Here is a 57,671-nt window from a genome sequence, read left to right as displayed (position 1 = left end):
GGCGGCGCGGAGGCGGCGACGCAGTACCCGGTGGCCCAGGCTGAGCGCGGCCGCGAGCAGCAGCAGAATCATCACCGGGACGAACAGGGCGCCCGGGCTGCGCATGACGAACTCGCGGGGACTGAGCCCCAGCAGGTCGACGTCCACCCCGAAGTAGCGGAAGTACTCGCGCGAGGACACGTACCCGAAGTAGAACAGCAGCGAGGTGATCAGGGTGATCGGCGCGACGAAGGACGCGATGAACCCCATCACCCGTTCCAATCCCAGGGCCTGCGCGCCGGAATCAGGCGGGACATCAGGCGTGGACTCCGCCTCTGTGGCGGTCCCTGTGTCGGGGTCGGCACGGGACGCCGAGCGGGACGTACGACCAGACATGGTCATCCGGCGGTCGTCGCGGCGCCGCTGGGGGAGGGGCTACTCGACGCGCCACTCGCGGACGGGCTGGCGGATGGGCTACCTGTGGACTCGCCACCCGTGGTGGTCGAGTCCCCCGACGGGGTCGTCACGACGATGGGCGGACCGGGAGTCACCTCGCGGGCGGCGACCTGGTTGCACACAGCACTGGTGGGGCAGGTGAGGGTGCCCTCGAAGGTGATCGTGGTGCCTTCCCTGAAATTCGACCTGGGCCGCAGGACGATGCTGCACGTGACGCCTTCCTTGTCACTGGACCTGAAGGTGAGGCCGAGGCACGTACGGTCGGCGCCCTTCGTACCGCAGGTGCCCGGCCGAACGTCAAGGCCGGAGGACGGCTTCGTGACAGCCCTGTCGAATCGGAACGTGACACCCGCCGGAACGGCTCCTCCCCAGAACACCTGGATCGTGTCGCACCACATGCCGTTCCCGATCCGATCGGTGCCCTGATCGCCGTACGCCGGGCCGCCGAAGGAAGCCACCGGGCCGGTGCGGATGCGAGTCTGCTTGGGATCTTCGGCACCGTCGGGCGTGGTCGATCCTCCCGTGGCAGGCGAACTCTTGGCAGTGCTGGTAGCGGTGGTCAATGGGGACTGTCCGGCGCTGGAGGATGGTCCCGTCGTCTGCGATGGAGTCGAAGAGTCCTGCCCGGACGGGCCAGCGGAAGGACCCCGCTGCGCACATCCCGTCAGCGTCAGTCCGAGGCCAAGAAGGAGCGTGACGATCGCCACGGCGAATCCACGTGAGGTCATCGCGGTCCTCCACATCCTCGTGCAGTGAGGACTTGCCGGAGAGGAATTCGTTACGAAAAACAACATACGCCGAGCGGGAACCGGCCACCAGAGCCGAGCGCAGCCAGCTCGAACGTGGCCGTCACCCGTCTCGTCCAGGCCTCAGAGACCCAGTCGGACCATCGGCCGAAAGGGCCCAGCAGTGCTGCCTGTGACCGCGCGCAGACACCTCCCTACGTAATACGGAAGTAGTACACTTCAGAGGTGGGCGAGGGCATCGACTGGCGGCATCGGGGCGACTACATCTCCAAGCACGGGCTGACCCCTGCGGCCGCCGACGAAGCATTCGCTGATCCGAACAGGCTGGTCATCGAACCCGACCCGGCGTCCGTCTCAGGGAGGACCATCCGGGTGATCGGTTGGTCATCCTCGATCCAGGCACTCATCACCGTGATCGTGCTGCCGGACTCCGGTGTCACATGGGGAGTCAATGCTTGGCGCTCGAATGGCACCGACCAGCGGCGATACCGAGAGGAGAAGACAGATGTCGATCAATGATCTGATCGCGGCTGAAAGCACGGCCAGCGAGCGTAATCCCGATGCAGCTATCAAGGCCGGCAGCAAGGTGACCCGCGGCCATCGACGGGCCAAGACCCTGCAGGTGCGCCTGAACGTGGAGGAACTGGGTGCGCTGGAGGACCTGGCCGACCGGCGCGGGCTGCCGGTATCCACCGTGGCCCGCGACCTCCTGCTCGCCCAACTGGCAGCTTCGAACACGTCGACAGAAAGGTTGATCGCGAGGCTTCGAGCGGATCTCGACAACCTCGCGTCCCGCGCGACCTGACCTTCGCGAGCGAACCCGACGACGTACGGCCGGACTTCGTCCTTTTCCATTCGAGATTCATCAGTGGCCCCGGAATGACAGAATTGCGCGTGATATCGCCCGAGGAGTAACCATGGGACCGCGCTCTGTCCGCACCTGCGCCATAGGACTGTTGTTGCTCCTGCTCGGAGCGGCAGGGGCTGCCGTCAGCGCGCCACCCGACGCGATCGCCGCCACCGGCGTGACGGTGTCCTTCTCCACTGACACCGTGGCGATCGGGAAGGGAGCCTCACGAACGGTGATCCTCCTGATCGACAACCAGAGCACATCACCCCTGACCGATGTGAACATCACGTTCGCATCAGATCCGGGAATCACGGCCGTTCCGGACCACCCGCCCACAGGAGTCGGCGCCGGAGAATCTTCCGCGATCCCTGTGACGGTCACCTTCGACAGCACCACGCGAAGCGGCGCGACCAATGCCGTCGTCACCTTCGGTCGTGGGGGATCCGGACGAAGCGCAGTCGTCAGCACCCTGCAGGTGAAGGACGAACCACCCGCCACCGCCGAACCGGCGCCGGTGACAGTCGAGGCATCCGCCGGGAAGGCGACGCTTCTGCAGTACCAGTCGACAGACGTGTTCTTCACCATCGCCAACACCAGTGATCAGCCGCAGAAGCTGACAAGTGCAACGGTGAGCTACCCCTCGTCCTTGTCGGTCAGCCAGCTCGCGCCCAGCGGCCGAACGGTCGACGGCGCCAACGGCCGTCTGGCCCTGGCGGAACTCGACCAGCTCGGTCCGGGCGACCGCAGCATCGTCCACCTCCACCTGGACGCCACCGACGCCCTGCAACCCGGAACCGCCCTGATGGTGCTGAGCGTCCAAGCGGTCAACCAGGTGAACCAGCGCGCGACGACGGCGGTGGCGAGCCAGGCCCTGACATTCGAGGTCCTCGGGGAGTCGGGCGTCCTGACCGTCCTGGGGGTGCCCGCCCTGCTGTTCGTCCCCGGTCTGGTCTTCGTCCTGGTGCTGTGGTCCCTCTGGACGTACGTGTGGCCTCGGAAGAAGGACGCCACCGCCAAGGCCGGGCTCGATGCCAAGAGCATCACGCTCTGGGTGTTCGCCCTGCTCCCCACCCTGTCGCTTCCCTTCCTGTATCCCGCCATCACCGGTTGGCTGGGTGAGCGGCGCGACTACCGACGCAGCTACGGACTCGACGACATCCTCTACGTGTGGCTGCTGGCGGCCGGCATGGCGCTCGCACTGTGGGCGGCCATCGTCGTCGTGCGCACGATCATGGTCGAGCTCTTCGTTCCCCAAGAGGGCCAGACGGGCCTGAAGGTGCTGTCCGTCTTCGCGCTGCGCTGCTGGGATCGCAGCCTCGAGCGGGAAGCCTTCACCAGTGCGAGTGGACAAGAACTCGCTCTCCTGCGCCGGCAGGGCGACGGCAGGGTGCTGGTCGCCCCGCTGATTCTCTATGACACCGGCAAACTCGACGGAAAAGACCTCGCCCGATTCCAGAAAGACCTCTCGAAGAAGCCGATGCGGACATGGTTCCTGCTGCTGAACCGTCGCAAGGACACCAATCCGGACTTCCAGCAGGGTGCCGTGCTGAAACCCGCGGTGCTGAATCCTGCAGACCTCACCAAGCGGGACCTGCCGGTGGTCCTGCTGAGACCTCGCTCCTAGCAGGGCACAAAGGTCTGGCCGGGCGCCAGAGGCACCCGGCCAAACGCGCCCATCAACTGCGGCACCTTTATCAAGGTAGTCATCTTCACGCTAACACCACCAAGGGGACGTACCTATGGGAACCATCGAATCGATCGTGGTCAGCTGGTCATTGGCTCGTGCCCAGCCCTCGCGTTTCACCCGCGGTGCCGGATCCCCCGACCTGTCCAATGAGGCCAGCTACAGAAGCGCCTGGACAGATGCATCGGCGGGCGGCGGGGACTGGCGGCCACCGTGGGCCTCCGATCGGGCGTACAGCAACTTCTGGAAGTGGGAGGTCGGCGGCAGCTACGAATCGGTGAGCCCTCACGGCGCATGGCAGCACCAAGTACCCCTGCGCCGGGAGCCGACCATCGTGCTCGAGTCGACGGTCGCGGGGGCCGAATTGGGCTGCGCCCAGTTCCTCTATCCCACCGGCACCGGGGTGATGGTGACAGCCGTGATCACCGGCGACCACACCGCACCGCTCCTGCTGGCATCCCTGGCCGAGTTGACCGCCAACGTACGCGTCCAAGGCGGCGCGAGGTCGATGAACGGTGTGCTGGACATGCTGCTGGACGACGCCGAGGTGAACTGCCTGGGCCAGCCCGATCCCTCCGGATCGGAGGAGAAGCGAGCCCGCACCGTCGCAGTGGTCACGAAGGCGAAGGACTGGGACAGTCCCACGCCCCAGGCCGGCGACGAGGTACATCGGCTCCTGGCCAGCCTGTGCCTGATGTCCGCCGCGCCATTGACCGGCACCCTCGCACCACTGGAGAGCATGGTCGTCGGTCCCCCGACGACGCGGTTCGCCGACACTGTTCGCGTCGCCCTCGGCAGCGGACAGGCTATCTGGTCGCTCTACCAGCCCGCCGAGAAGCTGGCCTGCTACGAGCACAATCTCGCCCTCGCCTCGATGCAGACGTCGGTCCTCCTGGAGACCGTGCGGTGGCTATCGGACTCGGCGCCGCTGGAGGCGTTGAGAGCCGAGTCCGTACGTCTGGCCCTGCAGACCCTCGGACGCAAGTATGGCGCCGCAGACAGCGTCTACTCGTCCGACTTCGTCCGACGCCAGATCGACGACTCCCACCTGGTGGACCAGATCAACCGCCTGCGCGCCGAGGGCCCCCTCCACGCCAGGTGACGTTGTTCAGCAACCGGTCCCGAGGCATTGTCGGGGCCGTCGGTGTCGCGGTGGGCGGCGTCGTGGCGGCCGCCGTCGTGGTGGGCGGCGTCGTCGAGGTTGTCATCGCTCGACGCCGGCGGACGGTGGCGCTCCTGGTGATCCCGGCGTTCTGCCTGCCCTGCCTGACCAGGGCGTCGACCTCCTTGAGGTACTCCAGTGCCTCGCCGTACGTCTGCAGCGCGTGGACCCGGCCGATGATCGCCTCGTGCTCGCTCTCGGGGGTGACCTCCAGGTGCTGGCTGAGACCGGACATCACGGTCGCCCCGATGATCCCGGTCGGGTCGTCCTCGATGGCGCGGTCGGGGCGCTTGGCCTGGGCCTGCTGCAACGGCGTGGGCACCACCCGGGCGAGCGTGCTCCCGCCGGCGGGCTCGGGCAGGGTCATCGGCGCGTCCGTACGCGGGGTCTCCAACCGGGCGAGGGGCTTCAGGTCCGAACTGGTCGCCGTCCTCGGCGTGAACTCGCCGAGTCCGAAGAGCCTCACCAGCGTCGCCGCCACGCTCGAGTGCTCGTAAGTGTGGTGGTCGATCAGGTTCTTGGGGATCAGCGGGGAGACGATGACGGCCGGGACCCGGGGACCGAGCCGGTCGAAGGTGAACCCGGACGAGCGTCCCCGGTAGCCCGTCGGCCGCGCCGCCGGCGGAGCCACGTGGTCGTAGAACCCACCGTGCTCGTCGTACGTGATCACGAGCAGGCTGGACTCCCAGATCGGCGAGCGCCGGAGTGCCTCGTACGTCTTCTTGATCAACATCTCCCCCGCCCGCGCGCTGGCCAGCGGGTGCTGGGAGGTGCCGTCCTCGAACTCCGAGAAGGCGTCGTAGCTCGGCTCGATGAACGTGTACGCAGCGTCGTAGTCGGGTGAGGCGACGTCGTCGGCGAAGTCCTCGTCGAACTCGTCGATGTCGAAGGTCCGACTGATCCCCTTGAGCAGGCCGACGTTGGGGAAGCTGTCACCGGCATAGATGCGGTAGGGGATGTCGGCGTCCTCCAGCTTGTCGAAGATCGTCCCGCTCGCGAAGGAGATGCCCGACCACGGGGTCAGGTGGCTGGTGATGTACTCCTCCGTCGAGGGGCTCTCGTCGAAGTCGCCGGAGGTCGCGGCGTGGACGAACCAGCGGTTGGGTTCGGTCGGCCCGGGCAGCGAGCAGAACCAGTGGTCGCAGACGGCGAACTCGCGGGCCAGCGCGGTCAGGACCGGCAGCTGGTCGGGCGAGTAGCAGTACATCGAGCCGTCGGGCAGGTCGGGATGGCTGCCGGCGTAGCTCGCCACGAACCCGGAGTTGGAGATCGGCGGGTAGGCCTGGCCGCTGCTGTAGGTCACCCCTTCGCCGCAGAGCTGTTCCAGCACGGCGGTGAAGTTGTGCCCAGGATCGTGGGGTGCGCGGTCGGGGGCGCCGCGCCGGACGGCGTACGTGGTGCCCTGGTAGGTGTTGGACTCCGACCCGGTCAGCCCCTCGATGGTGGTGGGTTGGCCGGTCGCCGCGTCGGTGCCCGTGATGCCGGAGAAGCCGAGCATGTGGTCGAACGAGCGGTTCTCCAGCATGAGCACGAAGACGTGCTTGATCTTGGAGGAGCGGTGGTCCCGGATGATGGCATCGCCCTCCCCCTCGCCGCGGTGGTCACGGACGACCGGGCCCCCGCCAGAGGCCGGCGCGGTCCGCGGCGGGGACGGAGGCGACACCACCGCGGTCGGTCCGTTCAGGGGCGTGCTGGAGGCGGCGCGCTTGCGCTCCCAGTGGCCCGGCACGACCTGGCCGTCGCGGAGGGCCGCCCGGGCCCAGACGAAGCCGTCGCGCTCGGTGCGGAAGACCTGGACCGCCGAGGTCTCCTTGTCAAAGCCGTACACCGACAGGTCGGGGCAGTCCTCGAGCAGGTCGACCGAGGCGCCGTAGCCGCCGAACTCGTTGGCGTCCGCGTACAGGATCGCGCAGTAGCCGTCGGTCACGTGGACCGATGAGGCGGCGTCGTTGAAGCCGCCGGTGAAGCGCGTTTCGCCCTCCTCGAGGGCGACGGTGGTGCCGGCCAATTGCCGCTCGTCGAACAGTGTCACTGGGCTGTCGGACATGGTTCTTACTTCCCCCCGGACCTGGGCGTGTGATCTCCCGGGGGCCTGCGTGGGTTCGCTTCCCTGTGGTGCCGGGAGATCCGCCGTACGTCTCGACTGTCCGCCTGAGGTCCGAAGGTGTCAATGGTTCGTCGGAAACCCTCAGCTCAGCCAGCCGCGATCGCGTCCAGTTCATCGGCGATCTGGCCCGCCCAGGCGTCGATCGCCTCCCAGTCGCGGAAGTCGCCCGCCGGCAGGGCCTCCTTCGCGGCCGGCATCGCGCGGGTAATCCGCTCAGCCATCCCGATCGGCTCCGCCTCGGGGTCGTACGCGCCGAAGAACACCTGGTCCCCGCGGGGCTGCAGGTGCTCGACCAGCTCGTCGAACTCCTTGGGGCGAGAGGTCTCCAGGACGTCCTTGCCCTCCTCCATCGTGTCGGTGCCGAGCGGCCCGCTGCTGAACAGCCAGACCGGCAGCTTGGACAACTCGTCGCGATGGCGCCGGGCGAACTTCAGCGCCGGCTTGAGCCAGTGGTACATGTACGCCGCCGCCCCGATGACCACGGCCTCGGCGCCGGCGAGCTCCTCCACCTCCTCGACCGGCACCACGTGGGCTTGGTGACCGCGGGAGTTGAGCGTGTCGGTGATGCGTTCGGCGATCCCGGCTGTTGATCCGTGCCGGGACGCGTACGTGACCAGTACCTTCATCATCCTGTCCTTCGATCGCTGGGCGTGTTGTCCGAACAGAGCGACGAGCGCTCCCCCACGGCCGGCACTCCCCTTGCCGCCGCCGCGAACCCAAGCTCCAGGACCGGCCGCAGCGGTCGCCACCTCGGATGTCGACACTTCGATGCTAGGCCGGGACCCTCCCGAGCAACACCCCTGCGCTACCTGACCTACCCGCTACTTCGCGACTGTCAGCAGCACCGCTGCGTCACTGAGCGCCAACAGGCTGTGCGGCGACGGCGGGATGGGGATCAGGTCGCCCGGCGCGCCTTCGTAGGATTCCGCCTGGGTGCTGAGGCGTACGCGGCCGTTGAAGACGAGCAGGGTGGCCTCGCCCGGGCTGGCGTGCTCGGCCAGCTCATGGCCTTCCAACAGGACGATCAGCGTCTGGCGCAGCGACTTGTCGTGGCCGCCGTACAGCGTGAGGCTGGCCCTGCCCGCGTCACCGCCGGAGGCCTTCTCGGTCAGTTCGCTCACGATCTCGTTCACGTTCAGGTCGGCCATGGTGGTGCCCTTCTGTTCGACTGCTTACTGGGCGTTCAGTCGTCCGGCTGCTCGGCCTCGACAGGCTCGGTGTCCGGAGGAGGCATGGGCTTGTCACGCCTGCGCGTGACCACGACGACGATCGCGACCACCACCGGCAGCAGGAGCCACCACAACCAGGGCCACCAGCACCGGGACGCGCAGCGCGGGATCGGCAGCGAGGAAGGGCCCGGACTGGTCTCGCGCGCGGAGACGAACCCCTCCTTGGCGGTGGGACTGAAGCCGGCCGGGTTGAGCAGCTTGTACCAGTCCCGGCATCTCCAGGCACGGAGGATGCAGGTCACGTTGACATGGGGGGATTCGTACGGGGACGGGCCGAGCCGGCCGATGGGCCGGTGGCGCTCGTCGTAGACGGTGGCATGGCCGTGCTCGAGATCGTTGATCCCCACGTAGGGGTAGGCCGGATCGAGTCCCATGCCCCATTGTCACCCGGGCCAGGCCAATCGGACCAGTGACGAGCCCTACGAATTCGCCTACGCTCGATAGCGAGACCTCCATTCGCCCGCGCCCCGAGGAGTGGCCGTGCAGAAGATCGTCCCCAACCTGTGGTTCGACCACAACGCCGAAGAAGCCGTCTCGTTCTACACATCCGTGTTCCCCGATGCCCGCATCGTGGGCACGATGAACTACCCGACCGAGGTCCCGGACTTCCAGAAGGACCTCGCCGGACAGCCCGTGACCATCAACTTCGAGTTGCTCGGGTTCCGCTTCATCGCGATCAACGCCGGGCCCGAGTTCTCGTTCACCCCGGCCATCTCGTTCTTCGTCGGCTTCAGCACCGCCGATGATCCGCAGGCCCGTGAGCACCTGCAGGAGCTGTGGGCCGCCCTCGCCGACGGCGGCGAGGTCCTGATGCCGCTGTCCGACTACCCGTTCAGCCCGCACTACGGCTGGGTCCAGGACAAGTACGGGGTCAGCTGGCAGTTGATCCTCGGCAACGCCGAGGGTGATCGGCGCCCACCCATCGTGCCCTGCCTGATGTTCGGGCACACGGCCCAGAACCGCGCCCGCGAGGCCCTGGAGTACTACGCATCGGTGTTCCCGGACTCCCACATCGGCCAGCTGGTCCCCTACCCCGAAGCGACGGAGGCTGCCGAAGCAGGCTCGGTCATGTTCGGCGATGTCGACCTGGCCGGGGTGTGGATCGCCGCGATGGACTCCGGCGTGCCGCAGCCCTCCACGTTCAGCGAGGCCGTCTCGTTCGCGGTGGTGTGCGAGGACCAGGCGGAGATCGACCGGTACTGGGAGCAGCTCTCGAAGGTGCCCGAGGCCGAGCAGTGCGGCTGGTGCAAGGACCAGTTCGGCGTCAGCTGGCAGGTCGTGCCCTCGAACGAGCCCGAACTTCTGGCCCGACCCGGCGCCTGGGACCACCTGATGGAGATGAAGAAGCTGGTGATCGACCGGTACTGAGGGATCCGGGGGCACGTCCGCGACACCGGGCTGGGGTCGGTGCGGTGCCGGCCACGCCCCGGGGCTCGACCGGTGCGGCGCTCACCCGCGGCGGCCGATACGGCGCTCGCCCCCGGCTGGGCCTGGGCGGCGCTCGCTCCCGGGCTGGGCCTGGGCGGCACTCGCTCCCGGGCTGGGCCTGGGCGGCACTCACCCGTGACTCCAGCCGCGTCGCTTCCAGCGAGCCGCGTCGCGTCGACGCGTAGCGGCTAACTGAAGGCGAAGCGGCTGCGGCGCGGCAGCATCTCCGCGCACCGCCGCAGGCACACGAGCACCTGCACAAGGATCCGCAGGCCCACCCGCCACCCCACACCCGCGCTGTGGCGACCCCGGCTCAGGCAGCGGCCGTCAGCTGCCCCGCACTCGTCAGGTACGTCCTCGCCAGGACCGCGGTCCCCTCGGCGTACGACCCGCCAGGGTCAACTGCGTCGGCGGCGGAGGGATGGCTTCCCATCCGTGCCAGCAGCATCAGTCGGCGCAGCAGGACGAAGCTCGGCAGCATCCGCTCATCGGGCCGCATCAGCTGGCGTACCGTGCGATAGCCGTCGACCCAGGCAGCCTGCCACTCCGCCAGCCGCGGATCGGTCTCCCGGAACGACACGGCGGTGGCGAAGTCGTACATGAACCAGCCGAAGCCGCAGTCGTCGAAGTCGATGACCGTGTAGCCCCCCTCGTCCACCATCAGGTTCGCGGTGCGCAGGTCACCGTGGATCAGGCCGTAGCGGTGGGCGGCCTCGCCGTAGACGGCGAGCCGGTTGAGCAACAGTCGTACGGCCGGGGCGATCTCCCGGACCAGTTCGGGCGTCATCCCCGGTCCGTCCTCCCAGCGCCCCCAGCGGCCGGAGGCGCCGAGCGTGTGCGGCCAGTCCCAGGAGGAACGGCTCACCGGCCGGCGAAGGTGGCGGACGCTGTCGTGCAGGGTGGCGGTGATGGCGCCCAGGCGATGGAACTCCTCCGCGGTCAGGGCGTCCGGGTCGGGGTGCGTGCCGTTGACCCGCTCGAAGGCGACCGCATGGCGTACGCCGCCCTCGACGGGGAAGGTCAGCACCCGCTCCCCCCACGCGGTCTCCAGCGGTCGGACGACGCGCAGGGTGCCCAGCCGTGCCAGCACATCGAGCCAGACCAGCTCCGACTCGATCTCCGCGGGGTCGTGGTAGCCCCCACGGTGGACACGGATGACGGCGGACCGCTCGCGCCGCGTCCCGGGCTCGGTGACCAGGTAGCTGGTGTTCTCCGACTCGGCGAGCAGCCGGATCGAGGCGGCGCTGGTGAAGCCGTGGGAGGCGGCGGCCCGGGCGGCGACCCCGTCGGTGATCTGGCGCTCCACGTCGTGGATGGTGACAGCTTCGAGCATGGAGTCCTCCTCCGGGTCGTAATCGGGATGCGGTGCTGCCATCCTCGCCGTCCGATCCGGGGATTCCCAGCCCGGAAAGCGACGATTAACCGATCCGGAATACGACTGTTCGATCCCGCCTCACGGCGGTGTCCCGCGGCCACGTTCTCGTCATCCAACCGACACGGCCGTTGGCGACCGTTCGGACCGGCCCGAGCACTCACACCGTCGTGGCGGGTGGTTTCCGGAACCATGCCGGTCATGATGGAGACAGCACAGCCTCCACGCGGCAGGAGACCGCCATGTCGACCATCTCGACGCACACCCTGCGGGTACCGCGCGCCACGCTCACCTACGACGTCCACGGCGCGCTGCCGACGGGCGGCCGACCACCGCTGCTGATGATCGGCCAACCGATGGGCGCCGAGGGTTTCGGCACCCTCGCAGCCCACTTCCCGGAGCGGACCGTGGTCACCTACGACCCGCGCGGCCTGGGCCGCAGCACGCGGGAGGACGGACGCCTGGACAACGACCCCGTGGTCCAGGCCGAGGATCTGCATCACCTCATCGACACCCTCGGCTCGGGACCGGTGGAGATGTTCGCCAGCAGCGGTGGCGCCGTCACAGGTCTGGCACTGGTCGCCGCTCATCCCGAGGATGTCAGCGCCCTGGTCGCACACGAGCCCCCGCTGCTGGCCGTGCTCCCCGATGCCGAGCGCGCGTTCGCGGCGGAGCAGGCAGTCCAGGAGACGTACCACGCCAACGGAGCAGGCGCAGGGATGGCGCAGTTCATCGCGATGACCATGTGGCGTGGCGAGTTCACCGACCGGTACGCCGCCCAGCCTGCGCCCGACCCCGCCTCGTTCGGCATCCCGGTCGACGACGACGGCAGCCGGGGCGACCCGCTGCTGTCCGGTGTCTCCAACGCGGTGACCCGCTACCAGCCGGACGTCCGCGCCCTCACGTCGGCACCGACCCACATCGTCATCGCGGCCGGGGTCCAGTCCGCCGACACGATCACTGGACGTACGGCGGCAGCCCTCGCCGTAGCACTGGGGCAGCCGCTGACGATCTTCCCGAGCCACCACGGCGGTTTCCTCGGCGGCGAGTACGGCCAGGCCGGCGAGCCCGAGGCCTTCGCCGCCAGGCTTCACGAAGTGCTCGACACAGCCTGAACATCCCACGAGCTGGCCGACCGAAGAGTCACCACGCCCCTGGTCCGCGCAACGCCCACGGGCAAGCCCACTCGACCAGCGGTCCTCCGGGTCGAATCTCCTCAGCCTCCGGGCCTCCGCGCCTCCCGCTTCAGCGCGGCCCGGGCTCGGCGCCCACCGTGAACTCTGCGTGCAGCGTCGCCGTGGAATCCCCACCAACCCAGACATCGAAGGTGGTGGCATCCAGCGTCCAATCCCCCGTGCCCGAGCTCCAGTAGCGGCGCTCCTCGGGGCCGATGGTGAAGGCGACGGTCTGCGTGGCACCCGCGGCGATCGGCACCCGCCGGAAACCCTTGAGCAGTCGTACCGGTCGCGACGACGCCCCGTACCGCTGGTGCAGGTAGAGCTGGACCACCTCGACGCCGTCGCGCGCGGAGGTGTTGGTGACGTCCACCGAGACGGTGAGCGTGCGGTCGAGCGTCGCGCCGTCGAGTGTCGTGCCGTCGCTCGACGCGCCCTCGATCGACGTGGTCCCGCTCTCCACACGCAGATCGGCGTACGAGAAGCGGGCGTAGCTCAGGCCGTGGCCGAACGGGTACAGCGGCGTGCTCTGCTCGTCCCAGTAGCGCCGGTCCTGCTGGTCCGGGTCGTGGGAGCGGGTGTGCGAGTACGGCATCGGGACCTGCCCGACCGTACGCGGCCAGGTGAACGGCAACTTGCCGGCGGGCGTGGCGTCGCCGAGCAGGAGGTTCGCGACCGCGGCGCCGCCCTGGGACCCCGGGTACCAGACCTCCAGGATCGCCGGGACGTTCTTCGCCGCCCACCGCAGGTCGAGCGGGCGACCGCTGAACAGGACCAGGACGGTCGGGGTACCGGTCTCGACGACGGCCTCCAGCAGGCCCAACTGGTCACCGGGCAGCTCCAGCGTCGAGCGTGAGGCGTTCTCCCCGATCATGTCCTGCCGCTCGCCGAGCACGACCACGGCCACGTCGGCATCCTCGGCTACCCGTAGCGCCCGTTCGAACTCCGCATCGGCGTCGAAGTCCGGCGGCGAGCCCGCGCTGCCCTCCCCCATCGGCTCGAACAGGGAGGGGAACACCCGCTGGTCGAGCGGAACACCCGGCGCGAAGGTGACCCTCGCCGGGCCGCCGAGCCGGGCCCGCAGGCCATCCAGCACGCTGACCGTCTCGTCCAGGTCGTAACCGAAGACCCACGGGCCGAGGGTGTCGCGGCGGGAATCGGCCATCGGGCCGATCACGGCGACCTTGCGGAGCGACTCCGCCCGCAGCGGCAGCAGGTCCCCCTCGTTGCGCAGCAGCACCGCGGCGGCCTCGGCTGCCTCGCGGGCAGCCACCCGGTGGGCGGGGTCGGTCAGGATCGTACGGGCGGCGTCCTCGTCGACGTACGGGTCGTCGAACAGGCCCATCGCCTCCTTGGCCGACAGCACCCGCCGGACGCTCGCATCCAGGCGCTCGGTGCTGATCCGGCCGGCCCCGACCGCCGCCACCAGCTGGTCGAAGGCGGGATCGTGGATCGCCATCTCCATGTCCACCCCCGCCGTCAGCGCCCGCTCCCCGGCGTCGGCGAGGTCGGCGGCGAAGTGGTGGGTCGCCAGGTCACGGACCGAGTTCGCGTCACTGACCACCCAGCCGTCGAAGCCGAGCTCGTCGCGCAAAATGTCGGTGAGCAGCCGCCGGTTGCCGGTTGCCGGCACCCCGTTGAGGTCCATGTACGCGCACATGATGTTGCCGGCACCGGCCTCGATCGCCGCCCGGAACGGCGGCAGGTAGACGTTGCGCAGCTCCTGGTCGGACAGGTCGGCCTCGTCGTAGTCCCGTCCGCCGAGCGCCGCGCCGTACCCGACGAAGTGCTTCGGGCCAGCGATGAGATGGCCATCGGCGATGCGTCCGGTACCGTTCACCGTGCCGGTGCCGTCTCCTACGACACCCCGGCGTCCGCCCTGGAACCCGCGGACCTGGGCCGCAGCCATCATCGCACCGAGGTACGGGTCCTCGCCGGCCCCCTCGACCATCCGGCCCCAGCGCGGATCGCGGGCGATGTCGACCATCGGGGCGAAGGTCCAATGGATGCCGACGGCCCGCGCCTCTCGGGCGGCAACGGCCTGGGACCGTTCGACCAGCTCCGGGTCCCAGCTCGCCGCCAGGCCGATCGGCACCGGGAAGATCGTCCGCAGACCGTGGATCACGTCGAAACCGAACAGGACCGGGATGCCGTGCGGGCTGCCCTCGATCGACAGTCGCTGCAGGCGGTTGATCTCCGCCGGGTCGGTGATGAAGAGCAGCGACCCGGCGCCGCCGCGGGCCAGGGCCGCCTCCGCCTGCTCGGTCTGGGACGGCTCCATGTGGAAGTACTGCACGAGCTGGCCGACCTTCTCGGCGGTGCTCAGCTGTCCGAGCAGGTGCTCGACCCGGTTGGATGCGGTGTCCGCTGTCGTCATGGGATTCCTCCGGTCATCGACGTTCGTACGATAACCGTCCGGCGCCCGACCCGGGCCGGTATCGGCCGTGGCGGGGCGGGGCGGGGCGGGGCGGGCTCGCGGCAGGCTCAGCGGGGGTCGCGGTGGGCCCGGCAGGGGCGCGCGCGATGGGGCCGGCAGGGGCGAGCCCGAGGCGGGAGCCACGGGGCCAGAACCAGCCGCGACGCTTCCAGTCAGCCGCTACGCGTCGACGCGTAGCGGCTGACTGAAGGCGACGCGGCCGGGCCAGACACATCGGCCGGCCCGGACCGGATCAGGCCGTGACCACCTCGACCTCGGGCTCCTGCGCGCCCTCGACGAGCGCCGAGCGCAGGAAGTCGGCGGCGGCCAGGCGCTGCTCGATGCAGCGCGGGACCGCACCCGACATGAGGAACGCGTCGTGGGTCATCCCGTCGAAGCGCTGGACGTTCGTCTCCACCCCGGCACCCAGCAGCTGGGTGGCGAAGTCCTCCGCCTCGTCGCGCAGCGTGTCGTACTCGCTGGTGAGGATGAGGGTCTGGGGCAGACCGGCCAGATCGGCGGCATCGAGGGCCAGGCGGGGGTCGGTGACCTCCTCGGGACCGTTGAGGTACTGCGACCCGAACCACTGCAGGTCGGCCAGCTCGATGATGTAGCCCTCGGCGTACTCGCGACGCGACGGGGTGTCCGCCACCGGGTTGACCAGCGGGTTGACCAGCAGCAGCGCGGACAGCTCCGGGCCCTCCTGCCTGGCGCGGATCGCGGCCGCGGCGGCGAGCATGCCACCGGCGGAGTCGCCCCCGATGCCGAGGCGCGACGGGTCACCGCCGTACGCCGCAACGTTGTCGGCGGTCCACTCCAGCGCGGCGTACGCGTCGTCGTGGGCGGCCGGGAACCGGTGCTCGGGAGCCCGGCGGTACGTCGGGGCGACCACGATGACACCTGCACGCGAGGCCAGGTCGCGGGCCGGCTCGTCGACCACCTCGATGCTGCCGGCGACGAAGCCGCCACCGTGCACGTAGACGACAACCGGGAACGGGCCCTCACCCTCGGGCACGAAGATCCGCAGCTTCTGCTCCGGATCGGTGCCGTACGCCTCGTCGACGACGCGCCCGATCTCCTTCCTGGGCGCCTGCATCGCGGTGAAGCTCTCCACGGCGGCGCGGCTGCCCTCGACACCGGCATCCTCGAAGCCAGTGAAGCCCTGGCCGCGCAGGATCTCGACGATCGCGGCGAGCGCCGGGTCGAGCGCGGGGGACGGCGTGGCGGTCTCCACCTCGGCCGTCGAGGTCGCGAAGGCGAACCCGCGGTAGTCGTTGCGCTGGACGTTGTCACAGATCGACCGGTAGCGCGGGGCGCCGCCCACGTAGACCAGCACACGGCGAGGCTTGCCGGGGATGTTGGCACCCATGTACCAGGTCGAGGCGGAGTCAGGCAGCAGGGTCATGTCGGCCAGCGCGTTGGTCTCGTACACCCACTGGTCCTGGGCCTGCGCGGTCGCCTCCATCACGGTGAGGCCACGCTCACGCATGTACTGGATCGAGTCGCCGATGAAGTCGACGTGGTCCTCGATGGCCAGCGGCATGTTGTAGAGCACCGAGGGGCTCTGCGGGCCGGTGATGGCGAAGAGGTTGGGGAAGCCGGCCATGGTCAGGCCGAGGTAGGTCTGGGGCCCATCGGCCCACTCGTCGGCGAGCCTGACGCCGCCGCGACCGGTGATGTTCATCGCGAGCAGCGGCCCGGTGCACGCATCGAAGCCGGTGGCCAGGATCAGCACGTCGAGCTCGACCTCGGTGCCGTCGGCCAGTCGTACGCCCTGCGGGATGACGCGCTGGATCGGGTTCGCCTTCACGTCGACCAGGTGGGTCGACTCGCGGTTGTAGGCCTCGTAGTAGTCGATCTCCAGCGGGGGTCGCTTGGTGCCGTACGGGTAGTCGGTCGGGCACAGCAGGTCAGCGGTCCTCGGGTCCTGCACACGCTTGCGGATGCTCTCGCGGACGTACTCGGCGGCGGTGTCGTTGGCCTCCTGGCTGAACAGGATGTCGCCGAAGGAGTCGATGAAGAAGCGGAAACCGCCCTTCTTGAACCGGTCCTCGAAGACCTCGCGGCGCTCCTCGGCCGAGACCGCCAGGGCGGAGGGCTGCACGTCGGAGTACGGCACGCCAAGGAAGTGGTTGCGGGAGGCCTCGCGCAGTTCGGCGTAGCGCGCCTTGTCCGCGGCCTCCTCGGCCGGATCGGTGGGGTAGTTGGCGATCGGGGTGGCGTAGTTGGGGGTGCGCTGGAACACGTACAGGGCGTCGGCGACCTTGCTGATCTCGCTGATCGCCTGGATGCCGCTCGAGCCGACACCGATGATGCCGACGCGCTTGCCGGCCAGGTCCACGTCCTCGCGCCAGTTGCCGGTCAGCAGGGTCTGGCCGGCGAAGTCCTCCACACCGGGGAAGTCGGGGGTCTTCGGCACGGAAAGGGTGCCGGCGCCGGAGACGAAGTAGCGGGCGGTGACGACATCACCCTTGTCGGTGGTGACACGCCAGTGGTCGTTCTGCTCGTCCCAGGTGACCTCGACCACGCGGGTGCCGAAGCGGACGCTGCGGCGTACGTCGTAGCGGTCGGCGCAGTGGTTCAGGTAGCGCAGGATCTCGGGCTGGGCGGCGAACTTCTCGGTCCAGTGCCACTCCTGCTGCAGCTCGGGGTCGAACGAGAACGAGTAGTGCACGCTCTCGATGTCCACGCGGGCCCCGGGATAACGGTTCCAGTACCAGGTGCCGCCGACGTCCTCGGCCGCGTCGAAGCAGACGACGTCCAGACCCATCTGGTCGCGGTACTTGTGGATGGCGTAGATACCGGCGAATCCCGCGCCGATGACGATCACGTCGTGCTGGGTGGTGTCCATGCTTGGCTGGTCCCTTTCGTTCCTCGACTGCTCTGTCGATAGGACAACCATCACCCGGAGGTGTGACCCACCACACGCGCAGAACTACGCGTACGCCCCGTCCCGCACTACGTGGCTCTCGGGGTCGCGCCCCCGTGGTGGCGCGCGTACCAGGCGGGCACCTCGGCGCGCGAGGAGAGATCGAGCTTGGTGAGGATGCGCTGGACGTGGCCCTCCACGGTCCGCGGCGAGACCACCAGGGTGTCGGCGATGGCCCGGTTGCTGTGCCCCTGCATCAGGTGGGCGAACACCTCGTTCTCGCGCTGGGTGAGCTCCGGGACCGTACGCGCCGCCGGCTCCGCCGCTCGATCGGCACCCAGGATCTCCAGCCCGCACTGCACGGCGCCCGCCTTCGTGGCCGGCAGCTGCTCGGCCTCGGCGCCGTCGGCACCGGCACCGTCGGCACCGTCCTCCGCGGTCGACGGGACCCAGCGTTCGCACTCCCGGGCGAAGTCGGGTCCGAAGGCCTCGACGCCGGTGCCGAGCAGTTCCCAGACCACCTCGGCCGCCCTCGCCGCCCGGACAGCCTCCGCATGCCGGCCCTGGCGTTGCCGGATCCAGCACACCACCAGCAGCACCAGGGCGATGCAGATGCCGTCCTCGAAGGACTCCTGGATCACCAGGGCCTGCCGCGCGGCCTGTTCTCCCAGGTCGAGGCGACCGGCGTGCCAGTGGCAGATGCTGGTCACCCACTCGGCGTACGCGCGGTCCCACAGCTCGCCGCGGGGCAGGCCAATGGCCATCTCCTCCCGGCAGGTCTCCAGCGCCTCCTCGGTGCGCCCCAGGTAGGTCTGGGCCATCGCCAGTTGGAACATGGCGGTCTGTGCGGCCGCCTGCTCCCCCGCCTCGAGGAAGACCGGGATGCAGACCCGGTAACGGTCCACCGCATCCTTGAGTCGTCCCTCGAACAGGGCGAGCAGTCCGCTGTACGAGTCGACGTACGCCTGGAGCACCGCGTCGCCGGCTGCACCGGCGAGGTCCTGCGCCTCGCGCAGGTAGCCGGCGGCGATACCCCGGTCGCCCTGGATCAGGCAGACCCAGGCCGCGACCGCGAGGACATGACCGCGCCGGTTTGGCGACAACCCGTCGATCCCCAGGATCCGATCGAGCCAGCGCCGACCGTCGCTGAGGTGGCCACCCGCGATCCAGTGGTGGCGCAGCAGGACGAGCAGCTCCGCGGCGGCGGCGACCCGGTCGGGACGGGCGATCGCCCAGTCGAAGGCGGCGAGCATGGTGGCGTGTTCCATCCGCCAGACCTCGAGGAACTCCGCCTGGTGCGGCCCGCACCAGTTCCCGGCGTCCTCTCGGGTCCGCGTGAGGACGAAGTCCAGCAGGTGTCCCCGGGCCTCGTCGGCCTCCCCGCGGTCACGGAGCAGCCCGGCCCCGTAGTCGCGCATCGTCGACAGCTGGCGGAAGCGGATCCGGTCGCCGTTACGCTGTACGAGCACGACGGAACGTTCCACGAGTCCGGTCAGGACGTCGAGCACCCGGCCGGGTGCCAGCTCCCCGAAGCCCGCCACGGCCTCGGCCGCCTGCAACCGGAACGACCCGGGGAAGACCGCCAGCCGGGCCCACAGCATCCGTTCCTCGTCCGTGCACCGCTCGTAGCTCCAGTCCACCAGGGCACGCAGCGTCCGGTGCCGCTCGGGGACGTGCGGGCCGCCACCGGTGAGGACCGCGAACCGGTCGTCGAGCCGGTCGACGAGGTCCGCCACCGACAGCACCCGCAGGCGCGGTGCGGCGAGTTCGATCGCGAGCGGGATGCCGTCGAGGCGCTGGGAGAGCCGGCGTACTGCCTCCTTGTTGGACTCGGTGACCTCGAAATGGGGCACCAGCTGTCGCGTCCGGTCGACCAGCAGCCGGACCGAGGCTGTGCCCATCAGGGCCGCGATGTCACCGGCATCGTCGGGAACGGTCAGCGGGGCCAGCTCGTACAGGTACTCGCCGGGAACGTCGAGGCGTACGGTGCTGGTCGCCAGCACCACCAGGCGCGGGCAGGCGCGCAGGAGGGCGGCGACGAGCGTACGGACACCGTCCCTGACATGCTCGCAATTGTCCAGGTAGAGCAGGAGCTCGTGCCCGTCGATGTGGCGGACCAGCTGTTCCTCGGCGGGCCGGTTGGACTGCTCGGCGACGCGGAGGGTGCGCGCCACCAGGGCCGCGACCTCGCTGTCGTCGTTGATCGAGCCGAGATCGATGACGGTGGCCGCGAGGTCTCCGCGGCGGAGCACCTCGCCGGCCAGCGTGGTCTTGCCCAGGCCGCCGGGACCGGTGATGGTGACGAAGCGGTGCCCCTCGAGGAGCGCGGCCACGGCCTCGACATCCTCGTCCCGTCCGACGAACGTCGTCAGGGAGGGGTCGTACAGCCCGGCCATCGCTCGGAACCTCCCACGGCGGTGTGGAATCCCGGAGCCTCCGGGAAGCGTGCTCTAGTCTAGGGGCAGCGTGCGGCAGGTCACCGGAGCTCGGAGGCGGGGCCGTCCCGCCGATGAGGATGCCCACGGCCCATCACCGGATGGGCTGCACCACCGTTCTCACCGTCAGGCCAGTGCCGACTTCGCCTGCCACTGGGCCCAGGAGTCGTTCCAGGCGGTCCACCCGTTCCCGTCGTCCAGCGGACGTTTCGTGCCCGAGACGACGACCGGATCGCCGACCTGGACGGTGCCGAACAGCGCCTGAGCCTTGTCGGTGGCCATGCCGACGCAGCCGTGGCTCGCGTTGGTGTTGCCGAGGTAGGCGGCGTTCCAGGGTGCGGCGTGCAGGAACTCCCCGCTGGTCGTGATCCGCATCGCGTACTTCACCTGGAGGTCGTAGCCGTCCGGGGAGTTGTTCGCGATGCCGACGGTCTCCGAGGCCATCCGGGTCTGCGGGAGCTTCTCCATGATGACGCTGGTTCCGCTGCGGGTCTCGTCACCGGGCTTGCCACCGCTCACCGGGATGCTCATCACCTGCTGGCCGTTGACGAACTGGGTGAGCTGCTTGCTCGCCAGGTCCACCTTGGTGACGCGCGACTGGCCGATGCTGAAGTCGGCCGACGCCGAGTTCTGGCCGTACTTGCCATCACCCGCATTGACGCCGTTCAGGTCGGCCTTGACGCTGACCTTCGTCCCGGACTGGAAGTAGGTCTCCGGACGCCACTCCACCTCGCGGTCGGAGACCCAGCCCCAGGAGCCCTTCTGCGCCGGCGTGGTGGTGACGCTCAGGCGCTGTTCGAACGCCTTGCGATCAGTGACCGGCAGGTCGAACTGCACGATGACCGGCATCGCCACACCGTACGTGGAGCCGGTCTGGTTGACGATCGACACGAAGATCTGACGCGACAGGGTGAGCGCGGTGGTGGTGAAGGTCGAGGTCGTCGACGACTCCCGGCCCGACCTGGCCGTGCCGGTGGCGGAGATCGTGTACGTCGTGGCGGGGTCGAGGCGTTCGGTGGCGGTCCACGCCCCGTCGGAGCCGAGCGCGCCGTCGATGCTGGTGGTGACGGCCTTGCCGTTCTTGTCGGTGCCGGCACCGGTGAGGGTGACCTGGGTGAGGGCTCCTCCGCCGTCGGCGGCACTGACCTTGACCAACGTGTCCACCGCGATGTCGGCCGCACCGTCAGGGACGTTCGTGGTGACCACGAAGGGTGGCGGCGTCGCGGACTGGGTCGCGGTGGAGTTGCCTCCGGGCGCGGAACTGGAACCGGTCGGGGCGCAAGCACCCAACAGGCCCACGAGCACAGCTGCGGTGAGCGCAACGGCTCGACGGGACTTCTTCTGCATGCGGCCTCCGACCCGGCTGAGACGCCGATCCAATAGTCGCCCTATTTTAGCCGAGGCGGATGAGAGGAACCCAAACGGGGCGCCCCGGAACCGTGCTCCCGGGAGGCCCCTCCAGAAAGCTGGTTCAGGCGCCGGCCGTCAACTGCCCGCAGACGCGGATGACCTGCCCGTTGACACCGGAAGTGGCGGGATCCGCGAGGTACACGATCAACTCGGCCACGTCGCCCGGCCGGCCACCCTGGTGCAAGCTGTTGGACAGGCGGAACAGCTCCCTCTGGATCGGCGGGATGGTGGCGGTCATGTCGGTCTCGATGAAACCGGGCGCGACCGCATTCACCGTCAGGGGACGATCGGCGTACGTCTCGGACAGTGCCTGCACCAGCCCGATCACGCCCGCCTTGCTGGCGCCGTAGTTGGTCTGGCCACGGTTGCCCGCGATGCCGCTGGTCGAGGCACTCGCGATGATGTGCGCGTCGTAGGCCAGCCCGCCGGCCAGTGCCGGGTCGAGCAGCACCTGGTTGATCCGCAGCTGGGCGGCCAGGTTGACGTCTAGGACCTGGGCCCAGCGCCGTTCGTCCATGTTGGCCAGCAGCCGGTCCCGGAGGATGCCGGCATTGTGTGCGATGGCGTGGATCCGGGCCTCGTCCCCGTAGCGGGAGGCGACGTGCTCGGCGATCCGCACCCCCGCATCGGGGACGGTGATGTCCAACTGCAGGGCCGTGCCGCCGACCTCGTTCGCGATCGCGCTGAGTGCCTCCCCCGCCGCGGGGACGTCGACCGCAACGACCACGGCGCCCTCGCGGTGGAAGGTCCGGGCGATCTGCGCCCCGATCCCGCGGGCCGCTCCGGTGACCACGACGATCCGGCCGGCCAGGGAGTCCCCGTCAACCTCGGGCCGTCCGGGGCTCGTACGCCGCGGCCCCACGTGCCAGGACTGGCCGTCGACGTACGCCGAGCGTCCTTCCAGCAGGAAGGCCAGGGTGGAGACAAGGTCCTGCGCGCCGGTCCCCGGTTCCAGGTACACGAGGTTGGCGGTGGCACCGTCGCGCAACTCCTTGGCCACGCTGCGGACCAGGCCGTCGAGGCTGCGGGTGACCGCCCTCGCCTCCAGTCCCTCGACACCGGCCGACGCCGTCGCCACCACCACGACCCGGCCGCTCGGCTCCAGTCCCCTGACCGCCGGGCGCAGCACCGCGCGCAGGTCCTCGAGCCCGGTGATCGTACGGACCGCGGTGGCGTCCACGATCAGCGCCCCGAGCTGGGGGGCGTAGGCCGGGGGCAGGTCGTGGCCGTCCGGTCCGGGGGTGCGGGCCTCGGGGTCGTCGCGCAGCGCGGGGATGGTCGGGACCCCGAGCTGGGCCAGGGTCTCGGCGACGATGCCGCTACCGTCCGGCGCCGACAGGGCGATGTCACCGCTGGGCAGGTCCCGACCCCGGCGCAGCTCCGGGGCATCGGGCATGCCCAGCCTGCGGGCCAGGGCCTGCACGGGCTTCGAGCGTACGAGGACACCGGTGTCGATCTTCATCACACTGCCTCCAGGATCACGGCGATTCCTTGTCCACCGGCGGCGCAGATGGAGATCAGCCCTCGCGAGCCGGGGCCCCGTTCGGCGAGCAGTTTCGCCAGGGTTGCCACGATGCGTCCGCCGGTGGCGGCGAACGGGTGGCCCGCCGCCAGCGACGAGCCGGTGACGTTGAGCTTGGCGGGGTCGATGGTGCCCAGCGGCCCGTCCAGCCCCAGGGTGTCGCGGCAGTAGTCGGCATCGGCCCAGGCGGCCAGGGTGGACAGGACGGTCGCGGCGAACGCCTCGTGGATCTCGTACAGGTCCAGGTCCCCCAGCGCCAGCCCGTTGCGCGCCAAGAGTCGCGGCACGGCTCTCGCCGGCGCCATCAACAGGCCCTCGGTGGCGGCGACCCGACCGTTCGCGGTGTGATCCACCGCCGCGACCTCGGCATCGACGACCCGGGCGAGCACCGGCAGGTGGTGGCCGCGGGCCCACTCCTCCTCGGCGAGCAGCACCACCGCGGCACCGTCGGAGAGCGGGGAGGAGTTGCCGGCGGTCATGGTGGCGCCGGGGCCCTTGCCGAACACCGGCGGCAACTTGGCGAGCTTCTCCAGCGAGGTGTCCGTCCGCAGCGCCTCGTCCCGCTTGACGCCCCGGTGCGGAGTGACCAGGTCGTCGAAGAAGCCGGCGTCCCAGGCGGCGGCGAGCTTGCGGTGGCTGTCCAGGGCGTACGCGTCCTGGGCCTCGCGGGTGATGTTCCAGGCCAGAGTGGTCAGCGCCTGGCTCTCGCCCATGGTCAGGCCGGTCCGCGGTTCAGCGATCTGGGGCGCCACGAACCGAAGGTCCTTGGGCCGTAGGCCGGCGAGTGCCTGGAGCCGGGCCGGCGTGGTCCTGGCCGCGGTGAAACGCATCAGCGCCTGCTGGGCGCCGCGGCTGATCTCCACGGGGGTGTCACTGATGCTGTCGGCACCGCCGGCGATGCCGGTGTCGATCTGGCCGAGGCGGATCTTGTTGGCCACGTACGTGACCGCCTCCAGGCCGGTGCCGCAGGCCTGTTGCAGGTCACAGGCGGGCGTGTCGCGGGCCAGGGCGGACCCGAGGACGGCCTCGCGGGTGAGGTTGAGCAGGGTGCCGTGCTTGATCACCGCGCCGGCGGCGACCTCGCCGATGCGCCGGCCGGCCAGCCCGTAGCGGGCGACCAGTCCATCGAGGGCCGCCGTGAGCAGGTCCTGGGTCGAGTCGCGGGCGTACGACCCCCGGGCCCGGGCGAACGGGATCCGGTTGCCTCCCACGACCACTGCGCTGCGTTGTGACGTCATCGTCGGTCCCTCCCGAGGGAGAAGTGCGCGGTCCCTGTTCGAGCCCGCGCCGTGCAGCAAGTCTAGTGGGCGGACCCGCCGATGGGGGGCCACTGCAGCACTCCATTGCGGGCCTGATCAGGCGGGATAGCGGCGGCACCACTCGTCCGCCCGTTCGTCGTCCTCCGAGTGTCCGCCCGGTGTGGCCAGGATCGAGTGGACCAGGTCTGACGCGAGATCGCCGAAGACGACGAAGGCCTCCTCCCACAGGCGGACGTCCTCGGGCACGCCGGGCTCCAGGTCGGGGGTGTAGCCGGGACAGTGCAGGGCGCCGTGCAGGGCCCCGACCAGGCAGCGGACCCCGACCGGCTCGCGGCACTCCACGACCGAACGGATCGCCCCGAGCCAGGAGTCCTGGCCCCCACCCGGAAAGGCGAGCAGCGCGGTCAGTGCAGCGAAGAGGACGTCGTCGGGACCCTCCGGCGCCGGCCGCTGGGCCGCGAACCGCAGGCTGCGCGGGTCCTGGCGGAGCAGGTGCTCCAGCCGCCAGCGCAGCGGGTCGCCGAGGGGCCGGGAGTCGAGTACGTCGGTGAGGACCTCGACCAGTCCGACCCCGTCGTCCCTCGCCGAGGCCTCCAGTGCCGCTCCGTACAGCTGCGCGGCCAGGGCCGCGGTGGCGAGGGTGCGGGGCCCGGTGTGGGTCAGGGCCGCGACCGCCATCGCCATCTCGCGTACGAACGGGAAACCGGCTGCGCCCAGGACACCGACCGGGATCGCGCGGAGGACCGCCAGCGTGCTGTCCTCGGAGGAGGGCAGTCCGGACCGCAGGGCCTCGATCGTCTCCACGGGGACAGGGGTCCGGCCGTGGATGACGGCTTCCTCGTGCAGCCAGCCGGGGATCTGCCGCTCGGCCAGGTCCCCCCGGTCACTACCCCAGCGTTCCAGCGCCTGGCGGACGGTGTCCGCCGGACTGGAGGGCAGTCCGTGGTCGCGTTGCCAGCCGAACGTGATCAGCCCGGTGGTCGTGTACGCCAGCAGTTGGCTGCGGACGCCGGGGTGCCACTCACCGTCGCGCCACTGGCTGCCCCAGCCCTCCCCCACCACGAACCCGGTGAACGATCCGAGAACGCGCGACATGAGCCGCACTGCATAGCGGACGGCCGCCTCCGCGGCGCGTTGCTCGGCGTCCATCGCCTCCCGGCCCACGGCATCGTCTCCGGCCGCCCCGTCATCCATCCCGATCCCCTCGTCGCCACCCGCTGCACGAACAGTCCGACCCTCCCACGAGGGTCTGACGTTTCGGGGTCCAAGGGTCCTGCCCGGCCTCCGGCGTACGGGACGGGTGAGGATACCGCGCAGGGATCAGCCGGTGCTGGCGCCGCGCAGGATCGCGATGGCCGCGTCCCGCGCCTCTCCCAGGCTGGCGACGAGGTACGGGATCGACGAGTCCTCGAAGCGTGGACTGGGGATGGCGACGGCAACCGACGCCACCGGGTCACCGGCCTCGACCGCGATCGCGACCCCGATCGCGACGACCCCGCGTTCGGACTCGTCGCGATTGAGCGCATAGCCACACTCCCGCACCTCGGCGAGTTCTGCCCACAGCTCGTCCAGCGAGGTGATGCGCGCCGACGGCCAGGGACGCAGGCCGCGGGAGTGCACGGCTTCGATGACGGGGTCCGGAAGCGCCGCCAGCATGGCCTTTCCCCCGGAGGTGCAGTACGCCGGCATCCGGATGCCACCGCGCAGGCCGACCCGCAACCCCTGGTCCCCCTCGACGCCGTCCACGAACTGGGCGTCGGCACCCGCGAGCATCTGCAGGTGGATCGTCTCGCCGACCTCGACGTGCAGCTGTTCCAGGACGGGGTGGAGCCGGGCCGTCACCCGCGACACCGACCGCTCGAGGCCGCCGGCCACGAAGAGCGCCGGCCCCGGATGGTAGAGGCGATGCCCGCCCTGCCGCACGTACCCCCTCCCGGCCAGGGTCGCCAGCAGCCGATGCGCCGTCGAGGGCGCCACCCCGAGCTCACGGGCGGCCTCGGTCACGGACAGCTGCGAGCGCTCGGACAGCATCGACAGCAGGACCAGAGCCCGGTCGACGGCCTCGATGCGGTAGGGGTCAACAGCTTCACTTTTCTGCACCACAGAAAAATGGTACGGCAATATTGCGACCAGCGGAAGGATGGCCGTACGATCACATTCATCGGGTGGATTGGGTCACACCTTCCCCCCGGCTGATCACACAACGGCCTTCCTCCCCATGGTTTCCAGGAGCTACCGCATGACAACGCTGTCATCTGCCCCATCCACCACCACCGCCCCCGCCACCCGCGGTTCGCAGGCACGCGCGATGCTGCCGGTGATCGTGGCCTGGCTGTTCGTCATCTTCGATGGCTACGACCTGATCGTGTACGGCACCGTCCAGAAGGCCCTCCGTGCCGAGTGGGGCCTGTCCCCCGCCACCGCCGGCACCATCGGGTCCCTCGCCTTCCTCGGCATGATGATCGGCGCGCTCGTCGCCGGCCGACTGTCCGACGCCATCGGACGCAGGAATGCCATCATCGGCTCCGCCGTGGTGCTGTCGATCTTCACCGCCCTGTGCGCGGTCGCCCCGAACCCCTGGGCCTTCGGTGCCCTGCGCCTGCTCGCCGGTCTCGGCCTCGGTGGCCTGGTGCCGACCGCCAACGCGCTCGCCGCCGACCTCATCCCGCGCCGTTGGCGCGCCGCCGTGGCCACGCTGATGATGTCGGGCGTCCCGCTCGGCGGCTCGGCCGCAGCGCTGCTCGGCATGGCCGTGATCCCGCAGTGGGGCTGGCGGCCGATGTTCGGCCTGGCCCTGGTCGCGCTCGTCATCCTGGTCCCCGTCGCGCTCTGGGTGTTCCCCCACGATGCGCCGGCCAAGAAGGCACCGCACGAGCACACCGAGACCGCCAGCGGCTTCCAGGCCCTCCTGCGCCCGCCATACCTGACGATCTCGGTGCTGTTCGCCGTCGCGACCGTGGTGACGCTGATGGCCTGGTATGGCCTCGGCACCTGGCTGCCGAACCTGCTGCAGGACTCCGGCTACAACCTCGGCATGGCCCTGATGCTCACCCTCTCGCTGAACCTGGGCGCCATCGCCGGTTCGGTCCTCACCGCCTGGGCCGGCGACCGGTTCGGCACCGTGCCCACCGGTGTGGCCGCCGCTGCGCTGGCCGGCGTGGCCCTGCTGTTCCTGCTCACCCAGCCGCCCGTCGCCGGCGTGTACGTCATCCTGGTGCTGGCCGGCGTCGGCACCCACGGCACCCAGTGCCTGATCATCGCGGCCATCGCCACCTACTTCCCCGACCACCTGCGCGGCACTGCCCTGGGCTGGGGCCTGGGCGTCGGCCGGATCGGTGCGGTCCTCGCGCCCCAGGTCGGCGGCTGGCTGCTCGCGGCCGGTCTGGGCGTCGGCTCCAACTACCTGCTGTTCGGCGGCTGCGCGATCATCTCGTCGCTCATGCTGGTGGCCATCTGGAAGTTCTTCGGCGTGACGCACGACGAGGACCGCAGCGCCCGCGAGGCCACGCTGGCAGCGCACTGACCTTCCGACCGTACGGACGAACCCCCGGTGGGACGTGGAGCCGACAGGCCCACCTCCCGGCGGGGGTTCCTCCGTATCCGGGGAGGAGGCCTGCCCGTTGACTGCCGGGGGAGAATGGGAGTGCAGGACCCTCCACCAACGCACCCAGCCGTACCCCACGACGCACGCAGGCCTGACGCGTACGCCCCGTACGATCCGGACACTTCATCGCGAACCCGGGAGAGTGGTCGAGATGTCCTCCGTCATCACTCCGCATCCTCATCGTCGGGCACGTCCCGCCCGTCGCCTGGAAACCCGCGGGGCGCCCCCGGCGCAGCGGGCTCCAGCCCTCCACCAGGGGCGCGCCCTGACCTGGTGGGGAACAATCGTGGCCGCGATGCCGATCGTGCTCGGTCTGGCCGCCGGCGTGACGGCGATCTACACGCCCCTGTTCGGAGGGATCGAGAACATCCTGGCGATCCTGTGGCTGGTCCCGCTGCTCGCCTCGCCGCTGGCGATCCTCGGGGCGGCGCTGCTCCTCAGAGCTGTCCGGGCCGACCGCCGGCCCCGCAGCAACGTGATCACCGCCGCCACCGTGGCACTCCTCGGACTGGCCCTGACGGTCGCCCTGTTCGTTCGTACCGGTACGGTCACCGACCTGCAGGCGCTGGCCGGCCTGCCCACGCACCCGCCGGACCTGGCCGGCACCCAGCTCCTGGCCTTCGAGCTGGTGGCCGGAACGCTGGCCCTGATGTACGACATCGGCGTGTGGGCCCTGGTCGGCCTGGGAGCCCGACACCTCCACGGCGAACCGGACGAGACCCGCTAGTCAGCCGTCGTGGCGTTCCTGGCCCGGCAGGTCCTGGAGCCCTTGACCCGGCAGGTCCTGGAGCCCTTGGCCCGGCAGGTCCTCCGGCCTGATGCCGTCCGAGGGGAACCACGGCGGAGGGCCGCCCGGCAGCAGCGACAACCACCCCTTCTCCTCGGCCACCTCGCGGGCGGTCTCGATGAACGCGAGCACCTGCGGCCGGGTCTCGTCGGCGCGCCACAGCAGCGACCAGGGGAAGTACGGCTGCACGTCCTCGAACCGCTGGAAGGTGAACCCCTCCGCGCCGGGATAGTCGCGCAGGCCGTTGAGGGCGATCACCGGTGGGTAGTCGCCTCGGATCTGGCCCTGCCCGATCGGCTCCAGCATCGTGATGTCGTGCGGCACCCGCTCGAAGGTGACGTCGAGCTCGCGCTGGACCACCTCGCAGAAGTCCTGCCACCCCCGGAAGCGGTCCTGCGAGGTGTGCGGGTAGCCCAGTCGGGTGCCGTGCAGCGTCGGCGCCTCGATCTCCCGTACGGTCAGCACCATCAGCGGGTCGTAGCGCAGCGGGACCGAGGCGATGCCCGGCAGCGGCCAGGTCACCCGGTCCATGGCGATGTCGAGGTAGCCGCCGAGCATCGCCCGGACCTGCTCGTCGCCGGTGAGGTCCTGCAGGCTGACCACGTCCTGGGGCCGACGGGCGCGATGGCGGGTCCAGACCTCCTGCATCATCCGGCGGCCACGGATCTCCCCGACCCGGATCGTGCCCTCGGTGGCCCGGGCCCGGCGGAACAGCGCCTCGGTCATCCCGACCAGCTCCCTGGCCTGGGGCCGCAGGTCGTAGCCCTTGGCGCTGAGCGCCACCCCGGAACCGTGGCGGACGAAGAGGGTCTCCCCCAGCCGCTCCTCCAGCCGCGCGACCTGGTTGCTCACCGCCTGCTGGCTGATGCCCAACGTACGGGCGGCCCGGGTGAAGCTGCCCTCCTGGGCGACGGCGAGGAAGGCCCGGACCAGCCGGGTGTCGACGTCATCGGCCATCACACTCCCCTTCATCGGGTCCTAGCAGCCCGCAGCCCGCATCGCCGGAGCAGCCGCCTACAACTGATCGTTGTGAGTCTACAACGTTCCCGTGTTCCTTGTGCCGGAACGTGACACGCCCCTCCCGCTGTGATGCAGCTCACCTCACGATGGAGACATTCCTCTTCAACGTCGACAGGAGATCCAGCCATGACTGAGACCACTGATGTTCTGATCGCGGGCGCCGGCCCGGTCGGTCTGACCCTGGCCAATTTCCTCGGCAAGTTCGGCATCCGCGCCGTCCTCATCGAGGCGCTGCCCAAGCTCATCGACTACCCCCGTGGCGTGGGCCTGGACGACGAGTCGTTCCGGAGCATCCAGTCCGTCGGTCTGGCCGAGCAGGTCCTCCCGTTCACCGTGCCGCAGCACGTCATGCGCCTGGTCAACGGCAACGGCGGCGTCATCCTCACCAACGACCCCAAGGGCGAGCCCTACGGCTGGACGCGCAAGCACGGCTTCCTCCAGCCCGAGGTCGACAACGCCCTGTATGAGGGCCTGGACCGCTTCGACGACGTCGAGGTGCGGTTCAACCACACGCTGCTCGACATCGCCGAGAGCGCCGACAAGGTCGTGGCGACCGTCGAGCGCCGGTTGGACGACGACAGCACCGAGACGTTCCAGATCGAGGCGAAGTACCTGGTCGGCTGCGAGGGCGGCAAGTCCCCGACCCGCAAGTGGATGGGCGTGCAGTTCGAGGGCAAGTCGCCCTCGACCCGCTGGGTGGTCGTCGACGTCAACAACGACCCGCTGGGCACCCCGAACGTCTACCTCGGCGCCGACCCGGCCCGCCCGTACGTCTCGATCGGCCTGCCGCACGCCGTGCGTCGCTGGGAATTCATGCTGTTCGACGACGAGCCCTCCGACAAGGTCGAGGACGACGCGTTCGTGGCCGAGCTGCTGAAGGACCACGTGCCGGACTCCACCAAGCTCGACGTGATCCGCCGCCGCGTCTTCACCCACCACGGCCGGATCGCCTCCAGCTTCCGCAAGGGCCGCGTGATGATCGCCGGGGACGCCGCGCACCTGATGCCGGTGTGGATGGGCCAGGGCTGGAACTCCGGCGTACGTGACGCCACCAACCTGGGCTGGAAGCTCGCCTCGGTGATCAAGGGCCACTCCACCGACGCGCTGCTGGACACCTACACCGTCGAGCGCACCGACCACGCCAAGGCGATGATCGACCTGTCGATGACCCTCGGCTCGGTGATCAAGCCGACCGACAAGAAGATCGCCTTCCTGCGCGACACCGCAGCCAGTGCGATGAACGTGTTGCCGCAGGTCAAGGAGTACTTCACCGACATGAAGTTCAAGCCGATCCCGCGCTACGCCAAGGGCGTCGTGGTCGACCAGAAGACCCTGCAGCCGGGCCACGCGGCCGAGCGCTTCGGCGCGAGCCGCTTCATCCCGGTCCGCAACACCGTCGAGAAGATCTCCCCGGTCGGCCTGCAGTTCATCCAGCCGCGGGTCAACACCGCCGACGCGACCGACGTCCGCCTGGACGACGTGATGGGCGACTGGTGGACCATCGCGGCCTGGGGCAACGACCCGACCCGCCTGCTGCCGGCCGAGGACGTGGCCCGCTTCGAGGCGATGGGCGGCACCTTCGTGTCGTTCATGTCCGAGACCCAGCGCCCGTGGGCCGAGAAGGAGTACGCCGCCACCTCGACCGTCGTCGTCGGTGACACCACCAACGCGCTGAAGTCGTGGTTCGACGTCCGCTCGGTCGGCCTGGTCATCATCCGCCCCGACCACTTCGTCGCCGCCGCGTGCCTCGCCCAGGACGCCTCCAAGGCCTTCCACGCCGCCCTGCAGTCCGCCTCCCACATCAACCGGGGCTGATCCGATGTCCCTCTCCCTGATGTGCATCTCGCACAGCCCGCTGATGGGCTTCAACGAGCCCGCCGAGGGCGTCCGCGAGGAGGTCGACGCCCTCTTCGACCGCGCCCGCGCCTTCGTCTCCGAGGTCGACCCGACACTGGTCGTCACCTTCGGACCCGACCACTACAACGGCTTCTTCTACGATCTGATGCCGCCGTTCGCGATCTGCTACGCCGCCCACGGCGCCGGTGACTACGACACCTCCGCCGACGAGTTCGTCGTCCCGGAGCACATCGCCGCCGGCCTGGCCCAGTACGCGGTCGACCACGGCATCGACATGACGATCAGCCGCGGCGCCGAGCTCGACCACGGCGCCGTACAGATCCCGGAGACGGTCCTCGGCGGGATCACGAAGTACCCGACCGTGCCGGTCTTCGTCAACGGCGTGGCCGAACCGTTCGTCCCGATAAGCCGGATCCGGCTGATGGGCCAGGTCCTCGGCGACTACCTGGCGACGCTCGACGAGCGGGTGCTGCTGATCGGGTCCGGCGGCCTCTCGCACGACCCGCCGGTGCCGCGCTGGGCCGAGGCCACCGAGGCGCAGCGAGCGTTCCTGCTGGAGGGTCGCCACCCCACTCCGGAGGCCCGCGCCGCCCGGCAGGCCAAGACGATCAACACCGGCCTGAAGTTCGCCGCCGGCGAGGCCGACATCCAGGAACTCAACCCCGAGTGGGACAACGCGTTCCTGGACGTGTGCGAGTCCGGCGACGTGACGGCCTTCGACGCCTACACCGCAACGCAGATGACCCTCGACGCCGGCCACTCGAGCCACGAGGTGCGCTGCTGGGTGGCCGCCTGCGCGGCGATGCGGTCCGCCGGACCGTACGTGACCCGCGAGCGCTACTACCGCGCGATCCCTGAGTGGATCGCCGGCTTCGGCGCCTTCTTCGCCACCACCGCCTGATCCAGCACCGCCTGATCCAGTACCGCCTGATCCAGTACCGCCTGATCCAGCACCGCCTGACCCCGTACGCCCCTCTCCCGTCGTCCCGTACGACAACTGGCCCGCGCCCCGATCGGCCCGGCCAGCAGACACCGCCGTCCGCTTCCTGAGGAGCCCCATGACCACCGCACTCCCCACCTTCGAGGAGCACGACCGCAGCCAGACGCTGCGGGCCCGCGCTTCCAGCTTCATCGGCTCGGCCGTGGAGTACTACGACTTCCTGCTGTACGGTGCCGCCGCCGGCCTCGTCTTCCCGCACCTGTTCTTCGCCAACCTGCCCACCGCCCTGGGCGTGACCCTCTCGTACGCCATCCTCTTCACCGGCTACGCGGCCAGGCCCATCGGCGGCCTGCTGTTCGGCCACTTCGGTGACAAGCTGGGCCGCAAGCGCATGCTGTTCATCACGCTGCTGGTGATGGGCCTGGTCTCCATCACCATCGGTCTGATGCCCGGCTCGGGCACCATCGGTGTCGCCGCCCCGATCATCCTGGTGTTCCTCCGCATCATCCAGGGCCTGGCGGTCGGCGGCGAGTGGGCCGGTGCCACCCTGATGTCGATGGAGCACTCCGGCAAGGGGACCAAGGGCTTCGGAGCCTCGCTGGCCATCGCCGGTGCCCCGATGGGTGCCGTCCTCGCCACCCTGGTGCTGGCCGTCTTCTCCCGTCGCGACGACTTCATGGACTGGTCGTGGCGCGTGCCGTTCCTGCTGTCCTTCATCGTGGTGCTGGTCGGCCTCTACCTGCGTACCCAGATCAAGGAGTCGCCGGAGTTCGAGGCGGCCCGCCGCCGCGGTGAGGTGCACACCAACGTCCCGATTGTGGAGATGTGGACCAAGTACCGCAAGGACGTCGTCCTGGGCATCCTCGCCGCCGGCGCCCCGCTGTTCCTGCAGGGCCTGCTGGCCGTCTGGGCCGTGCCGTACGTGGTGGCCGGTGGCGCGGTCACCCGCTCCGACGCGCTGCTGATGCTGACGCTCTCCAACGCCCTGCACATCTTCACCATCCCCGCCTCCGCGTGGCTGTCCGACCGGCTGGGCCGTCGTCCGGTGATGATCGGCGGGGCCATCCTGTCCGCCGTCGGGATCTGGGGCATGTTCGCGCTGTTCAACACCAACCAGCCCACGCTGATCGCGCTGGCCTTCATCCTCGGCAACCCGATCCTGCAGGCCTCGATGTACGGTCCGATCGGCGCGTTCCTCGGCGAGAAGTTCGACGCCAACGCCCGCTACACCGGCGTGTCGCTGACCTACCAGTTCGGCTCGCTGATCGGTGGCGGCGTCGCCCCGCTCATCGCGAACCAGTTCGTCGGCGCGTCCCGCTCGACGACCCACCTCGCGCTGTACATGACGATCTTCTTCATCATCAGCGGCATCGCGGTGGTGCTCTCGCGCGAGACGCGCCACCAGCAGAGCCCCGCCGAGCGCTTCGTCGCGGCGAACATCGTCGACTGATCCGGCGACGCAGGTACGTCAACGATGTACGTACGTCAGTGACGTACGTAGCACCACGACGTACGTAGCAACAACGACAGTGGCCGGTGGCACCGAGGGTGCTGCCGGCCACTGTCGTCCTCCCTCCGAGCGTCTCCCTCCGACCGACGGGACCGGGCCGGTCTAGTCTGGGCAGCGCCCGTCCGACGACAACCCTGAGGACTCCCATGGCCGCACGTCGCTTCACCGCCGCCTCGATCCCTGACCTCACCGGCGTCGTCGCCGTGGTCACCGGCGCCAATGGGGGCCTGGGGCTGGAGTCCACCCGCGCCCTGGCCGCCCACGGTGCCCACGTCGTGATGGCCGTACGCGACCAGGCGAAGGCGCGCGGCGCGATGGAGTCGATCCGTGCCGGGGTGCCGGACGCCTCCCTCGAACTGGTCCCCCTCGACCTGGGGTCACAGGCCTCGGTACGCGAGGCCGCCGCCGCGATCCTGGCCGCCCATCCGGTGCTGGACATCCTGCTGAACAACGCCGGAGTCATGGCCACCCCCGAGGGGCGTACGGTCGACGGCTTCGAGACACAGTTCGGGATCGACCACCTCGGGCACTGGTCGTTGACCGCGCTGCTGATGCCGGCCCTGCTGGCAGCCCCGCGGGGCCGCGTGGTGACGACGACCAGCATGGCGCGGCTGCAGGGCGGCCGGTTGGACCCGGACGACCCGCTGATGCGCGACTACGACCCGTGGCGCGCGTACGCCCGGGCCAAGTTGGCCAACTACCACTTCGGGCTGGGGCTGGACCGCGAGTTCCAGCGCGCCGGCGTCACGGCCGAGAGCCTGGTCGCCCACCCGGGCCTGGCGCACACCGACCTGCAGCCGGCCAGTGTGCGGGCCGGCGCGGTGCGCGGATCGGGACGGTTCTTCGAGGTCCTCGCCAGCCGGATAGGGATGTCCGCGGCCGATGGCGCGCTGCCGCAGCTGCGGGCGGCGACCGATCCGGCCGCCACCGGCGGTGAGTTCTACGTGCCGCGATGGTGGTCCACCGGGCCGGCGGTCCGGGCGCGGGTCCGTGAGCGCGGTCTGGACCGGGCGATCGACGAGCTGTGGGCGGTCTCGGAGCAGGAGACCGGGATCCCGCTCGAGATCCCGCCCGCCGGCTGAGCCCGGAGGCCCGACGGGGACCAGAATGGCCCCATGACCGCCACCACTCCCCTCGACTGGGACGCCGCGACGTACGGCGCCCTGCCTCTCCCCCACCGAGCCTGGGGCCGTGGCGTCCTGGACCGGCTGGCACCGGTCGACGGCGAGACCGTGCTGGAGCTCGGCTGCGGTACCGGCCGGGATGCGGCGGCGCTGCTTTCTGAGTACCCGGGCTGCCGGGTGGTCGGCCTGGACGCCTCCCCGCAGATGCTGGCGGCCGCCCGGGAGGCCCTGGCCCCGTACGGGGACCGGGTCGTGCTGCGAGAGGCCGACCTGCGCCGTTCCTTCGCGCTGGAGGTCCCTGTGGAGGCGGCGATGAGCGTGGCGACGCTGCACTGGCTGCCGGACCACGCGACGGTGTTCGCCTCGGTCGCTGCGGCGCTGCGGCCGGGCGGCCGGTTCGTCGCCGAGGCCGGCGGGGCCGGCCAACTGGAGAACGTGCACCGCGCCCGGCGGCTGGTCGAGGGGGTGGACGAGCCCGCCGACGCCACCCACTTCGCCGATGACGTCGCGACCCGGGCGGCCCTGGAGCGGGCCGGCTTCACCGACATCGCCGTCCGGCTGCGGCCCGATCCGCTGGTGCTGGAGGAACGTACGCTGCGGCCGTACCTGGCCACGGTGATCCTCGGCGCGGTGCTGCGCGAGCTGCCCGCCGAGGACCGGGAGGCGTACGTCGACGCGGTCGCCGGGGCAATGGATGCGCCGGTGATCGACTACGTACGACTCGAGTTCGAGGCGCGCCGGGGCTGACCCAGCGGCCCCGGTCCGGGCACCGAGTGGCCCCGGCGCCCGTCCCTCAGCTCGCCTCGGCCACCGGAAGGTCCGTGCCTGCGGCGGTCCGGCCGCGCGGGAAGGCGCGGACGGAACCGACCACGCTCACCCCGACCCGGTCGCCCGGCGTCGGCGGGTGCAGGCCGATGACCCGGGCCCGCAGCGGGTGGTGCGCGGCGTCGTTGGCCAGGTCGAGTTCCACCACGGCGTCGTGCCCGAAGTAGGTGACGGCGCGGACGGTGGCGTCCAGCTGTCCGGTTCCGGTCTCGGTCAGCGTGATCTGCTCGGGCCGGACCATCACCTGCACCTCGCCGCTGGGCACCGGACCACCCACCGGCAGGGTGCCCAGCCGGCAGTCGACGAGCCCATCGGCAGCGGTACCGGCCAGCAGCACCGCGTCGCCGAGGAACTCCGCCACCTCGGCGTCGACCGGCTCGCGGTAGACCACCGTGGGACGGTCGACCTGCCGGAACCGGCCCAGGGTGAGGATCGCCACCTCGTCGGCGAAGGAAAGTGCCTCGCCCTGGTCGTGCGTGACCAGCAAGGCGGTGGCACCGCTGGCGCGCAACGCCCGGGCAGTGGCCTCGCGGGTGGCCACCCGCAGGCCGGCGTCGAGGGAGGAGAACGGCTCGTCGAGGAGCACCAGCTCCGGGCGCGGGGCCAGCGCACGGGCCAGGGCCACCCGCTGCTGCTGGCCGCCGGACAGCTGGTCGGGGCGGCGGTCGGCCAGGTCGGCGGTCAGGCCGACCAGCTCCAGTAGCTCGAGCACCCGGTCGCGGTGGCGACGCCGGGGCCAGGGCAGGCCGAAGGCGATGTTGCCGGCCACCGACAGGTGCGGGAACAGCGCGCCCTCCTGGCGGACGTACGCCACGCCCCGGCGCTCCGGCGGGACCCAGACCCCCGGACCGGCGACCGTACGACCCCCGACCTCAACGGTGCCGGACCCGGGCCGCAGGAAGCCGGAGATGACCCGCAGCAGGGTGGTCTTGCCGCTGCCCGACCCACCGAGCACGGCGGTGGTCGTGCCCTCGCGGACCGTCAGGTCCACGTGGTCGAGCACTGCCTCGCGACCGTAGCCGGCGGTCACGCCGCGCAGCCTCACCTCACTCATCGTTCCTCCAGGATCTGCCGCCGCAGCAGCAATGTCAGCGGTACGGACAGGGCGATCATCATCGCCGCGTACGGCGCCGCACCCGCGTAGTCGAGTTCGCTGGCCGCGCGCCAGAACGCCAGCGCCAGGGTGTCGACCCCGGTCGGCGCCAGCAGCAGGGTCGCGGTCAGTTCGGTGCCCACCGCCAGCGCCACGAGCACGAAGCCGGTCAGCACCGAGGGTGCCATCAGCGGCAGCACGACCCGTACGAGTGTCGCCGTCCCGCCCTGGCCCAGCGAGCGGGAAGCCTCGGACAGCTCCGGCGGCGAGGCTGCCAGGCCGGCACGCAGCGAGACCATCGCGCGGGGCACGAACAGGATGGCGTACGCCATGATCACCAGCGCAACGGTCTGGTAGACCGGCCTGGCCCAGGTGACCGCCAGGGTGACCAGGGCCAGGCCGACCACGACACCGGGCAGGGCGCTGCCGAGGAAGGTGACCCGCTCCAGCAGCAGGGTCAGGCCGGAGCGGTGCCGGTTGAGCAGCCAGGCCCCCGGGAGGGCCGCTGCGGTGGCAGCTAGCGCGCCGAGCAGGGCCAGCCCGAGCGTACTCAAGGTGACCTGCACCAGCCCGGAGGCCAGGTCGCCGGCGATGTCCGCACGGGCCAGCCATCGCCCGACGGTGCCGAGCGGGACGACGAGCGCCAGGACGACCAGGACGGCCAGGAAGAACAGGGCCGGAGCGGTCCACGGGCCGAGGGCGACCGGAACGGCTCGACGCTGGGCACCGAGTCCGATCTTGGACACCCGGCGCCGGCCACGGGCGAGCAGCTCGAGGACCAGAGCGAGCAGGCACAGGGTCAGCAGCACCGAGGCGAGCAGGCTGCCGGCAGCGTCGCTGAACCCGACCGCGTACTGCTGCATGATCGCGGTGGTGAGGGTCTGGAACCGCATCATCTGGAGCACGCCGAACTCGGCGAGCAGGTGCAGCGTGACCAGCAGCGCACCGCCGCTCAGTGCCGGGCGCAGCCGGGGCAGCACCGTACGCACGACCGCGGCGGTCGGCGACAGCCCCAGGGAGCGGGCCGCCTCCTCGTCACCGGGGTCCAGCGTGCGCAGCATGGCGGCCGCGGGCAGGAAGACGAACGGGTAGTACGAGAGCGTGGTGACCAGCGCCGCGCCGGTGAAGCCGGTCAGCCACGGTGCGACCGTCACCCAGGCGTACGCGCTGACGAACGCCGGCACGGCCAGCGGGGCGAGCAGCAACGTACGCCACAACCCGGCCCAGGGCAGCGCGGTGCGCTCCACCAGCCAGGCGGCCAGGACGCCGATGATGATCGACGCCGGCACCGTGACGACCACGAGCATCCCGGTGTGGGCCAAGAGCTGGCCGACCCGGGGCCGCAGCAGGTAGGCCGCCGCGCTCTCCGCGCCGACCGACACGGCGCTGGGCAGGATCACCAGCAGCGGCAGGACGGTGAGCGCGGCGACCAGGGCGGCGGCCAGGGCAACCCCGCGCGGCCTAGAGGATGCCGACATCGGTCATCAGGGAGATCACGTCGTCGGAGTTGAGGCGGGAGGCATCCACGGCCGGTGCCTGCAGGCTGTCCAGCGGCGGCAGGGCGGGATCGGAGGGGACGCCCTTGCCGATCGCGTACTCCATCGAGCCGCTGTCGACCATCACGCGCTGACCCTCGGGGCCGGTCACGTAGGCCAGGAACTGCTGGGCCTGCTCGGGCATGTCGGAGGAGGCCAGGACGCCGCCGGCCGACAGGCTGACGAAGGCACCCGGGTCACCGCCGCCGAAGAAGTGCAGCGCCGTGTTCGCGCTGCCCTGCTTGTCACCGGCCTGGTCGCGGTACCAGTAGTAGTGGTACATGATGCCGACCGGGACCTCGCCGGCGTTGACGGCCTTCATGGTGGCGATGTTGTTGTTGTAGACCTTGGCGTTCTTGGTCAGCGCCTCCAGCCACGACCGGGTCTGCTGCTCCCCTCGCTCGGCCAGCATGCCGGCCACGATCGCCTGGAAGTCCGCACCGCCCGGCGCCGCACCCCACTTGCCGGCCCACTTCGGGTCGGCCAGGTCCATCATCGACTTCGGCAGGTCGGCCTCGCTGATCTTGTCCTTGTTGTAGACCAGCACCGTGGAACGGGCAGCGATCGGGGTCCATAGGCCGCTGGAGGGCGCCAGTCCCTCGCGGGCCTGGGCCAGGGTCGCCGGCTGGACCGGTGCCAGCCGGCCGGCGCGCTCGACGACCGTCATGGCCGGGGAGTTCTCGGTGAGGAACACGTCGGCCGGAGAGGCGTCACCCTCCTTGACGATCATGTGCCCCATCGAGGCGTCCTCGCCGTCACGGACCTGGGTCTTGATGCCCGTCTTGGCGGTGAACCCCTCGGCCAGCGCCTTGGTGACGTTGACGTGCTGGGAGGAGTAGATCTGCAGCGTCTGCGGCTGCGGGGCGTACGCGTCCTGGCTCCCGCTGTTCCCGCCACCGGCACAGGCCGACAGGGCCAGGGGTAGCGCGAGCAGCAGGGCGATCAGCGGGTGGCGGTTCTTGGACATGGCGGTCTTCCGTCTCATCTTCATCGGTTCATCGGGTGGGCGGGGGGACGAGGTCCTGCAGGCGGCGCATCGGGTGCGCGGCGAGGCGCCAGACCAGGCATCCGGTGGCGATCGCGGCGACCGTCTCGACGACGTCGTTCTCGAACTGGGACAGCACGAGGAACTGGACCAGGTAGATGTAGAGGGAGGCCGAGGCCAGCAGGCTGACCAGCGGCAGGACCGGGGCGGGGATCCGGACCCGGTCCAGCAGCGCCAGCGCGGCGAGCCCGGCCAGGATGAGCAGGTTGCGCGCGGGGTCGTCGGGGAAGAAGGTCAGCCCGCCGGCGCTGGCCAGGGCCAGGGTGAGCAGTCGGCGGCGACGGGTGCCCGCGGAGGCGGCGGAGGCGGCGGCCGCGCCGAGGGCGAACAACCAGAACGTGGTCGGCATGATCGCCTGCAGGTGGCCGCCGGACCAGGCCACGATGACGAAGCGCGGAACCAGTGCCACGACGCCGACCACCACTGCGACGCGCCAGGGGTCCCGCTGCCAGGCCCGCCCGATCGCCGGTATCGACAGCACGGCGGTGAGGACCAGCAGGCAGGCGACCAGGGCGTCGATGAACCAGAACTCGTTGCGGGTGGGCCCGAGGGTGGGGTCGCCGATCAGCCACTGGCTCAGTGCGATGTTCGCCCAGCCGTAGCGCCCGGTGGTGACCATGCCGAAGAACGCCACTGCCATTGTCGGGATCGCCACCCCGAGCAGTACCCGGGCCGTGGCTCGCCACCGGCCGCCGATCGTGGGGACCGACAGGCCGAACCGGGCGGCGTTGAAGCCGGCGACAGCCAGCAGGATGTGGGCGCCCCCCAGGACGTGGAACAGCTGGGCGTGCGAACCGCAGATCGTGATGACCGCGATCGCGCGCAGCACGACGTCGGTCTCGACCGTGCGCCAGTGCCCCGAGCCGGTGCGGTCTGCATCGAGGTGAGCGGAATCGGCGCCTCGGGATACGGCGCTGCGGGAATCGGGCTGGCGGGAATCGGCCAGGTCGACCAGGTCGGCCAGCGGTCGGTGGTGCCAGCCGCGGGGCAGCGGCCCGACCAGGCCCTCCAGCCGGATCGATGCCTGGACGTGGCTGAGCGAGTCACCGCCGTGCTGGACGAACGTACGGTCCAGGTCGACCGCCTCGGTCCCGAGCACGTCGCCGATGACTCTGGCGACGGCAGCCGAGGGCGAGGGGTGGACCCCGAGGGGACTTCCGGCACCTGCACCGGTCTCGGCGGCGGCCTGCTGGTGGGAGGCCTGGACGAGCGCCGCGGCGCCGGGCCGGTCGACCTTGCCGTTGAGCAGCCGCGGTAGTTCGGCAACGGCGACGGCGACCGCCGCACGGCCCAGCCCCGAGGAGCGGCCGGCCAGGCGGCGTGCGTCGGCAGCGGTCCTGGTGGCGGGGCGGCCCGGCTGCGGCTCGACCAGCACTGTCAGGCGGTCCGCGTCCCCGCCGACGCAGGTGGTGAACCCGGCACTCTCGAGGGCGTCCTCGACGGCGGCGACGTCGATCCGTACGCCCATGACCTTGACGAAGCCGGATCGTCGCCCGACCAGCCGCAACAGGCCGTCGGGGCCCAGCCGGCCGAGGTCGCCGGTCCGCAGCTCGGTCAGCATGGCGCCAAGGGCCAGGTCGTCGGGATGCTCGGCGTAGCCCATCATCACCCCGGGACCGCGGACGACGACCTCGCCGGCACCGTCGGTCGCCTCGGGCACGGTGGCGTCCAGTCGCACCGAGGTCCGGGCGACCGGACGGCCGACCGCATCCGGGTTGGCGGCCACGGTCGCCGGGTCGAGGACACAGATCCGCGCGGTGGCCTCGGTCTGGCCGTACATGACCGCCAGGTCCCAGCCGTTTCGGCGTCCGAGGGCGTGGGTCCGCAGGACGTGGTCGGGATGCATCCGGCCGCCGGCCTGGGCGACCAGGCGCAGGGAGGGGTGCGGCCGCTCCAGGACGCCGGTGGACTCCATCAGTTCCACCATGTGCGGCACGACGGCCAGGTTGGTGACCGCGAGGTCGTCGAGAGCGCGCCAGAACGCATCCTCCATCACCGACCCGTCGTGCAGGACGACCGATGCTCCGGCGACCAGGTGGGAGTGCAGCACCGACAGCCCGAAGGTGTAGTGCAGGGGAAGGCTGGTGATGGCCCGGTCCGCCTCGGTGATCCGTAGCGCCGTCGCGATGGCGGTGGCGTTGCTGCGGAGGTTCTGGTGGGACAGCCGGACGAGCTTGGGCGAACCGGTGCTGCCGGAGGTGCTCAGCAACAGCGCCAGGTCAGGGTGCAGGACGTGCTGCGGGACCGAGGTCAGGGCCTGGAAGGGATCGTCCGGATCGCCGGTGGCGGCCACGTCCGGGCGATAGCGGTCCAGGATCGCTGCGGAGGCATCTCCCGCGGGGGTCACCAGGGCGACGTGGCCGGCCTCGAGCGTGGCCAGGTAGCCGAGCACGCTCTCCAGGTCCGGACGCAGCGGCAGGTGCACCAGGCATCGCCCATCGGCCACGTCGGGGAGGCGGCGGACGAGGTCGTCGACCCGCTCCCCCACCTGCTCGTGGGACAGGGCATCACCGGACACGGTGAAGAGCGCCGGCCGCTCGGCTGACGTCGTCTCCATCGACGGGGTCAGCAGCGGGCCACGGCGTTTGGCCAGGGCGGCTACAGGAGTCACGATAGGAAAGGTTAGCCTAAGCTAACCTAGAGAGAAAATCGGGAGGTACATCGTGTCCGTCAAGGTGTGGTGGGCGACCCTTGCCTCTGCTGACAGACGACTCCTGGGCCTCCTTGACCAGACGGAGGAGGCGCGGGTGGCATCCCTGCTGCGGCCGGCCGACCAGGGCCGCTCCCTGCTGGGCGCCGCCCTCCTGCGCCTGGCGGTGGCCGACCACCTGGGCGTGGAGCCTACGGAGGTGGTCGTGGACAGGACCTGCGGGCGTTGCGGTGGGCAGCACGGCGCGCCCCGCATCCTGGGACCCGGCTCGTCGTGCCCGTGGGTCTCCGTCTCGCACTCGGGCCTGCTGGTGGTCGTCGCCGTCGCCCCGGACGGGCCGGTCGGGGTGGACGTCCAACGGCTGTCGGAGCTGTCCGACCCGGACGGCGGACAGGATTGGGCCTGCCGGGAGGCCCTGGTCAAGGCGGGCGGATCGGGTGCTGCTGGGTGGACCGGCGCCGAGTCGACCGCCGACGATCCCGGTCCCGTCGAACCGACAGGTGACTGTCGCGAACTGCGTCCCCCGCTACCGGGATATGTCGCCGTTCTCGCCACCCCCGGGCGCGCCGGTGTAGAGCCCGTGGTCCGGCACTGGCCCGAGCGGAACCAGGCGTCCTTTGAAGGACGCCTGACCGCCTGAGGTCACTGCAGGCGCTCGGGATCCATGGAGAGGACGCCGAGCAGCGTCCATCTCATCCTTCAGGCGTCCAGGATGATGGCGAGTTCCTCCAGGGACCGGCGCGTACGCGGGGCGGCATCGCGCTCCCGGATGCCCTCGGGCAGGTCGTCGGCGTCGGTGTACTTGCCGACGGCGACGATGCTGACCGGCTCCAGCTCCGGCGGCAGGTCGAAGGCGGCCCGGAGCGCCGCGACATCGAAGCCGCCCATCTGTCGGACGTTGAGCCCGCGGGACTCGGCCTCGACCGAGAGGTGCGCCACCGCCTGGCCCAGGTCGTACTCGGCCCAGCGCAGCTGCTTGCCCTCGCGTTCCAGCTCGGCGACCGCAACGATCAGCAGGGAGGCGCGCGGGGTCCAGGCCTTGTTGAAGTCCACCAGGGTGGCGTAGACCTTCTCGAACGTCCCGGTCCCCCGGGCGCCGACGATGAAGTGGGAGGGCTGCAGGTTGCTCGCCGACGGGGCCCAGCGGGCGGCCTCGCCGAGTGCTGTCAGGTCGCCCTCGGCCACTACGTACTCGGGGTCGAAGCCACGCGGGCTCCAGCGGCCGGCGAGGGCATCGTGGATCGGGACGGAGGTCTCGTTGCGGGGCGGTCGCGGAGTCTCGGCCATGGTCTCTCCAGATCTCGGGGTGCCGTCACAAACGCCTGGCCTCCATTATCGACCGGGCAGCGCGAGCGTAGCAACGACCTCCGACAACGGGGGCCGGCACGCTCAGTCCGTCGGGGGACGGGTCAGCTGCTCAGGATCGGCGAGCAGCCCCTGCAGGACGTGGGCGCTGTGGACGAAGTAGAAGCCGTCGGTGGCCCGTTCGTCGATCGTGTAGCTGATCGTCACGCACCTGCCGGGAATGAGGTGGCCCTGCTGGTCCACCAGTGCCTCCGGCCGGATCGCTCCGATCGCGGCGAACACGCTGGCCGTCCCGCGCTGGTAGAGGTGGTGGAACGGCGCCTCTCCCCCGAGCGAGCCCAGGTTGACGATGTAGGCGCTGGCGTACAGCGGGATCGCGTCCTGCAGGAAGCCGGGCAGGAGGTTGTGGTCGTCCAGTCCCCAGAGCAGGCGGGCCAGGCCGTTGAGGGCGGGCCGGGGCCAGGACGCGAGGACGTCGGTCAGGACATCGCTGCCACTACGATCGGTTCCGCGGGCCCGGACCACCTCCCGGTCGACGATGTCGCGGACCTCGTCAATCGTCTCGGCCCCGGTGAAGACCAACCGGACCTGCGTCTCGGGCGCCTCGTCGGTCAGCGCCTTCTTGACCGCGAACGAGAAGCTGATCTCCTTGTGGGCGTACGTGCGGCGGCCCGCGATGAAGCGGTTGAGTTCCGGACGCTGCCGGAAGAGCCTGGCGAAGGCCGCGAGGAAGACGTGGAAGAACGTGATCCGTTCCGCCCGCGGCCGCCTCTCGTTGACCTGTGCCAGCCAGTCGAGCAGGTGGTCGACCTCGAGTCGCTGCGGGTAGTAGATCGTCGACTCGAGGCGGGTGGGCATCAGGTACGGCATGATCCGGCGCATCGCAGGGACGTCGGGGAGATGGATGCCGTCTCTCCGCCTGGTGAAGAACATCCGTCCTCCTGGGCCCGCGCCGTCGCCCGGTGTCCCGGGGTGTGCTGAGCGTATGCCCGTCACCTGATCATGGTCCGGTGATTCGCCTGAACCTGGCGAACAGCCGGCCCGAGCGCCACGTGTGCACCACGAAGTGGCCGAGCAGGAGGCCGCCGACCACGTCGATCGAGTAGTGGCCGTGGGCGAGCAGCAGCCCGGCGCACATCAGCACCAGCAACAGCTGTTGGAAGCCCGGCAGCCAGGGCCCCCGGTCGGTCGGGGTGAGCATCACCAACAGCGTGCACGCGGCGACGTGGCCCGAGGGGAACATGCCGAACTGCTGCTGGCTGAAGACGAAGGCACCCTCCCCCTGGGCGGAGCCCAGCGGGGTGAGGACCATGATCACCGCCCGCATCAGGTACATCAGGGCGAACACGCTGATGTACTCCGGCAGGCGCGTACGGTCACGGCGGAGCGTGTCGACCAGGAATGCGCCGAAGCCGCCGACCAGCGCCACCACCGTGAGGTAGCGGGCCGCCCCCACGTACGGCAACAGGGTGAACAGCAGGTCGTCGGGGCGGGGCCTGTCGGGAAAGGACGAGTCGATCAGGGCGCTACCCAGGAGCGAGGCGGTGAGGGCGTGGAGCAGCAGGCCGACGGCGAGCATCCAGGCCAGGACCGGACGTGCGCTGGTCGGGGCAGCGAGGACCGAAGCATTGGCACTCGGTTCGTTGACGCTGGGAGCGTTGGCACTCGGTTCGTTGACGCTGGGAGCGTTGGCACTCGGTACGTCGGCACTCGGTTGGTTCGCCCCCACCTCACCCGACACCTGTTCCATCGCGTCAGTCTGACACCGCCGCGCGTCCGGGCTGCAGCACCCCTCAGCCTCCCGACAACCCCGACAACCCCGACAACCCCGACAACCCCGACGCCTCTAGACCCCAGCGACCCGACGACCCGACACCAGGTGAATCGGCTACCTGTACGAAAATTGTCAGAGGGTCTCCGTAGCGTACGAGCCATGGACACGATCGCAGCCACCAGTGAGCAGCCGGACGGGACCCCACCCGTCGCGCTGGCCCGCGCCGTCGCGGAGGTCGAGCGGTTCCTGTCCGCGAGCCCGACCGGCCTTCCGGATGCAGATCTCCTTGCCGCCTCACGTACGTTGCAGGGCCTGACCTCGATGGTGCAGGCCGCGGACCTGAGGATCGTGCACGAGATCGACACCCGAGGGACCACCGATGCGCTGGCCGGCTGCCCCACCAACGCCTGGCTGCGCGAGTCGAACCGGGTCACGGCCCGGCAGGCCAACGGTGCCGTCCGCTCGGCCGCCGACCTGGCCGGTCATCCCCACGTCGGGGCGGCCTTGGCCCGCGGGAACGCGTCCCCCGAGCAGTGCCGCGGTCTCCTGACCGGCCTGTCCGAGCTCCCCGAGGACCTGCCGGCGGACATCGCCGATGCCGTCGAGCGGTTCCTGGTCGGGTGCCTGGACCGCTTCGACCCGGATGAGCTGCGCCGGTTGGCGGCCCACGCGTTGGAGGTGGTGGCTCCCGAGATCGCCGAGGAGGCGCTCCGGCGCGCCCTCGAGCAGCAGCATGCGCGGGCGCAGCGTCGACGGCGGCTCACCTGGGCCCGCGACGGCCACGGATCGGTGTTCTTCCGGGTCAAGCTCCCCACCCTGGAGGCCGAGGAGCTGATCACCCAGCTCGACGCGTACGTCGACCGGGCCCGGCGACTCGACGAGGCCGATGCCGAGGGCGCCGACCCCGCCTACGTCCCGCCCACCCTCGACCAGCGGCGCGCCGATGCCCTGATGAGCATCGTCCGGGCCTGCTGCAGCGAGGCGCGGGCACCTTTCCACGGCGGGGACAGGCCTCGGATCACGGTCATCGCGTGGGCCGACGACCTGCGTCAGCGCTTGGGCATCGGGGTGCTCGCGGACTCCGGCGAACCGATCTCCGCCGGCGAGCTGCGTCACCTGGCCTGCGATGCCGATCTGCTACCGGTCGTGCTGGGCGGCCCGAGCCAGCTCCTCGACGTGGGGCGGACGATGCGGCTGGTCTCCGGTGACCTGCGCCAGGCCGTCCACCTGCGCGACGGCGGCTGTGCCTTCCCCGGCTGCGACCATCGCCCTCGCCACTGCGAGGTGCACCACATCATCCCGTGGGCCCAGGGCGGCGCCACAGCGCTGCCGAACCTCGTGCTGTTGTGCCGCCACCACCATGCCCTGGTCGAACCGGACCCCCGGTCGGAACCCGGCTCCCGCTGGGAGGTGCAGATGGGGCCTGACGGCATCCCGGAAGTCCTGCCGCCCCAGCGCCGCGGGTCGGAGCGGGCCCCCAGGCGCCACGCCAGGTATGCGATGCGCGGACCGAGCGGGTGAGCGGTCAGCCGGTGTGGCTCAGCACGTGGGCGAAGATGACCTCTCGATCCGAGGGTTCGTGGAAGGTCACCCCCCTCAGGGTGGCACGTTGTCGTGCATCGGCGAGGGCGGCGAAGGCGTCGCGCCCGGCGGCGGGGTCGTCCCATACCGTGCCGACCTTGCCCCTGCGTGTGTCGCGGTCGACCAGCAGCCGGGCCGCGCGGCAGCCGGATAGATTGGCGAGCGCAGGCAGGGTCTCGCCCATCAGGAGTCCGACGCCGATCTCGAGCATCGACGGATCATCGATGTCGTACGGGAGGACCTGAAGGGTGCAGCCGACAGTGGGGGCCGGATCGGCGACGAACTCGAACGGCATCTCATAGGTGCGGACGGACCGCAGTTGCCGGTGGGTGCTCCCGAGCCAGATCTCCTGCAGGTGCTCGGAGAGCTCCTCGGTGATCAGGACCGACTCCAGCGTTTCCCAGCTGGCCAGGGTCCACACGGTTCCGGTGGAATCACAGCTCGCGGTCAGACCGCGATATCCCGGGATCCCCTCGAAGATGGGGACGACTCCGGTGTGCAGAAATTCCACGACCACATCCCGGTCGTAGACGCCTGCAGTGGTGACGATTCTGGCGTACATGATGAACCTCGCAAGGTGCGGTGCCCCGGACAGCCTTTGTTGACGGCCGCCGGCGACCATCTGCAAGTTTACGCCCGGTCATGTAGCTCGTCGTCAACGTACGTACGACGCGCCAGACGCAATCCGGACAGCGTCATCACCACGGCCACGCCCATCATCGCCCAGAGCACCACCGTCCAGCCGCCGGTGGCCTGGTAGACCACGCCGACCAGCAGCGGACCGATCCCCGCCAGCAGGTAGCCAAAGGGCTGGACGAAGCCGGAGACCCGCGCCGTGACGTGCGGGTCCCTGGACCGGGCGGTGATCATCGCGATCGCCGCGGTGAACGTCCAGCCGCCGCAGCCCAGCAGCAGCGCCCACAACCACGGCACGCGCGCCGGCGCCACCAGCAGTCCGGCCCAGCCCGCGATGGTCAGCGCGCCGAAGGCCCAGATCCCCGGGGCAAGGTTCGAGGCGGTGGCGACCCACCCGGGCATCAGGAACCCGCCGATCACCCCGATCCCGGAGATCATCGCCAACAGGGCGCCGGCCGAGGTGGCGGAGAGTCCGGCATCCCGATAGACCTGCGGCAGCCAGCCGAACTGGACGTACGCGGTCAGGGCCTGCATGCCGAAGAACACGCCCAGTGCCACGGCCGTGGGAGAGCGCAGCACCGAGCCGGACGGCGGAAGAAGGGGCGAGCCGGCACGATCGGCGAGGTCGGCCCGTTCCCGGATGGCCAGCACCAGCCAGGGCGCCAGGCCGAGCGCGGCGGTCAGGCCCCACACGCCCAGGGCCGCCCGCCATCCTCCCGGGGCGTGCTGGGCGATCGGCGAGGCCACCATCGACCCGATGCCCGCACTGACCAGCAGCGTCACGCCGTAGGCGGTCATCAGCCGGGTGACGTGGGACCCGCCGTGCCGCTTGATCCACGCCGGGACCAAGACGTTGCCGAGCGCCATGCCGGCCAGACCGAGCAGCGTGCAGGCCAGGAAGGCCACGGTGGAGCCGGTGAAGGTCCGCGCCAGCAGGCCGGCCACCACGACGACCAGCCCCACCAGCAGTCCGCCGGTCAGGCCGATCCGGCGCGACAACGCCACCGCGACGGCCCCGATGGCAGCAAAGGTCAGTCCCGGCAGGGCGGTGAGCACCCCGGCGGTGGTGGCGCTGATGCCGAGGTCGGCGCGGAGTTCAGCGATCACGGGCCCGACGGAGGTGGCGCCCGGGCGCAGCGCGGCTGCCATCAGCACCACGGCGGCCAGGGCCAGGCCAGGCCCGACGAGCCCGCCGGCGCGGGCATTACGGTCTGGGTCTCTGTCCTGGGTCACACGCGGAGGCTAGCCCGCCACCGGTGGGGAGGGAACCAGGTTCGCCGCACGCTGGACCACCAGCGCCCGGGCACCGGCCGGCGTGGGCGTCAGGACGAGGGTGGCGGCGTTCGGCCCGGCGGGGCGCAGCTTGCGGCGCAGGGCCGCCGGATCGACGTCGATACCGCGCTTCTTGATCTCCAGCCGGCCGACCTCCCGGTCCCGCACCCACTCGCGCAGCACGCGTTCCTTGGTCGGCAGCACCTCGAGGACGCGGAAGACAGTGGCGAACGGGGTCGGGGCGACGTCGTCGCTGACCAGGTAGGCGATGTCCGGGGCGACCCTGCCGGCGCCGAGCGCCGCCGCGAGGCGATCGACCGCCCCGGCCCGGATCACGGCCGCGTCGGGTTCCCACAGCACCGTCCCGACCTCGGGCATCCGGACCGGCGTGGCCCGGTCCTCTGCCACCAGCTGCTGCAGGGATCCGTCGTCGGCGAGCAGGGTCGCTGTCCGCGAGCCCGGTGCGGGCAGCGCCGCTCCGCCCTCGCCGCGCCACAGGGCGACCTCGACCAGGTCACCCCGATGGCTGACCCACTCGGCACCGACCGACTCGGGGATCATCCGGTACGGCAACCCGGGGCCCAGCTTGAGGCAGCCCACTCCCCCGTCCTCGGCGGCGCGTTCCAGCAGGGCCAGAGCCCAGTCCCACGAGGGGGTGAAGTCGGCGGGGTTCCAGGAGCGGCCCGCCCCGGTGCGGCGGGCGGGATCGGCGTACGCGGCCGTCCCCGGTGACCACAGCCGGTCCAGCAGCTCGACCGCATCGCCCTGCAGCACCCGGACCTGGCCGGTCGCGATGGCGGGGGCGAGGTTGGCGGCGGCGTACGCGGCGGTGGTCGGGTCCAGCTCGACGGCGACCACCTCCATCCCCAGTTCGACGAACGCCGCCGTGTCGGTCCCCAGGCCGCAGCCCAGGTCGAGCACCCGGCGAGCGCCCGCGGTGGCGAGCACCCGGGCCCGATGGAGGGCGACGGCCGGCCGGGTGGCCTGCTCCAGGCCGGCCCGGGTCAGCAGCAGCGCATCGGCCTCCTCGCCGAACTTCGCCCGGGCGCGGTGCCGCAGCTCGGCCTGGGTCAGCGCGGCCGCGGCGTGTGGTCCGTGGCGCTTGCGCATCCGCTCCACGGCCGAGGGCGCCTCGGTGTCCGGCAGCGCGAATGCCTCCGCGATCGCGGCCTGTCCGGCCGGGCCGGTGAGCCAGGCCACCTCCTCGGTGGGGGTCGGCGGCTCCGCCATGGATGTTCCCTTCATGGGTGCTCCCTTTCATGGGGTGTTCCCGGTGGGTGTTCCTGGCGCGGAACGGGTGAGGACCATTGTCGCCGATCCCGCACCCCGACACCCCGCGCGCTTGACCTTGGGGACCTACCGTGGACGGTGTGGGAAGCGAAAAGATGTCACCACCGGCCCTGCCCGAGGCCGACACACCGGGCGATGTGACCCTTCGGCCCGCCCCGGACGTCGCCGATGACCTGAACGTCGCCCCGGAGCACGGCCTGACCTCGGCGGAGGCCGCCACCCGGCTCGTCTCGTACGGCCCCAATGACCTGCAGGGTGCCCCTCCGGTGCCCTGGTGGCGGAAGTTCCTGCGCCAGTTCCAGGACCCATTGGTCTACCTGCTGCTCGTCGCCGTCGCGATCTCCCTGGCCGCCTGGATCCTCGAAGGCGCGGTCGGGGTGCCCGTCGACGTCGTGGTGATCCTGGCGATCCTGCTGCTGAACGCCGTGATCGGGTACGCCCAGCTGCGCAAGGCCGACACCGCCGTCGCGGCGCTGGCCTCGATGACGGCCGCCCGGTCGACGGTGCTGCGGGATGGACGACAGTCCGTCGTCCCGTCCAGCGAACTCGTCCCCGGCGACATCCTGTTGCTGGCCGAGGGGGACGCGGTCGGCGCCGATGCCCGGCTGCTCACCGCCACCGCGCTGCAGGTGCAGGAGTCCTCGCTGACCGGCGAGTCGAGTGCGGTCACCAAGCAGGCCGGCCCGCTCCCCTCGCCGATGCCGCTCGGCGACCGTACGAACATGGTCTTCAAGGGCACCGGGGTGGCCACCGGGGTCGGGCGCGCCGTGGTGACCTCGACCGGCATGGACACCCAGATGGGCGCGATCGCGCACATGCTGGCCACGACCGAGCAGGAGGACTCCCCGCTGACCCACGAGATCGCGCTGGTCTCCCGGATGCTCGGGGTCGTCGTGGTCTCCATCGCCGTGGTGGTGATGGTCGCGCTCGTCCTGGTCAACGGGGTCCGCACCGGCGCAGGCTTCGTGGACGTGCTGCTGCTCGGGGTCTCGCTGGCGGTCGCGGCCGTACCGGAAGGCCTGCCGGCGATCCTGTCGGTGGTGCTGGCGATCGGGGTCCAGCAGCTCGCCCGGCAACGCGCGGTGGTCAAGGAGCTGCACGCCGTCGAGACGCTCGGCTCGGCCTCGGTGATCGGATCGGACAAGACCGGCACCCTGACCCGCAACGAGATGACCATCCAGAAGGTCGTCACCGCCTCGGGCACGGTCGACCTGACCGGCACCGGCTACGCCCCGGTCGGTGAGGCGCTGGTCGAGGGGCGACTGCTGACCGAGGGGCCGCAGCTGAGCGAGGCCCGGGCCCTCCTGGTGCAGGGATCCCTGTCCAGCAACGCGCAGCTCACCGAGACCGACGGCGACTGGACGGTGCAGGGCGACCCCACCGAGGGGGCTTTCCTGGTCGCCGTCCGCAAGCTCGAGGGCGGCACCCAGCGGATGGACGCCTACCGGCGGATCGCCGAGGTGCCGTTCACCTCCGAGCGCCGGATGATGTCGACCCTGCAGGCCCACCCCGAACGCACCCGGCTGATGACCAAGGGCGCGCCCGACGTGCTGCTGGCGCATTGCGACAGCTACCGGGTCGGGGAGGAGGTCCGCCCGCTCGACCAGGGCGTACTCGACCACGTCCTGGCCGAGGTGGAGGCGCTGTCCTCCCAGGCCTACCGGACCCTTGGGGTCGCCTACCGCGATGTCCCCGCGCGAGAGGTCAGCACCGACCTCGACCACGCCATCGAGCACCACCTGGTGTACGTGGGGATGGTCGCGATCATCGACCCGCCCCGCGAGGAGGCGCGCACGGCGATCGCCGAGGCGCACCGGGCCGGGATCCGTACGATCATGATCACCGGCGACCACCCGAGCACCGCGGCCCGGATCGGGGCCGACCTCGGCATCATCGAGGAGGGCGGCCGGGCGCTGACCGGGGTGCAGCTCGACGAGCTGTCGGACGAGGGCTTCCGGCAGGCGGCCCGCGAGGTCTCGGTGTACGCGCGGGTGGCGCCGGAGCACAAGCTGCGGATCATCGACGCGCTCCAGGCCGACGACCGGATCGTCGCGATGACCGGCGACGGGGTGAACGATGCCCCGGCCCTGAAGTCCGCCGACATCGGCATCGCGATGGGGATCACCGGCACCGAGGTGACCAAGGACGCGGCCAAGATGATCCTGGCCGACGACAACTTCGCGACCATCGTGCAGGCCGTCCGGCAGGGGCGGGTGATCTTCGCCAACATCAAGAAGTTCCTGCGCTACCTGCTCAGCTCCAACATGGGCGAGGTCTTCACCGTCTTCCTCGGTGTGGTCCTGGCCGGCGTGATCGGGCTGCAGTCGCCGGTCGGTGGCGGGCTGGCCCTGCCGCTGCTGGCGACCCAGATCCTGTGGATCAACCTGGTCACGGACTCCGCGCCGGCACTGGCGATGGGCATCGACCCGCAGACCGACGACGTGATGGGCCAGCCTCCGCGCAACCCGGCCGAACGGATCATCGACCACCGGATGTGGCTCGGGATCATCCTGGTCGGTGCGGCGATGGGCCTGTCGACCCTGGCGACGATCGACATGTTCCTGCCCGGCGGACTGCTGCCCGGCCAGCACAGCTTCCAGGAGGCGCAGACCGCGGGCTTCACCACGCTCGTCTTCGCACAGCTGTTCAACGCGATCAACTCCCGGTCGGAGACGTCGTCGGCGTTCCACCGGCTGTTCGTGAACCCCTGGCTGTGGGGCGCGATCGGGGTTGTGGTGGTGCTGCAGGTGCTGGTGGTGCAGGTGCCGCTGCTGCAGACGGCCTTCAGCACCGCCCCCCTCACCCTCACCCAGTGGGCGACCTGCGTGGCGATGGGATCGGTCGTGCTGTGGTTCGACGAGCTCCGCAAGATCGTCCTGCGGGCCCTGGACGTCAGGCGGTCCGCGGGCGCCGGAGCGTCGCCAGCAGCCACACCAGCAACCCCAGCACCACGAGGGTGAACACCCCGATCGGCAGCGCGACGCTCCAGCCGGCGGGAAGGCCGTTGGCCGCCTGCACCGCCGGGGTGATCAGGATCGGCACACCGGTGAGCAACAGGAAGACCAGCGGGACCGGGGCCACCGCCACCGCGTACGGGCGGCGCCGCAGCACCTGCACGCCGATGCCGATGACCGCCGGCAGGAAGAAGGCGAGATCGAGGACGTGCACCGGGTTGGTCGGTAGGGCGAGTTCCGCGGCGCTGGCCGGGCGGGTACCCGAGAGCAGCGCGGACACGTCCTCGGACAGCCACAGCAATGCGAACAGCACCCCGGCGACGACCAGCACCCACCCGACGGCGGTGAGCAGCCGGGGGCCGGCGAACCGCTGCGCGATCGTACGATCCACCTCGGCCAGGCCGCCGATGAGGGCGAACGTGCACAGGGCGAGGACACCGACCCAGAGCAGGAACAGTGGTCCGAACGGGATCGAGAAGGTGTAGATCACGTAGTTGTAGACCGTGAAGGACAGCGCCCCGAGCCACAGCAGGTAGGCCCGGGCCGAGCCCCGGAGCGCCAGCGCCGCACTGACCAGGACCAGCGGCGAGGCGACGACCAGGTTGGCGATGTCCTGGGCGATCGCCTGGGGCCAGAACGCGGGGGTGAGGCCGGCGTACGGCCGGGGCCAGGCCAGTCCGACCACGCTGCCGGCGATGGCCAGCACCGCTGCGGCGACGGACAGCCACAACCAGGGGACGGCACGGGAAGGGGCGCGGGTGGCCATGTCGACAGGCTAGTGCCCGCGGGTCCCGGATCCGGCGGTCCACGCCAGCAGGTCCTCCACCGGCCAGGTGTTGACGATCCGCTCGGGCGGGACCCCGGCGTCCTCGGCGCGTTCACACCCGTACGGTTGCCAGGCCAGCTGGCCCGGGGCATGGGCGTCGGTATCGATGGCGAACAGGCAGCCGATCTCGACCGCCGACCGCAGCAGCCGCATCGGCGGGTCGAGACGCTCGGGCCGGGAGTTGATCTCCACCGCGACCCCGAACCGCTCGCAGGCGGCGAAGACCAGGTCGGCATCGAACGACGACTCCGGACGGGTGCCGCGACCACCGGTGACCAGGCGACCGGTGACGTGGCCAAGCACGTCGACCTGCGGATTCGCGATCGCCGTGACCATCCGCCGGGTCATCTGGTCGGCGGGCATCCGAAGCTTGGAGTGCACGCTGGCGACGACCACGTCGAGGCCCTCCAGCAGCCCCGGCTCCTGGTCGAGGGTGCCCTCCTCCAGGATGTCGACCTCGATGCCGGTGAGTACCCGGATGCCTTCCTGTCGCCGGTTCAGCTCGGCAACCACGTCCAGCTGTTCCCGCAGCCGGTCCGCGCTCAGCCCGTGTGCGACCGTCAAGCGGGGCGAATGGTCGGTCAGAGCGACATAGCGGTGGCCCAGGTCGGCGGCCGCGGCCACCATCTCCGGGATCGGGCTGCCGCCGTCTGACCAGTTCGAGTGCACGTGCAGGTCGCCGCGCAGGGCGCGTCGGATGGCTTCTCCCCCGCCGAGCGGCGCGGACGCCTCATCCTCGAGTTCGGCCAGGTACCCGGGCGTACGCCCGGCCAGCACATCGGCGACCACGGCAGCCGTACGCTTCCCGATGCCCGGCAGGTCGGTCAGCGTGCCCACCTCTGCGCGCTGGCGCAGCTCGTCGGGGCCGACGTGCTCGGCGGTGTCGGCAGCCTTACGGAAGGCACGTACCCGGTAGGTCTCGGCGCCCGTGCGCTCCAGCAGGTACGCGATCCGGCGCAGGGCACCGGCCGGATCGAGCCGCTCGATGGCCATGCGCCCAGTGTTCCACCCGTACGTGCGACCTGCGAGGCATGCTGGCCGGGCCGAAGATGTGTGCGACACGACACCGGGGAAAGCCCCCTCCGCTATCAAAGTGTGATGACGCCGGGCTGAACCCCCGCTGTTCGGCGAAGTTAGCATTTACTCATTGTTCTCTCAGGGTCACCCAGTTGCTGCACATCCCGGCTCGACACGTCCCCGTCACCGGCAGCAACGAGTGCCCCTCTCAACGGTTTCCCCCCGCCGTTGGGTCTGTCATGTCGCGCGCGAGACATTGCCCAACCTGTCAGTCCAACAACGTCGAAAGCCGTAGTTCCATGATTCGGAAGACCAGATTCGCCACCCTTCTTGCCCTTGTCCTCTTGGTCGTCACCGCGGTGGCCGCCTATCAGCCGGCCACCGCGGAAGCAGCCTCCCCCACTCTCAGGTATGGCGTCAGCAGTGGCCAGGTGAGGACCTTGCAGGAGGCTCTCGACCGCAACAAGCAGCGGGACTACTTCGCCTATTCCCGCGGCTACACCACTTACTTCGGCAGCTCCACGAAGAGCGCCCTGATGAACTGGGAGAAGGCCAACAGTCGCACCCGGGGAGTCTCGGTGAACGGGACCATCGTGGTCAACTCAGCGAAATGGAATCTGCTGATGAGCCAGCGCAGGGCCTCGAGTGGGAGCGACTCGCGCTGCATGACGGGCGCCCGGGTCCTGTGCGTCAGCAAGAAGGACAACAAGGTCCGTTACATGAAGAACGGCAAGGTCATCTACACCCTTGACGCTCGCTTCGGAAGCGCCGAGACGCCCACCCGAAGCGGGTCCTACAAGGTCTACTGGAAGAGCCGCTACCACGTCTCCTCGCTTTACCACACCTCCATGCCGTACGCGATGTTCTTCAGCGGTGGGCAAGCGGTGCACTATTCCCCCGATTTCGCCGCCCGCGGTTACCGCGGGGCGAGCCACGGGTGCGTGAACATCCGCGACCGGGCCACCATCGCGACGATCTTCGCGGAGGTGAGGACCGGGGACAAGGTCATCGTCTACTGAGGCGTCATCATCCACCGAGGCGGAGCACGATCTGCCCCGCCCCGCCGACTCCACTGCTGGTCCGGATCCCGCCCCTCGGGCACCGGACCAGCAGTTCTGCGTGGACCCCCTGGAGACCTGACCACGGGAGGCGGGTGGGTCACTTCCCGTGCGGACAATGGTGGAATGGTGCAACCGCACATCGAGCAGAGGACGAGGATGACCCAGGCGTACGACATCGACAGCTGGCACACCTTCCGGGCACGTCGCGAGGCCGAACTGGTCGAACCGCACGGCTGGCTCACCCTGCAGGGCTTCCACTGGTTGCCCACCAAGCCCGGTCCGCTGCCGGGGCTGCCCGGCACCTGGTCGGCGACCCAGGCGGAGGCCCGCCTCGATGCCACGGCGATCGACGGCCTGACGATCGACGGCGTCACCCTCGACGGGGCCAGCACGCTGACGGTGGCCGAGGCGGGACGCCTGCCGTGGGTCGACTTCGGCGAGGTCCAGGTCGAGCTGCTGCGCCGCGGGGGCCGGCTGGCGATCCGGCTGCGCGCGGAGAGTTCGGCGGCCCGCGAGGCGTTCGACGGGGTGGAGCACTTCGACTTCGACCCCGACTGGGTGATCGAGGGGACGTACGAGCCGTACGACGAGCTGCGCCCGACCGAGGTCGCCACGATCCGTCCGGACCTGCGCCAGTCGGTCAAGGCCTCCGGCGAGGTCCGCTTCACCCTGGACGGCCGCCCGCAGCGGCTGACCGTGACGTCGATGAAGTACGGCCTGGGCGTGGAGTTCCACGACCCGACCAATGGCGACGAGACTCCCGCATGGCGCCAGCTCAAGTTCGCCGAGCCCGACCCGGACGGGACGGTCGTGCTGGACTTCAACCGTACGGTCGACATGTGGTTCGCCTTCACGGCGTACGCGACCTGCCCGGCGCCGATCGAGGGCAACCACGTCACGGTGCCGGTGCGGGCGGGTGAGAAGACGCCCCGCTGAGGGAACGCGGACCCGGGTGCTCGGCACCGCGTCCATGGCGGCACGGAGCCGCCGCAGCTTCCCGGCAGTGACCCCCGAGGCGACATGATCGACCCGGGCCCCCGCGCCCTCCGGTCAGCACCGACCAGGCTCTCCGATCCAGTAATGGAACAGCCTGCCACCTTCCCCCCCAGGTTCGATCACCTCGCGATCCACGCTATGACAGCGAATTGCAAGGGTCGGGCAGCCAGCACTGCTTCAGCCAGGGCACCACCCCGCACTCGAAATAGTTGACGACTGGACAAACGGTTGTTGCAGTGCGTACTATTGAAACATCAACCACGACTCACCGATGGGTACCAACATGGCTTTCAATCTCTTCCGCAAGAACGACACCGAGACCACCACCGTTGCTGCTCCCGCCTCGAGCCCGCTGAACGACCTGGAGGGCACCTACACCCTCGACGCCTCCCACACCACGATCGGTTTCGTGGCCCGCCACGCGATGGTGACCAAGGTCCGCGGCTCCTTCGGCGAGTTCGTCGGCACCGCCACCACCGGCCGCAACCTTGAAGGTGCGAAGATCGACGTCACGATCCAGGTCGCCTCCGTCGACACCAAGTCGCCCGACCGCGACGGCCACCTGCAGTCCGCCGACTTCTTCGACGTCGCCTCCTACCCCACCATCACCTTCACCTCCACCGACATCACCGCCTCCGGCGACGTGCTGGCCGTGACCGGGGACCTGACCATCAAGGACGTCACCAAGTCGGTCACCATCGACTTCGAGTACGCCGGTGCCGCCCTGGACCCCTTCGGCAACACCCGCCTCGGCCTGGAAGGCTCCGTCGTCGTCGACCGCAAGGACTTCGGCCTGGTCTGGAACGCCGCCCTCGAGACCGGCGGCGTCCTCGTCTCCGACAAGATCACCCTCGAGTTCGAGATCTCCGC

46 protein-coding genes (1 of these 46 running past the window's edge) are annotated in these 57,671 nt (G+C 70.5%); 19 read left to right on the top strand and 27 right to left on the bottom strand.

The annotated features are described in order from the left end of the window. Positions 1-249, bottom strand: the start of a protein-coding gene (locus tag GA0111570_RS15885) for a hypothetical protein (RefSeq protein WP_092613548.1). It extends 612 nt beyond the left edge of the window; 249 of the gene's 861 nt are visible here — the first part of the coding sequence; it begins with the start codon at positions 247-249; its stop codon lies beyond the left edge, outside the window. A 1,157-nt stretch (positions 250-1,406) separates the two neighbouring features. On the opposite strand from GA0111570_RS15885, the gene GA0111570_RS15875 reads away from it, so the two are divergent. The 4 genes from GA0111570_RS15875 to GA0111570_RS15860 all read left to right on the top strand — a co-directional run bounded on the left by GA0111570_RS15875 (position 1,407) and on the right by GA0111570_RS15860 (position 4,817). After that, entirely contained in the window at positions 1,407-1,700 is a 294-nt protein-coding gene (locus tag GA0111570_RS15875) for a BrnT family toxin (RefSeq protein WP_092613546.1), read from the top strand. Beyond that, on the top strand, positions 1,687-1,986 hold the full coding sequence (locus GA0111570_RS15870; RefSeq protein ID WP_217634223.1) for a hypothetical protein: 300 nt from the start codon (positions 1,687-1,689) through the stop codon (positions 1,984-1,986). Before GA0111570_RS15875 ends, GA0111570_RS15870 begins: the two co-directional genes overlap by 14 nt. 112 nt (positions 1,987-2,098) lie before the next feature. Further along, a complete protein-coding gene (locus GA0111570_RS15865; RefSeq protein WP_139283289.1) occupies positions 2,099-3,655 on the top strand; it encodes a COG1361 family protein in 1,557 nt (518 codons plus the stop codon). Between the two features lie 115 nt (positions 3,656-3,770). After that, the gene (locus GA0111570_RS15860) at positions 3,771-4,817 is read left to right on the top strand and encodes a hypothetical protein (protein ID WP_092613544.1); all 1,047 of its coding nucleotides are present in this window, start codon (positions 3,771-3,773) and stop codon (positions 4,815-4,817) included. Here the strand turns inward: GA0111570_RS15860 and GA0111570_RS15855 are convergent. The 4 genes from GA0111570_RS15855 to GA0111570_RS15840 all read right to left on the bottom strand — a co-directional run bounded on the left by GA0111570_RS15855 (position 4,777) and on the right by GA0111570_RS15840 (position 8,587). Next, positions 4,777-6,924, bottom strand: coding sequence for an alkaline phosphatase family protein (locus GA0111570_RS15855; protein WP_092613543.1), 2,148 nt, complete (start codon positions 6,922-6,924; stop codon positions 4,777-4,779). The two genes, GA0111570_RS15860 and GA0111570_RS15855, sit on opposite strands and share 41 nt — an antisense overlap. Positions 6,925-7,070: 146 nt before the next feature. Beyond that, entirely contained in the window at positions 7,071-7,610 is a 540-nt protein-coding gene (locus tag GA0111570_RS15850) for a flavodoxin domain-containing protein (protein ID WP_092613542.1), read from the bottom strand. A gap of 195 nt (positions 7,611-7,805) precedes the next feature. Beyond that, positions 7,806-8,132 carry a cupin domain-containing protein gene (locus GA0111570_RS15845; RefSeq protein WP_092613541.1) on the bottom strand — a complete coding sequence of 109 codons (327 nt, stop codon included), beginning with the start codon at positions 8,130-8,132 and terminating at the stop codon, positions 7,806-7,808. A gap of 35 nt (positions 8,133-8,167) precedes the next feature. After that, on the bottom strand, positions 8,168-8,587 hold the full coding sequence (locus tag GA0111570_RS15840) for a hypothetical protein (RefSeq protein WP_092613540.1): 420 nt from the start codon (positions 8,585-8,587) through the stop codon (positions 8,168-8,170). A 106-nt stretch (positions 8,588-8,693) separates the two neighbouring features. On the opposite strand from GA0111570_RS15840, the gene GA0111570_RS15835 reads away from it, so the two are divergent. Continuing rightward, positions 8,694-9,581, top strand: a complete 888-nt coding sequence (locus GA0111570_RS15835; RefSeq protein WP_092613539.1) for a VOC family protein — start codon at positions 8,694-8,696, stop codon at positions 9,579-9,581. 373 nt (positions 9,582-9,954) lie between these two features. Here GA0111570_RS15835 and GA0111570_RS15830 read toward each other — a convergent pair whose 3' ends face one another. Beyond that, on the bottom strand, positions 9,955-10,974 hold the full coding sequence (locus GA0111570_RS15830) for a phosphotransferase enzyme family protein (RefSeq protein ID WP_092613537.1): 1,020 nt from the start codon (positions 10,972-10,974) through the stop codon (positions 9,955-9,957). 281 nt (positions 10,975-11,255) lie between these two features. On the opposite strand from GA0111570_RS15830, the gene GA0111570_RS15825 reads away from it, so the two are divergent. Next, positions 11,256-12,128 carry an alpha/beta fold hydrolase gene (locus GA0111570_RS15825; RefSeq protein WP_217634222.1) on the top strand — a complete coding sequence of 291 codons (873 nt, stop codon included), beginning with the start codon at positions 11,256-11,258 and terminating at the stop codon, positions 12,126-12,128. Between the two features lie 130 nt (positions 12,129-12,258). Here the strand turns inward: GA0111570_RS15825 and GA0111570_RS15820 are convergent, their stop codons facing one another. The 8 genes from GA0111570_RS15820 to GA0111570_RS15785 all read right to left on the bottom strand — a co-directional run bounded on the left by GA0111570_RS15820 (position 12,259) and on the right by GA0111570_RS15785 (position 26,202). Beyond that, the gene (locus GA0111570_RS15820; RefSeq protein WP_092613535.1) at positions 12,259-14,565 is read right to left on the bottom strand and encodes a glycoside hydrolase family 3 N-terminal domain-containing protein; all 2,307 of its coding nucleotides are present in this window, start codon (positions 14,563-14,565) and stop codon (positions 12,259-12,261) included. 292 nt (positions 14,566-14,857) lie between these two features. Next, complete coding sequence (locus tag GA0111570_RS15815) at positions 14,858-17,455, bottom strand: flavin-containing monooxygenase (RefSeq protein ID WP_217634221.1); 2,598 nt, start codon at positions 17,453-17,455, stop codon at positions 14,858-14,860. Between the two features lie 107 nt (positions 17,456-17,562). Continuing rightward, positions 17,563-19,869: an ATP-binding protein gene (locus tag GA0111570_RS15810; RefSeq protein ID WP_092613531.1), complete on the bottom strand. Its 2,307-nt coding sequence runs from the start codon at positions 19,867-19,869 to the stop codon at positions 17,563-17,565. 165 nt (positions 19,870-20,034) lie between these two features. Continuing rightward, positions 20,035-21,255: a L,D-transpeptidase gene (locus GA0111570_RS18300; protein ID WP_092613529.1), complete on the bottom strand. Its 1,221-nt coding sequence runs from the start codon at positions 21,253-21,255 to the stop codon at positions 20,035-20,037. Between the two features lie 124 nt (positions 21,256-21,379). Further along, positions 21,380-22,780, bottom strand: coding sequence for a 3-oxoacyl-ACP reductase (locus GA0111570_RS15800; protein ID WP_092613527.1), 1,401 nt, complete (start codon positions 22,778-22,780; stop codon positions 21,380-21,382). Beyond that, on the bottom strand, positions 22,780-24,078 hold the full coding sequence (locus tag GA0111570_RS15795; RefSeq protein WP_092613525.1) for an acetyl-CoA C-acetyltransferase: 1,299 nt from the start codon (positions 24,076-24,078) through the stop codon (positions 22,780-22,782). The genes GA0111570_RS15800 and GA0111570_RS15795 overlap by 1 nt, the downstream gene beginning before the upstream one ends. 117 nt (positions 24,079-24,195) lie before the next feature. After that, positions 24,196-25,293: an ADP-ribosylglycohydrolase family protein gene (locus GA0111570_RS15790; RefSeq protein WP_092613523.1), complete on the bottom strand. Its 1,098-nt coding sequence runs from the start codon at positions 25,291-25,293 to the stop codon at positions 24,196-24,198. 126 nt (positions 25,294-25,419) lie between these two features. Next, positions 25,420-26,202 carry an IclR family transcriptional regulator gene (locus GA0111570_RS15785; protein ID WP_139283288.1) on the bottom strand — a complete coding sequence of 261 codons (783 nt, stop codon included), beginning with the start codon at positions 26,200-26,202 and terminating at the stop codon, positions 25,420-25,422. Between the two features lie 136 nt (positions 26,203-26,338). On the opposite strand from GA0111570_RS15785, the gene GA0111570_RS15780 reads away from it, so the two are divergent. After that, a complete protein-coding gene (locus GA0111570_RS15780) occupies positions 26,339-27,622 on the top strand; it encodes an MFS transporter (RefSeq protein ID WP_092613519.1) in 1,284 nt (427 codons plus the stop codon). A gap of 376 nt (positions 27,623-27,998) precedes the next feature. After that, positions 27,999-28,430, top strand: coding sequence for a hypothetical protein (locus GA0111570_RS15775; protein WP_175557537.1), 432 nt, complete (start codon positions 27,999-28,001; stop codon positions 28,428-28,430). On the opposite strand, the gene GA0111570_RS15770 is transcribed toward GA0111570_RS15775, so the two are convergent. Beyond that, the gene (locus GA0111570_RS15770) at positions 28,431-29,447 is read right to left on the bottom strand and encodes a LysR family transcriptional regulator (RefSeq protein ID WP_092613596.1); all 1,017 of its coding nucleotides are present in this window, start codon (positions 29,445-29,447) and stop codon (positions 28,431-28,433) included. It abuts the gene before it with no gap. A 189-nt stretch (positions 29,448-29,636) separates the two neighbouring features. Between GA0111570_RS15770 and mhpA the strand changes: the two genes are divergently transcribed. From mhpA to GA0111570_RS15745, 5 genes are all read left to right on the top strand, one after another. Next, positions 29,637-31,325 carry a bifunctional 3-(3-hydroxy-phenyl)propionate/3-hydroxycinnamic acid hydroxylase MhpA gene (gene mhpA / locus GA0111570_RS15765; protein ID WP_092613515.1) on the top strand — a complete coding sequence of 563 codons (1,689 nt, stop codon included), beginning with the start codon at positions 29,637-29,639 and terminating at the stop codon, positions 31,323-31,325. Between the two features lie 4 nt (positions 31,326-31,329). Further along, positions 31,330-32,268 carry a 3-carboxyethylcatechol 2,3-dioxygenase gene (locus GA0111570_RS15760; protein WP_092613513.1) on the top strand — a complete coding sequence of 313 codons (939 nt, stop codon included), beginning with the start codon at positions 31,330-31,332 and terminating at the stop codon, positions 32,266-32,268. A gap of 157 nt (positions 32,269-32,425) precedes the next feature. Continuing rightward, positions 32,426-33,757 (top strand): MFS transporter, encoded by a 1,332-nt coding sequence (locus tag GA0111570_RS15755; protein WP_092613511.1) that lies wholly within the window; start codon positions 32,426-32,428, stop codon positions 33,755-33,757. 206 nt (positions 33,758-33,963) lie between these two features. Then, a complete protein-coding gene (locus tag GA0111570_RS15750) occupies positions 33,964-34,899 on the top strand; it encodes an SDR family NAD(P)-dependent oxidoreductase (RefSeq protein ID WP_092613509.1) in 936 nt (311 codons plus the stop codon). A gap of 33 nt (positions 34,900-34,932) precedes the next feature. Then, a complete protein-coding gene (locus GA0111570_RS15745) occupies positions 34,933-35,688 on the top strand; it encodes a class I SAM-dependent methyltransferase (protein ID WP_092613507.1) in 756 nt (251 codons plus the stop codon). A 46-nt stretch (positions 35,689-35,734) separates the two neighbouring features. Here GA0111570_RS15745 and GA0111570_RS15740 read toward each other — a convergent pair whose 3' ends face one another. Genes GA0111570_RS15740 through GA0111570_RS15725 form a run of 4 tightly spaced genes read right to left on the bottom strand, consistent with a single transcriptional unit; the run spans position 35,735 to position 42,050 of the window. Continuing rightward, entirely contained in the window at positions 35,735-36,820 is a 1,086-nt protein-coding gene (locus tag GA0111570_RS15740; RefSeq protein WP_092613505.1) for an ABC transporter ATP-binding protein, read from the bottom strand. Continuing rightward, the gene (locus GA0111570_RS15735) at positions 36,817-38,337 is read right to left on the bottom strand and encodes an ABC transporter permease (protein WP_092613503.1); all 1,521 of its coding nucleotides are present in this window, start codon (positions 38,335-38,337) and stop codon (positions 36,817-36,819) included. The genes GA0111570_RS15740 and GA0111570_RS15735 overlap by 4 nt, the downstream gene beginning before the upstream one ends. Then, positions 38,321-39,361 carry an extracellular solute-binding protein gene (locus GA0111570_RS15730; RefSeq protein WP_092613594.1) on the bottom strand — a complete coding sequence of 347 codons (1,041 nt, stop codon included), beginning with the start codon at positions 39,359-39,361 and terminating at the stop codon, positions 38,321-38,323. Before GA0111570_RS15730 ends, GA0111570_RS15735 begins: the two co-directional genes overlap by 17 nt. A 28-nt stretch (positions 39,362-39,389) precedes the next feature. Then, positions 39,390-42,050 (bottom strand): AMP-binding protein, encoded by a 2,661-nt coding sequence (locus GA0111570_RS15725; protein WP_139283287.1) that lies wholly within the window; start codon positions 42,048-42,050, stop codon positions 39,390-39,392. Positions 42,051-42,186: 136 nt separating this feature from the next. Here GA0111570_RS15725 and GA0111570_RS15720 point away from each other — a divergent pair, with 136 nt between their 5' ends. Beyond that, positions 42,187-42,729 carry a 4'-phosphopantetheinyl transferase family protein gene (locus tag GA0111570_RS15720; RefSeq protein WP_092613499.1) on the top strand — a complete coding sequence of 181 codons (543 nt, stop codon included), beginning with the start codon at positions 42,187-42,189 and terminating at the stop codon, positions 42,727-42,729. A 59-nt stretch (positions 42,730-42,788) separates the two neighbouring features. On the opposite strand, the gene GA0111570_RS15715 is transcribed toward GA0111570_RS15720, so the two are convergent. The 3 genes from GA0111570_RS15715 to GA0111570_RS15705 form a co-directional block, all read right to left on the bottom strand. Then, entirely contained in the window at positions 42,789-43,376 is a 588-nt protein-coding gene (locus tag GA0111570_RS15715; protein WP_092613497.1) for a nitroreductase family protein, read from the bottom strand. A gap of 102 nt (positions 43,377-43,478) precedes the next feature. Further along, the gene (locus GA0111570_RS15710) at positions 43,479-44,327 is read right to left on the bottom strand and encodes a 2-oxo acid dehydrogenase subunit E2 (protein WP_092613495.1); all 849 of its coding nucleotides are present in this window, start codon (positions 44,325-44,327) and stop codon (positions 43,479-43,481) included. Between the two features lie 67 nt (positions 44,328-44,394). Continuing rightward, on the bottom strand, positions 44,395-45,144 hold the full coding sequence (locus tag GA0111570_RS15705; protein ID WP_092613494.1) for a phosphatase PAP2-related protein: 750 nt from the start codon (positions 45,142-45,144) through the stop codon (positions 44,395-44,397). Between the two features lie 183 nt (positions 45,145-45,327). Here GA0111570_RS15705 and GA0111570_RS15700 point away from each other — a divergent pair, with 183 nt between their 5' ends. Further along, positions 45,328-46,689 carry an HNH endonuclease signature motif containing protein gene (locus GA0111570_RS15700; RefSeq protein WP_092613492.1) on the top strand — a complete coding sequence of 454 codons (1,362 nt, stop codon included), beginning with the start codon at positions 45,328-45,330 and terminating at the stop codon, positions 46,687-46,689. Positions 46,690-46,693: 4 nt separating this feature from the next. Here GA0111570_RS15700 and GA0111570_RS15695 read toward each other — a convergent pair whose 3' ends face one another. The 3 genes from GA0111570_RS15695 to GA0111570_RS15685 all read right to left on the bottom strand — a co-directional run bounded on the left by GA0111570_RS15695 (position 46,694) and on the right by GA0111570_RS15685 (position 49,902). Then, positions 46,694-47,311: a hypothetical protein gene (locus GA0111570_RS15695; RefSeq protein ID WP_092613490.1), complete on the bottom strand. Its 618-nt coding sequence runs from the start codon at positions 47,309-47,311 to the stop codon at positions 46,694-46,696. A 68-nt stretch (positions 47,312-47,379) separates the two neighbouring features. Beyond that, entirely contained in the window at positions 47,380-48,618 is a 1,239-nt protein-coding gene (locus tag GA0111570_RS15690) for an MFS transporter (RefSeq protein ID WP_217634220.1), read from the bottom strand. A 9-nt stretch (positions 48,619-48,627) separates the two neighbouring features. Beyond that, the gene (locus tag GA0111570_RS15685) at positions 48,628-49,902 is read right to left on the bottom strand and encodes a class I SAM-dependent methyltransferase (protein WP_139283286.1); all 1,275 of its coding nucleotides are present in this window, start codon (positions 49,900-49,902) and stop codon (positions 48,628-48,630) included. 125 nt (positions 49,903-50,027) lie between these two features. On the opposite strand from GA0111570_RS15685, the gene GA0111570_RS15680 reads away from it, so the two are divergent. Further along, positions 50,028-52,907 (top strand): cation-translocating P-type ATPase, encoded by a 2,880-nt coding sequence (locus tag GA0111570_RS15680; protein ID WP_245703255.1) that lies wholly within the window; start codon positions 50,028-50,030, stop codon positions 52,905-52,907. On the opposite strand, the gene GA0111570_RS15675 is transcribed toward GA0111570_RS15680, so the two are convergent. Together GA0111570_RS15675 and GA0111570_RS15670 are read right to left on the bottom strand one after the other, a co-directional pair. After that, positions 52,840-53,667 (bottom strand): hypothetical protein, encoded by an 828-nt coding sequence (locus tag GA0111570_RS15675; protein ID WP_092613482.1) that lies wholly within the window; start codon positions 53,665-53,667, stop codon positions 52,840-52,842. The genes GA0111570_RS15680 and GA0111570_RS15675 overlap by 68 nt on opposite strands. Positions 53,668-53,676: 9 nt before the next feature. After that, positions 53,677-54,720, bottom strand: coding sequence for a PHP domain-containing protein (locus tag GA0111570_RS15670; RefSeq protein WP_092613480.1), 1,044 nt, complete (start codon positions 54,718-54,720; stop codon positions 53,677-53,679). A 455-nt stretch (positions 54,721-55,175) separates the two neighbouring features. Between GA0111570_RS15670 and GA0111570_RS15665 the strand changes: the two genes are divergently transcribed. The 3 genes from GA0111570_RS15665 to GA0111570_RS15655 all read left to right on the top strand — a co-directional run. Further along, a complete protein-coding gene (locus GA0111570_RS15665) occupies positions 55,176-55,763 on the top strand; it encodes a L,D-transpeptidase (protein ID WP_245703254.1) in 588 nt (195 codons plus the stop codon). Between the two features lie 165 nt (positions 55,764-55,928). Continuing rightward, entirely contained in the window at positions 55,929-56,741 is an 813-nt protein-coding gene (locus GA0111570_RS15660) for a DUF1684 domain-containing protein (RefSeq protein ID WP_217634218.1), read from the top strand. Positions 56,742-57,084: 343 nt separating this feature from the next. Then, positions 57,085-57,671 (top strand): YceI family protein (locus tag GA0111570_RS15655; protein WP_092613592.1); only part of this gene is annotated, 587 nt, incomplete at its 3' end.

Source organism: Raineyella antarctica (genome assembly GCF_900092135.1).
Taxonomy (GTDB): Bacteria; Actinomycetota; Actinomycetes; order Propionibacteriales; family Propionibacteriaceae; genus Raineyella; species Raineyella antarctica.
The sequence above is the reverse complement of the archived record's forward strand: the minus strand, read 5'-3'. Positions and strand labels throughout refer to the sequence as shown.

What these genes read in the sequence shown, in the direction of transcription:
- GA0111570_RS15865 (WP_139283289.1), top strand. Translation starts at nt 2,099, where the DNA reads ATGGGACCGCGCTCTGTCCGCACCTGCGCCATAGGACTGTTGTTGCTC.
- GA0111570_RS15660 (WP_217634218.1), top strand. Translation starts at nt 55,929, where the DNA reads ATGGTGCAACCGCACATCGAGCAGAGGACGAGGATGACCCAGGCGTAC.
- mhpA (WP_092613515.1), top strand. Translation starts at nt 29,637, where the DNA reads ATGACTGAGACCACTGATGTTCTGATCGCGGGCGCCGGCCCGGTCGGT.
- GA0111570_RS15795 (WP_092613525.1), bottom strand. Translation starts at nt 24,078, where the DNA reads ATGACGTCACAACGCAGCGCAGTGGTCGTGGGAGGCAACCGGATCCCG.
- GA0111570_RS15740 (WP_092613505.1), bottom strand. Translation starts at nt 36,820, where the DNA reads ATGAGTGAGGTGAGGCTGCGCGGCGTGACCGCCGGCTACGGTCGCGAG.
- GA0111570_RS15870 (WP_217634223.1), top strand. Translation starts at nt 1,687, where the DNA reads ATGTCGATCAATGATCTGATCGCGGCTGAAAGCACGGCCAGCGAGCGT.
- GA0111570_RS15715 (WP_092613497.1), bottom strand. Translation starts at nt 43,376, where the DNA reads ATGGCCGAGACTCCGCGACCGCCCCGCAACGAGACCTCCGTCCCGATC.
- GA0111570_RS15840 (WP_092613540.1), bottom strand. Translation starts at nt 8,587, where the DNA reads ATGGGACTCGATCCGGCCTACCCCTACGTGGGGATCAACGATCTCGAG.
- GA0111570_RS15770 (WP_092613596.1), bottom strand. Translation starts at nt 29,447, where the DNA reads ATGGCCGATGACGTCGACACCCGGCTGGTCCGGGCCTTCCTCGCCGTC.
- GA0111570_RS15685 (WP_139283286.1), bottom strand. Translation starts at nt 49,902, where the DNA reads ATGAAGGGAACATCCATGGCGGAGCCGCCGACCCCCACCGAGGAGGTG.
- GA0111570_RS15820 (WP_092613535.1), bottom strand. Translation starts at nt 14,565, where the DNA reads ATGACGACAGCGGACACCGCATCCAACCGGGTCGAGCACCTGCTCGGA.
- GA0111570_RS15800 (WP_092613527.1), bottom strand. Translation starts at nt 22,780, where the DNA reads ATGAAGATCGACACCGGTGTCCTCGTACGCTCGAAGCCCGTGCAGGCC.
- GA0111570_RS15670 (WP_092613480.1), bottom strand. Translation starts at nt 54,720, where the DNA reads ATGGCCATCGAGCGGCTCGATCCGGCCGGTGCCCTGCGCCGGATCGCG.
- GA0111570_RS15735 (WP_092613503.1), bottom strand. Translation starts at nt 38,337, where the DNA reads ATGTCGGCATCCTCTAGGCCGCGCGGGGTTGCCCTGGCCGCCGCCCTG.
- GA0111570_RS15745 (WP_092613507.1), top strand. Translation starts at nt 34,933, where the DNA reads ATGACCGCCACCACTCCCCTCGACTGGGACGCCGCGACGTACGGCGCC.
- GA0111570_RS15705 (WP_092613494.1), bottom strand. Translation starts at nt 45,144, where the DNA reads ATGGAACAGGTGTCGGGTGAGGTGGGGGCGAACCAACCGAGTGCCGAC.
- GA0111570_RS15675 (WP_092613482.1), bottom strand. Translation starts at nt 53,667, where the DNA reads ATGGCCACCCGCGCCCCTTCCCGTGCCGTCCCCTGGTTGTGGCTGTCC.
- GA0111570_RS15845 (WP_092613541.1), bottom strand. Translation starts at nt 8,132, where the DNA reads ATGGCCGACCTGAACGTGAACGAGATCGTGAGCGAACTGACCGAGAAG.
- GA0111570_RS15815 (WP_217634221.1), bottom strand. Translation starts at nt 17,455, where the DNA reads ATGGACACCACCCAGCACGACGTGATCGTCATCGGCGCGGGATTCGCC.
- GA0111570_RS15855 (WP_092613543.1), bottom strand. Translation starts at nt 6,924, where the DNA reads ATGTCCGACAGCCCAGTGACACTGTTCGACGAGCGGCAATTGGCCGGC.
- GA0111570_RS15695 (WP_092613490.1), bottom strand. Translation starts at nt 47,311, where the DNA reads ATGTACGCCAGAATCGTCACCACTGCAGGCGTCTACGACCGGGATGTG.
- GA0111570_RS15860 (WP_092613544.1), top strand. Translation starts at nt 3,771, where the DNA reads ATGGGAACCATCGAATCGATCGTGGTCAGCTGGTCATTGGCTCGTGCC.
- GA0111570_RS15710 (WP_092613495.1), bottom strand. Translation starts at nt 44,327, where the DNA reads ATGTTCTTCACCAGGCGGAGAGACGGCATCCATCTCCCCGACGTCCCT.
- GA0111570_RS15790 (WP_092613523.1), bottom strand. Translation starts at nt 25,293, where the DNA reads ATGGATGACGGGGCGGCCGGAGACGATGCCGTGGGCCGGGAGGCGATG.
- GA0111570_RS15775 (WP_175557537.1), top strand. Translation starts at nt 27,999, where the DNA reads ATGCCGATCGTGCTCGGTCTGGCCGCCGGCGTGACGGCGATCTACACG.
- GA0111570_RS18300 (WP_092613529.1), bottom strand. Translation starts at nt 21,255, where the DNA reads ATGCAGAAGAAGTCCCGTCGAGCCGTTGCGCTCACCGCAGCTGTGCTC.
- GA0111570_RS15850 (WP_092613542.1), bottom strand. Translation starts at nt 7,610, where the DNA reads ATGAAGGTACTGGTCACGTACGCGTCCCGGCACGGATCAACAGCCGGG.
- GA0111570_RS15755 (WP_092613511.1), top strand. Translation starts at nt 32,426, where the DNA reads ATGACCACCGCACTCCCCACCTTCGAGGAGCACGACCGCAGCCAGACG.
- GA0111570_RS15830 (WP_092613537.1), bottom strand. Translation starts at nt 10,974, where the DNA reads ATGCTCGAAGCTGTCACCATCCACGACGTGGAGCGCCAGATCACCGAC.
- GA0111570_RS15750 (WP_092613509.1), top strand. Translation starts at nt 33,964, where the DNA reads ATGGCCGCACGTCGCTTCACCGCCGCCTCGATCCCTGACCTCACCGGC.
- GA0111570_RS15780 (WP_092613519.1), top strand. Translation starts at nt 26,339, where the DNA reads ATGACAACGCTGTCATCTGCCCCATCCACCACCACCGCCCCCGCCACC.
- GA0111570_RS15700 (WP_092613492.1), top strand. Translation starts at nt 45,328, where the DNA reads ATGGACACGATCGCAGCCACCAGTGAGCAGCCGGACGGGACCCCACCC.
- GA0111570_RS15825 (WP_217634222.1), top strand. Translation starts at nt 11,256, where the DNA reads ATGTCGACCATCTCGACGCACACCCTGCGGGTACCGCGCGCCACGCTC.
- GA0111570_RS15810 (WP_092613531.1), bottom strand. Translation starts at nt 19,869, where the DNA reads ATGGCCGGGCTGTACGACCCCTCCCTGACGACGTTCGTCGGACGGGAC.
- GA0111570_RS15730 (WP_092613594.1), bottom strand. Translation starts at nt 39,361, where the DNA reads ATGTCCAAGAACCGCCACCCGCTGATCGCCCTGCTGCTCGCGCTACCC.
- GA0111570_RS15760 (WP_092613513.1), top strand. Translation starts at nt 31,330, where the DNA reads ATGTCCCTCTCCCTGATGTGCATCTCGCACAGCCCGCTGATGGGCTTC.